Consider the following 57,671-nt stretch of genomic DNA (forward strand, 5'->3'; position numbering starts at 1 on the left):
CATGACGTCCACACACCCCGCAAGACGGGCACTGCAACGTCCCAGAAGGCTAAGTCGACGACCCCACGGCCCCGCCGCACAGGTTAAAGATCAAGCTAGGCGTCCCCGTCGTCCGGGTGAGATTCCGCCGCAGCCAGTGCGGTCCCTGTCCGGCCCTACGTGCGTGCGTCGGATCCGCCACCGGACGACAGCGGGATATCATGCTGCGGCACCGGGCAGAGCACGAGGCCATCCCGGGTGTTCGTGCCGAGCAGCAGCCCGACGGCTGGAAAGACCAGCACAAAGTACACAGAGGCGTCGAGGGCGCCATCTCACAAACCGTCCAGCGCTGTGGCCTGTGGAGATCGGGCTACCGAGGCCTGACAGAGACCAACCTCCAGCACCAGCTCACCGGCGCCGCGATCAACCTCGCCCGCCTCGACGCCCACCACACCAGCATGCCCCTGACTCAGGCAGGGTGGCGACCAGCAGGACGGGATCCGGGGCCTCAGCGCCGTTGGCATGGTCGGCCGGCAGGTACAACGGAAGGTGGTAGCCGTCCAAGTCGTGCCCGGATCGGCTGGAGGACGTTGGGCGCAGCGTTCTGCCGCTGCCCAGGGTTCACCCGTTTGGAGTACTTGCGCGTGCCACGGACACGCCGCGTAGTCATCCTGGGAGCCCCAACGGGCTAACCCCGAGAGGAGCAAGCCATGCGCGTTCGACGACTGCTCGGCCTGGCCCTCGCAACCCTGGCCTTCGCAGGAATGAGCGTCACCGGGTCCTTCGCGGCCGAGGCGGCCGCACCCCAGGTCTCCTGGGCGGACTGCAAGTACGGCGGCGGGCAGCAGGTGAAGCACAGCAGCGGCTACTGGTACTGCCAGGGCGGCACGTACGACGGCCAGCGGATCTCCGGCAGCAGCGGCTACTGACCACGCGACCCAGGGCCGTCGGCCTTGCAACCGACGCCCCTGGGTCGCTCGCGCCGGCGGCCTGTTCCCCGGTCGTGAACTGGCCCAGCCGGATGGCGGCGCGCAGACTCGTGTCCGTATCGAGGATGCCTATGCGCGCAGCGCGACCCAGGCTCGCGGCTGATATTCCAGGCACGGAACTCCAGCACCTCGTCCGTGGTGACCTCGTGGAGTTCCTTGCCGGTGTGCAGCACGATCTCCGACAGGATGGTGAGGACTAATGCAGGAAGCCGCCCGGCCACGCCCCGTGCTCGGGCGGCTTGCTCTGTGCCAGTGAAGGCCTCGACCGGCAGTTCCGTGTGCCCCGACTGAGACTCCCCCGCCAGGGCACTGGAGACCCAGCTCCTCTCCGAGCTCTACCGCCAGACCCGCCCCGGGCAACCGACGGCGCTGAAGTCTGACCGACACCAGCGCGAGACCAACAGCGGCCGGGCGCGCCCCGGCCGGACGGTTGAGGTGATACCCCGGTAGCCCCCGCGACGGGCCGGGCCTGCGAAACGGACCACGAAGACCGAGAGGGATGTCTGTGCGGATCCGCGCGGGGGAAGGAGCACTCCGACGAGGTGGAGGCGATGGGGCGGGGGCCGCATGCTCGAAAGACTCACTGATCATGCCCAGTCGTGCATCGAGGAGGGCAGAGCGGCCGTGCTCAGGCTCGGGCACACGGAATTGGCCCCCGAGCATCTGCTGATCGGCGTACTGGCGGAGGGCAGCTCCGGGGCGGCACGGATGCTGAACCTTCTTGGGCTGAGTGCCGGGTCCGTCGAGGCCCTGGTGGCCGAGTGGCGTCCACCGTCGGAGGCGCCGCCGGCCGGGACCGTCCCCTATGTAAGCCGGTGCGGCTCGGCCGTCGCCCTCTCCTTCGCCGCGGCAGCGGAGGGCGGCCAGACCGAGTCCCAGCCAGAGCATCTGCTGCTCGGGCTGATCGCGGTCGAGGACGACATGGTGCAGGAGATCCTCGGATCTGCCGGGGTCGACGTGGAGCGGCTGCGCACGGCACTGCGGGAGGAGGCAGCCGCGTGGGCGGGACCGCGGCCCGACGGGCCGGGCGAGACCCGGAACGCCCTGGCAACGCGGCTGCGCATGGCGCGGTTCGCGCTGGCCGGTGTGGAGGACCGGGAGCCCGAGAGGGTCGTGGCTCCGGTGGTCGCGCTTAGGGACCGGCTGGAGGCCGAGTACTTCGGTTCCGTGAAGGCGAACGACGAAGCTGCGGATTCAGGGGAGACGGGAGCGCCTGGCGTGGGCGCGGCGGGCGAGGCAGAGGCCGCACCCGAAGGAGCGGGAGGGGACGCCGAGGTCGGACCGGCCGCTCTGGAAGGAGCGGGTCCCGACGCCGTACTGGATGCCGCTGGAGATGCCGTCCCGTACGCCGAGGCGGCAGCGGATGCCGAAAGCAGCGCCGTTCTGGACGAGGCGGTGGCCGAGCTGAGCGTGGCCGGCGATCTGCCCTCGACCGCCGATTCCTGGACCTGGCGTCTGACCGACGCCGCGGGCGGGCTGCTCGCCGAGCACACCGTGCGGCTCGGTCCGGGCGACAGCTACGTCGAAGCCCTCCGCGACCTGCCCGGATGGCTCGCCTGGCGGGCCGCCCCCGACGACCGGGAGACAGCCGAAGCCGATCTGGTGGCGGAACTGGGCGACTGGATGGGACAGGAACTGCTGGGACCCGTCGGACCCGCACTGCTCGCCCTCGCCCCGGTCACAGTCCGGGTCAGGACGGCCGGCGACGACGACCGGCTCTCGCACCTGCCGCTCGACGCCGCACGGCTCAACGGCCTCCCACTGGCCGCCCACCAGGTGAGCCTGGTGTTCACCGCCCCCGACGCACGCGGAAGCATGCCGGAGGAGGAGACCCCCGGGTACGCCGCCCAAGAGCCGACGAAGCCACCCCGGATGCTGGCCGCATTCAGCCTCCCGGCCGGCTCGTCCGCGATGTTGGTGCGCCGCGAACGCCAGCTGCTGCTCCGACTGACCACGGGAGCGCCCGCTGGCGCCGAAGGGCGGGCGGACCTCCGCGTACTCCAGTACGGCGTGACACGCGAGAGACTGGCCGAAGCCCTCGCAGCGGATGCCGGCTGGGACCTGGTGCACCTGTCGGGCCACGGCATCCCCGGCGGTCTGCTGCTGGAGGCGGGGGACGGCGGCGCCGACCTGGTATCGGCGGACGACCTGCTCGCAATGGTGGCACCGCTGACGGGGCGGGTACGGCTCGTGGTGCTGTCCTCCTGTTCCCTCGCCGCCGCGGTGACCGATCGGGCCAAGGACGCGCTGAGCCTGGAGGACGAGGATGAGGACGGGAATGAGGATCCGTACGGGGACAGGGAGTCGGCTGGCGCGGACCCCTGGCAGGGGCTGGCCCAGCGGATGGCCCGCTCGCTGGGCTGCGCGGTCCTCGCCATGCGCTACCCGATCGACGACACGTACGCCGTCGCGCTGACCACCGGCCTGTACGAACGCCTGCTGGTCCACGGCATCCCACTGCCCCGAGCCCTACGTGAGGCGGTACTCGCAGCGGCTGGCGACACGGACCCCGCCGGGACGGCCGAACCGGTGGCCTTCGCGGCACCGGTCCTGCTGGGAGAGCCCGCCGTGGGCCTGCGCCTGACGGGCGATCAGACGGACCGACGGAGCACGACCGGTGCCGGCTCACCGGACCCCGGCTTCCCGGACACCAGCTTCCCCGACCCCGCTCTCCCGCCCGCGGCCTCGCCCCACGCCGGTCTGCCTGCGGAGCCGGAGGTGTTCGTGGGCCGGACGGCGGTGCTCGCCCAGGCGTCAGCCGCTCTGCGGCCGGACAGCGACAGCAGCGTCGTAGTGCTCACCGGCATCGCGGGCAGCGGAAAGACCACCGCCGCGCTGGAGTTGGCCCACCGCCACGCGGACGCCTTCGACCACGTGGTGTGGCACCAGATCCAGTACGACGACCCCGAGTACGCCCGCAGTGCGTTCCTGCTGGATCTCGCGCGGCGGATCCCCTCCCTCCCGCTCGCCTTCAGCGCGGATCCCGGTGCCGCGCCGCTCGACCTCGACTGGCTGACCGGATTCCTGCGTGAGCGGCGGGTCCTGACGGTGCTGGACGGCCTCGATCGCCTGCTCGGATCCGGCGGGTCCCTCACCCATCCCGGCTGGGTGGCCCTGCTCGATGCGCTGACCGGGCACGGAGGTCCCTCCCGTCTGGTGCTCACCTCCCGTCGTACCCCGCTCTGGCTTGCGGAGGAGGAGTCCGGAGAGGAGGACCATCCCGGGGACGAGGACCGTTTCGGGGACGAGGACCGCTCCGGAGTCGACGCGCCGCCCCGTACGGTGCTCCTGCCCCTGGACGCCCTGAGCGTGGACGAATCCGCGCTGCTCGCCTGGGAGCTGCCCGGCCTCGGCGAACTGCTCAGAGACGGCGATCCCGAGGTCCGGGCGCTGGCGGTCAGGACGCTCTCGCTGGTCCAGGGCTATCCGGAGCTGCTGAGACTGGCCGACGCCGTGTCGCGGACACCGGAGGTGCTGTCCGCGCGCCTGGACGCGGCCGAGGCACGGCTGCGTGCCCGGGGCCGGGACGCCGCCGTGCTCGCCGACCTCCTCAGGCGCGGGGACCTCGACGCCGGGACCACGGCACAGGACCGGGTGGAGGTGCTGCGGGACTGGGTGTCCGGCCTGGTGGGCCGCGGGTTGAACGCGCTGAAACTGCCGCTCGCCCTGGTCGCGATGATGGCTGAGGACGAGCGGCGGGCCCGGGTCTACTTCGGCGCGTTCGAGTCCGCTCCCGGCCCGGGGGACGCGAAGGGCTGGAGGCGGCTCGGGGAGATCCTGCTGGGCCCGCCGTCGCGGCTCGGACTGATCGAGGTCTCCTACGACGACGAAGGCGATCCGGGCGCTCTGCACATGCATCCGCTGGTTGCCCAGACCGTGCTGGCGGCCGTCGACGAGCACACCCGGCAGGCGGCCACCGCCGGACTGCTGGCCTACTGGCTGGGGCTGCTGCAACAGGCCGTGGAGGAGGACGAGTCGGGTGCCGAGGCGAGCGCGCAGGTGGTGCTTGCCTGCCGCTTCGTCCTGCCGAGGGTGATCGACTTCGGTGAACTGGCCCTCGCCGGGAACATCGCGGAATCTCTGATGGCGCGGGACCCCTCGACGGCCACTTCCGCGTTCCTCCTGCCGCTGCTGGACGATCTGACCACGCGGGCTCGGGGCGGGCCGTACGAGGAGAGCGTGGTGCTGTCCTTCGCCCGGTGTCTGAGGCTGGCCAGGACCCGGGCAGCCGAGATCAGGCTGCGGACCCTGCTGGAGGAGACCCGCGACCGGTTCGGATCGCCGGTGCGGGAGGGCCTGGTGGGTGAGCTCGCCGCCCTGCTGGTCGGGATGGGCCAGCTGACCTCCGCCCGCCTGGTCCAGGGGGACGGCTCCCACGACGGGGCGGCAGAGGACCACGAGGACGATGTGGACGATGTGGCCGGCACGGAGGGCGGTGGCGGTGGCGGGCGCTGGGAGCGCATCGCGGCGCGCGGCGCGGAACTCTCCCGGCTCAACGCCGAGGGACGCCACGAGGAAGCGCTCGCCGAGGTGGACCGGCTGCGGGCCGAGCTGGCCGAGGCGGTGACGGAACCCGTACCCGAGGGACTGATGGGCTGGAACATCCGGGAGGCGCTCCTGGACCAGGGCGTCGTAGCCGCCAGCCGGCTCAAGCGGTGGGACCGGGTGACGGCACTCAACGAGGAAGTGCTGGAGCTGAGACGGCTGCGAGGGGCGGACGCGCGGACGCTGGCCGTCACCCGCTTCCACGGTGTGGCCGCCATGCTCGCCGTGCCGGAGCTCACGGCGGCCAGGGACACGCCCGTACTGGGATTCACCGCCCGTGGCCTGAGAAGAGTGCCGCGGGCGGTGGACGCTAGGGGCGTGTCGTTTCCGCCGGTGTCGTGCCGGGCGAGGGGTGCTATCCCATGGCGATGTACCAGCGCCCGTCGGTACGGGTCAGGCCCAGTCGCTCGTCGTGCGTCGTGCCGTCCTCGGCGCGGGCGCTCAGGTGGGCCGAGGCGACGTCCGGACCGAAGTCGTCCTGGAAGTCCAGCTGCCCGATTCTCAGCGCGCGCCCGCCCAGTCGGCCGATCCGCTCGGCGACTTCGTCCTGTGCCTCGTTCCGCGGAGGAGCGAGCGCAGTCAGGGCTGCCCATCCCGTGCGTGCCCTGCGTGGGTGATGGGCTCGTGCGGCGGTCCGGGTTCAGAACGGTCAGGAGAAGGGCTGTTTGTCCGGGCGGCAGGTGGTCCCGGGCGGTGGCAGTGTGCCGTCGACGAAGTAGCGGCTCTCGTATGTCTTCACGCAGCTGCTGGCGTTGTTGAACAGGGCGGTGTGGCCGTACCCGTCGTGGGTGAGCAGGCGGGCGTTGGCCAGTTCCTTCGCCATGGCTTGGGAGTCCGGGTAAGAGGTGGAGGGGTCGTACCTGGTGCCGACCACGAGGACGGGGTGCGCGGTGGGCTTGTTCCACGGTCCGGCGTACCCGTCGGCGGCCCGGGCCGGCCAGGTGGCGCACGGCTCTCCGGCCCAGGTCCAGAAGCGGCTTGCGTCACCCGCCCGTTTGGCGCTGTTCTCCTCCAGAGCCTGGTAGGCGGCGGGATCGCGGGGGTTGGGGCTGTCGCCGCACCACACGGCCGTCGCCTGTTCATCGCCGAGGTACGGATCGGGGTTGGCGACGGGCGGCGGGGGCGGGACCGCGGCCGGCTTCGGGACCCGGCCCTCCCACAGGTCCTGGAGGCGGCGGGCGAGGTCCGCCCAGCCCGGGTCGACGATGTAGAGGCCGTTGACCGTGTCGGCCACCGTCCTGGCGTACGTCCACATGTCCACCGGGTGGACCCTGAGGCGCTGCATCAGCTGGTCGAACTTTGCGCGGGTCGCCTCCGGGCTGCCGGCCGAGAAGGCGCAGCGGCCCGTGGTGGCGGACCCGCACAGGTCGAGGAACCGGTCCAGGGTGGCGGCGGCGCTGCGGTCGGAGCCCATGCGCAGGAAGGTGGGGGTCCGGGCGTCCGCCCGGCCGCCGTTCGTCCACGCGGAGGGCGCGATGTTGCTGTCCAGGACCATGGCGCGGACCTTGCCGGGGAACAGGTTGGCGTAGGTGGCGCCGAGGATCGTGCCGTAGGAGACACCGAAGTAGTTGAGCCGTGATTCGCCCACGGCCTGCCGGAGCAGGTCGAGGTCCCGGGCGGTGTCGGCGGTCGACACATGGCGCAGGAGGTCGGCGTCGCGCTTCTCGCAGCGCCGGCCGAGGTCGTCGTAGGCGTCTGTCCAGGCGGTGCGCTCCTTCTCCCCCACCGGGAAGCCGGCCGGCTTGGAGCGCCCCCACGCCTGGGCTGCGTCGGTGCTGTCGAAGCAGTTCACCGCTGTGCTGTTGCCGATGCCGCGAGGGTCCCAGCTGATGATGTCGAACCGCTCCCGCAGCTCTTTCGGGAAGGAGCCGTAGTTCTGCGGGACCTGCACCGTCCCGGGTCCGCCGGGCCCGCCGGGGTTCACGAAGAGGGTTCCGATGCGGTGCGCGCCGTCGGTCGCCTTCCTGCGGATCACGGCCAGGTCGATGGTGCGGCCGGCGGGGGCGGAGTGGTCGAGGGGGACGCGGGCGGTGGCGCAGTCGTACGGGCTGCCGGGCGTGCAGGGGCGCCAGTCCAGTCGGGGGATGCCTGTGCCTGCCGAGGGCGACGGCGTGTCCTGGGCGGCGCCGGATCCGGGGCAGCTGAGTACGGTCGAGCAGACCGCCGCGGCGACGAGCGCCGCCGCGCGGTGGCGGCGGCCACCTGCCGGTCCGGACAGGGGCATGGTCGGCCCTCCTCCGTTGCGTCGGGGTCCTGCCGACCGCGCAGCCGCGGCCGTGACACGACGAGAGTCCCTGCAACCACGAAACCTCGGTTTACCGGCCCACGCGAGCCGAGGGCCCGGACCCGCCGCCGGCGGCACCCCGGCCAGTGCTGTTCCGGGGCCGCCCTGATGCGCTGGGGCGCTTCCGCAATGGACTCCTGGTGGATATCGGTGCGCTGGGTTCCCCGGGAGCTGATGCGCTTGTCAGCCGGCCTCCACGGTCTGCCGTGCCCACTCCACGCCGAGCTGGGCAAGGACTGTGATGTTGCCGGTCAGTGAAAGTGAGCAGTCGCCACGCTCCTGACCTGGGGTTGTGCAGTTTGGTTGAACGGTCCGCTCTGGCCCCTTCCCGCGAGGCCCCTGACTAGTTCGTCCGGTACCGCTTGGCTCCCGGCGGCAGCCCTGCTGATCAGGCCCTTCGCGTCCGCCTCGGCCTGGAGCCAGGTGGGGATCCTCGCCCAGGTTCCGTCTCGCTGCCAGCGTCGGAACAGGTCGTGGACCCGGTCCCACGGCCCGTAGCGTTCCGGCACATCACGCCACGGGCACCGGTCCGGGTCCGCCACCGTATGCCGTCGATCAGCTGCCGCCGCGTCCATACCTGCGGCCGGCCCGGCTTGATTCCCCGCGGCAGCAGCGGCTCAAGCCGACCCTGGGACTACCGGGCCGTGAAGTGCCGACGCATCAGGTGGCTCTTGAGCGACGGGCCAGGTACTTGCCCAGTTCCCACAGGAGCAGGAGTGCGAGGGCGGCCAGCAGCGCCCAGCCGAACTGCCGGGCGTTGATCTCGGTCGTTCCGAGGATGCGGCGGAAGCCGTCCAGCTGGGTCACCGCTACCGCGAGCACGAACTGGGCCAGTGCCACCCAGTTCATCTGCCTGCTGTCGAAGGTGGACGTCGTCAGCACCGAATCCGTTTCGCTGCGGCACTCGAACGCGGCCACGATCAGACAGAGCGCGAAGGCGGTGAACGCGATCGACTGACCGGTCTCGACGCTGTCGGAGTGGGCCTGGCCGAGCGTGATCAGTCCGAGCAGGATGACGGTGATCGCCAGGCCGGACAGGCCGACCGTGACCAGTACGGGCCTGGTGAGCACCGACTCCCCCCGCGGACGCGGCCTGCGGCGCATGAGCCCGGGGCTCTCCCGGTCGAAGCCGAGCGCGAAGCCGAACGAGGCGTTGACCACGAAGTGGATCCACAGCACCTGTGGCGGGGTGAAAGGCTCACCGGCGGCGATGTTGAAGACGGTGGCCCCGAGAAAGGTCAGCACGAAGGTGACCAGCAGGAGCAGTACGAATCGGATGTACTTGGTGAGGTTGTCGTAGATTCTCCTGCCCTGCTCCACGGCGTAGACGATGGTGGCGAAGCGGTCGTCGGAGAGGATCATGCGTCCGGCGTTCTTCGCCACGTCCGTGCCGCTGCCCATGGCGATACCGATGTCGGCGGCCTTGATGGCGGGCGCGTCGTTGACGCCGTCCCCGGTCATCGCCACGACATCGCCCTTCTTCTTGAGCGTGTCGGCGAGCAGCACTTTGTGCTCCGGCGCGACGCGCCCCACCACACCGATGCCGTCGATGCGGGCGAGTTGCTCGTCCTCGCTCATGGCAGCGAAATCCGCGCCGAGGACCGCCTCGCCGGGGATGCCGAGCTGCCGGGCGATCGCCGCGCCGGTGGTGACGTCGTCACCGGTCACCATGCGGACCCGGATGTGCCCTGCCTGCGCGCCGGCCACGGCGGCCTTCGCGTCCTCGCGGGGCGGATCGACCATGCCGACGAGACTGGTCACCCGCAGCTCGGTGACGTACGCGAGCAGATCGCCGTCCGGATCGAAGTCGTCGAGGTCGAGGTCACGAGTGGCCGCGGCCATCACCCGGTGCCCCTCACCGCCCATCCGCTGGGTCTGTGCCTCGGCGCGCGCGACCAGTTCGGCGTCCCACGGGATCGTCTCGCCCGCCGCGAGCGCGGTGGCGGCCCGCGCCACCACCGCCGGGACCGCGCCTTTGACGAAGCACCGGACGACCTGCCGTCCGGAGGCGTCGACCGCCGAGTTGAAGGTGGCCATCAACTTGTACTCCGGGTCGAACGGCAGCGTGGCGAGCCGGGGAAGGTCCTCCCGGGTGGCGTCGATGTCCAGCCCGGCCTTGTGCGCGAGCACCAGCAGCGCGCCCTCGGTGGGATCGCCCACCACCTCGCCGTCCACCAGCCTCGCGTCGCACGCCACCACGTACGGCAGGATCGCGTCCTCGATGCGCGCGGCGGAGCCCGACGCCCCCGCAGCATGGTGGATCTTCCCGTCGAGCCGGTATCCCGTGCCCGAGACGGTGTACCGGTCGGTGGGACTCACGACTTCGACTGCGGTCATCTGGTTCATCGTCAGGGTGCCGGTCTTGTCCGAGTTGATCGCCGAGGTGAACGCCAGGGTCTCGACCGACGGCAGTTCCTTGACGATGGCGTTCCGCTTCGCCAGGTTGAGGCTGCCGACGGACAGGATCGCCTGGGTCACCGTCGGCAGGGCCTCGGGGACGGCGGCGATGGCGAGCGAGACCGCACTGACGAACAACACGTCCCAAGCCTGGTCCCGTTGCCGCCCCAGGGCGAACATCACGATCATGGTCAGGGCCGCCGCCCCTGTGATCCACAGCGTCAGGGTGTCGAGCTCCTTGGTGAGCGGCGGTACTTCCTTCTCGGTGGCCGCCAGCATCCCGGAGATCTTGCCGACTTCGGTTCCGGCGCCGGTCGCGGTGACGACGAGCACGCCGCTGCCGTGGGTGACGGGGGTGTTCATGAAGGCCATGTTCGTCCGGTCGCCGGGCGCCGACGCCGGGGCCGCAAGCGTGCCGGCGTCCTTCGAGGCGGGAACGCTCTCGCCGGTGAGCGCCGACTCGTCGATCTGTAGGGCGCTGGCCTCGATGATGCGCCCGTCCGCCGCCACCTGGTCCCCGGCGGCGATGAGCACGATGTCGCCGAGGACCAGCTGTTCGGCGGGGATCTCGGCCTCCGTGCCGTCCCTGCGTACCCGTGCCGTCGCCTTCATCATCGACTTCAGCGCGTTCATCGCGCTCTCGGCCTTGCCCTCCTGGCGCAGGCCCACGACCGCGTTCAGCAGGGTCAGGACGATCAGCAGGATCGCGGTGGTCCATTCCTGGATGAGCAGCGAGACGAGCGCCGCGGCCACGAGGACGATCTGCATGTAACTGCGGTACTGCTTGAGGAACCGGCGCCAGGCCGGAGGCCGCTTCTCTTTGGGCAGCGAGTTCGGGCCGTGCGCGGTCAGCAGCTCCGCGGCCCGTGCCGCGGAGAGACCGACTGCCGGATCGACACCGAACGCCGCTGCAACCTCCTCGGGAGCGTGTGCGTACCAGCCGTCGCCCGAAGACGGAGGCTGTTCTCCCACGGAATTCGAACGCACCGTCATCGTTCTGCCTCCGATCCGTGGCCGCGGATGCGTCCGGGCCGGTCGCGGTCGCGGTCGTCAGGCCCTAGCCGCGCTTCTTCTTCGGCCGGTCTCTCCGCCCAGTGGCCCGCGCAGCCGGCGAATGCCGGTCGGCGTACGGATCGGCCGGTGCCCCGGCAGGGGCCTCCTGCTCCAGGTCCCGTTTGGTGGCGAGCAGGTCCTTCCGTGCCTCTTCTCCGACGTCGGGGAACTGAGGATCGATGTCCATCAGGGTGTGCGCGAGGATGGCCGCCGCGCAGATCCGCCCGAACCACTTCCGGTCCGCCGGCACGACGTACCAGGGCGCCCACTTCGTACTCGTGGCCGACATCATCTCGGAGAACGCGTGCTGGTAGTCGTCCCACCGGCGCCGCTCCCGGACATCGGCCGCAGAGAACTTCCAGTTCTTCTCCGGCAGGTCGATCCGCTTCAGGAAACGGGTGCGCTGCTCCTCCTTGGACAGGTTCAGGAAGATCTTCACCACCTTGAACCCGTTGTCCGTGAGATAGCGCTCCCAGTGGTTGATCTCCTGGTAGCGCCGCTGCCAGATGCCCGGCCCGTGTGTGCCGTCCGGCAGCTTCTGCCGGACCAGGTTCTCGGGGTGGACGCGCACGACGAGAACCTCCTCGTAGTGCGAGCGGTTGAAGATGGCGATCTCGCCGCGTCTGGGCAGGCGCCGGGCGTAGCGCCACAGGTAGTCGTGGTCGAGTTCCTCCGCGGAGGGCACCTTGAAGCTGCTGACCCGTACGCCCTGGGGATTGACGCCGCTCATGACGTGGCGGATCGTTCCGTCCTTGCCACCGGCGTCAAGTGCCTGGAGACACAGCAGGACGCCGTAGGTGTCCTGGGCGGCCAGTCGCTCCTGGTACTCGGCCAGCAGCGACACCCCGGTCCGCAGCAGCTCGATGCCCTCCCGCTTCTTCAGACCTGCCTTGTAGCGAGGATCGAAGTCCCGCTCCAGGCGCACCTTCGACCCCGGTTTCACCCGTAGTGGCCCGATGAAATCCGCGATGCGTTCGGCCCTCTCGTCCGACATCACGATCAGTCCTTCTCTGGTCCGGGGTGAGCGCGGCGCGTCTCGGGGGCCGCCGCTCTACGGTCGACTGCCTGGCCGGGAGTGGTGCGGCATGAGGCACGGAGCACCCTGTGGGACCGGCGTTCGACCAGGATCGGGACGTAGGTTCTGACTCTGGCCTGGTGGAACGAGTCGTAAGCGGTCCTGACCGTCGCCTCGACGGTGACCGCGTCGACCGAGGGGTAAGCAGCCCTCAGCCGCGCCACGATGTTCCGGATGGACACCAGTTCGTCCTGCGAGCCGGGCGAGCCGGGCGGCGGGACGGTCGGAGGCGCTGCGGGATCGGTGCGCTTCACCGGCCCGGGGTGGCGGTTCAAGCCCACGTCGGGGAGGCATGCACGAGCGTGAGCAGTCTGCTCTTCGACCGTCATGGCCGCAAGTACCCCACGTACCCCATGTCCCACGACCTCCAGACCGCAGAACCACACATCCCGCCACGGCCGCGACAGGATCCCTCGCGCTCATTGTCTGCTCGCCTGGACAAGATCGCCCCCTGAGGCCGGGGCGGGAAGCCGCAGAGGGAAGCGTGCGTCGGCACCGCGGTCGGGCCGCTGATCGAGGCCCGCCGGGCCGCTGCGCGGATGGGCGTGCCCGGTGTACGACGGCGCCTCTCCCCGTCCAGCCCGAATGCCGATCACGGAGGCGGGTGGAAGGGGGCGGCGCAGTGGGGCGGGATCTGGGTTCGGACGGCGAAAATCCTGGAACGCTCGTCGTCGGGGCCCGCGTCGCAATCAGTGCACGCGATCTTGGTACAACTGCGGCGGGTTCTGCGACCACTGCTAGCCTGCCGCCCATGATCAAGAGCAGCCCGGCAGGCCGAATAGGCCGCATGGTGGGGGACAGCAGGCCCGAGCGCGTGCTGATCGCCGCCAGTTTCGTCAACCGGGTCGGCAACGGTCTGTTCAACGCGGCGTCGGCGCTCTATTTCACCTTGATCGTGGGCCTGCCCGCAGTGCAGGTCGGCGCCGCGCTCACCATCGCCGGAGTGATCGGCCTGTGCGCGGGGATACCCGGAGGACATCTCGCCGACCGGCGCGGGGCGCGCACGATCATGATGCTGGCCCTCACGGTCCAGGCGATGTCGATGGCGGCCCTCGTCCTCGTCGAGAGCTGGGCCGCGCTCGCGATCATCGCGACGGTCGACCAGATCGCCGCGGCTGCCGGTGGTGCGGCCTGGGGCGCTCTGGTGGTCCGGGTCGGGGGCGACCGCCCGGCCCTGTTCCGGGCGAAGTTGCGCACCTTCGTCAACCTGGGCGTCATTCTCGGAACGGTGGGTGCCGGGCTGGCGCTGGCCGCGGACACCCGTGGCGCCTATGTCACGCTGATCCTCGGCAACGCGGCGAGCTTCGCCCTGTGCGCGGTGCTTCTGCTCCTGCTGCCCCGCTATCCGGTGCTGGCAGCACCGCCGCAGCAGCACCGCTGGCTCGCTTTCGCGGACCGCCCGTTCCTGACGTTCACCGCCCTTTACGGGGCCATGGGACTGCAATACCCGGTGGTCTCCCTGCTCCTGCCCATCTGGATCTCCGAACACACCGAAGCGCCGCGCTGGACGGTGGCCGCACTGTTCGCCGTCAATGCCGCCTTCTGCGTACTGATGCAGACCAGGATCGGCTCCCGTATCGAAACCCCGCACGACGGCGGCAGGGCGTTTCGCACCGCGGGGCTGCTCTTCCTCGTCAGCTGCCCGATGATGGCGCTGGCGGCGTACACCCCGGTCTGGGCGGCAGCGGGACTGGTCCTGGCAGCGATCTTCGTCCATAGCCTGGCAGAGGTCTGGGAGTCCTCGGCGGCTTTCGCCCTGGGCTTCGGTCTCGCCCCCGACCATGCCCAGGGTCAGTACCAAGGTCTCCTCGGCCTCGGCTTCAGCGCGGGCCAGGCTCTTGCCCCCGCGATCCTCACCACGGTGGTGCTCGGCCTCGGCACGGCGGGCTGGCTGCTACTGGCGGTGTTCTTCGCGGCGCTGGGCGCTGCCGGCCCATCTCTTGCCCGCTGGGGCATGCGGACCCGGCCACAGCCAGGCGGTGCCGGTACCCCTTCGGGGTGTAGGTGATCAGTCGGGTACGCGCGCCGGTTCCGTGGCTTACCATATGGGCGCCCACGTCATCGACCCGTAGGCCCTTGCCGTAGGCCGAGAGGCCCGCCTTGCCGTCACTGGCGGGGCCCAGTCGCTGGTGCAAAGCTTCAGCCCTGACGTAGGAGCGGCGGCGTTGGCCAGTTCGCTCCCGTTGGCGACCTTGCCGTCGCCAACGCCCTTATCCACGCCTGCTGTTATCGGATTCGCGCCTGCATTCAAGGGGTCACATGTCCGTCCAGGTTCCGCCGCCCGGCCCGCCGCCACCGCCCGGCTACACCATCCCCCTGCCCCCGCCTCCGCGGGAGGAGATCGGGGCGGTGAAGCTCATCGGCGGTTCCTGCGCCGCCCTTGCCGCTGTCATGGCGCTGCTCATATGGCTTGCTCTGGTCACGTTCTTCTCCTGAAGGCCGCCAAGTCGGCACCGCGAGTGTCGGCAGCCGCTGCCCGCTCCCGCTCGCCCACCGTGCCTTTCGCGGTCCGGGGCCCGGGCACGCCCGCCAGGCCTCCGCTGGGGTCGAGCATCGTACGCGGCCCAGGCTGCGGCTTCCGCGACCACAAAGCCCACCGCTCCCCTACCCGGTCCAGCGGCATCAAGATCTGCGGGCGCGCAAGGCATTGATGACGGGCGCGTACTTCGCCCTGCCCTCCGGAGACCCATTCCCACGCGCATATGCCTTGTTCAGGGCCTCCGCCGTTGACGTCGCACCTCGGGCGAGCAGTTGGCGCACCATCTGCGCCTGTCCGCGAGCGGCCGCCCACTCGAGAGGTGTCCAGTCCTTCATCAAGCCGTTGACGTCCGCCCCTCGGTCCAGGAGCAGGTCCACGATCTCGCGGCCCTGGTCTCCGTCCGGCACCACCACCAGCGGCAGCCAGCCCATCTTGCCCTGGGCACAGCTGGGGGCCCCAGCATCGAGCAGGGCACCCACCAGTGCGGTGTGCCCCCGCGTCACCGCCTGAAGCAGCGGCGTCAGCTCGTTGTACTCACCTGTCTGTTGGTGCGGATCCGCCCCCGCGGCAAGGAGGAGGCGCACGATCTCGACCTGTCCCGCCTCTACCGCGAGCTCCAGCGCGGTACACCCGCCCGTGTTCCGGGCGTCCACCTCGGCACCCGCATCCAGCAGCCGTGCCACCGCAGCCGCATCGCCGTCCTCGGCGGCCCGCGTCAGCTGATTCGCCATGTCCATACGCTGATCATGCCTGGTCCCAATGGCAGGCGGACTGGGATCAGGGAGGGTTCACAGCACGACAGCTGACGTACGAACAGCGACTCGTTCAGATCAGCAAGTGGAAGAACCCTCCAGCCCTTCCGAGGGCCTGGCGCCGGTGGGGGCCGTCGGCCGGCTCGGGTCGCCGTAGGGCCGGGCGGTCGCGGGCGGGCCGCGTGTCAGCGGCGCCGGGCGATGGTCACCCCGTCACGCACCGGCAGCATCACCGAGTCCACCCGCTCATCGGCCGCGATCAGGTCATTCAGCCGCCGCATCGCCAGGTGGCGCTCCTGCTGGTACGCAGGGTCGAGGACGCTGCCGCCGAGGAAGACGTTGTCGAGCACCACCAGCCCGCCGGGGCGCAGCCGGCGCACGATCTCCTCGTAGTACGCCGGGTAGTTGGCCTTGTCGGCGTCGATGAACGCGAGGTCGATGACCGGCTCGGCGTCGAGTGCGCGCAGCGTCTCCAACGCGGGGGCGATGCGCAGGTCGATCCGGTCGGCGACGCCCGCACGCTCCCAGTACGGTCGTCCGATCGCGGCCCACTCCTCGCTGACGTCGCAGGCGAGCAGCCGGCCGCCGTCAGCCAGGCCGCGGGCGATGCAGAGGGTCGAGTAGCCGGTGAAGACGCCGACCTCGACCGCGAAACGGGCGGCGGTCAGCCGGGTCAGCATCGTGAGCAGCGCGCCCTCGTCGGAAGAGACCTGCATGGGCGCAGCGTCGGCGGCGGCCTCACGGGTGGCGACGGCCAGCTCCCCGAGGATGTCGTCGGCCGGTGTGTGGTGGCTGAGCAGGTATGTGCTGACGACGGGGGCGGTGGGCTCAAGCTCGCCGCCGTCGATCGGGGAGGTCCACTCGACGGCGAGCTCCTCCTGGGTGGCGAAGCGGACCAGGTGACGGGTGATGACGTCCTGGACCCGGGTCAGCGACTCGGTGTCGACCGCGGTGGCAGTCAACTCCAGCCGGTCGGTCGTGGGAGTGAGGGTGCAGGTCCCGGAGGCGACCGTGATCGTGCCACGGCCGTCGGGCGTGAGGGCGGCGGCAGCTTTGTGGCCCATGTGCGAGACGAGCTGCTTGACGTAGCGGGCGGGGCGGGCGGTGGCAACACAGGCTGTGGCGAGGGGCATTGGACTCCTTGGGGTCTCCCGGACTAAGTGACGAGAATCCTCGCCACTTCCTCGGTGGGGATTCTGGGGCTGCCGCGACGGAGTTGTCAAAAGTATTTAGATTCATAGACACTTTTGGCCATGGCAGAAGAACAGCCCCCCGAGCACGGAAGTGATGCCGACCACGACGAGACCGGCCGCGACGAGCAGGACCACCTTGTGCTGCGCTCGCCCGAGCAGTTCAAGGCCCTCGGGCATCCGGTGCGTCACCGCATGGTCAATGCGTTCCGCCAGCGCCCCGCGACGCTGCGCCAGCTCGCCCACGCGCTGGGCATGAGCAAGGGCACCATCGGCTACCACGTACGCGTGCTGCGCGAGGCCGGACTGGTCCGGCTCGCCGAGACCCGTCAGGTGCGCGGCGGCACCGAGCAGTACTTCGCGCTGGTCAGCAAGAGCTTCAAGCTGCACCAGGACGCGGCGGTGGGCCCTGAGTTCCTCATCAATGCCGCACTCGGCGAGATGCTGCCGGGAGGGCCCGGTCAAGCCTCGCACACCGCGCTGCGCCACCTCTGGCTCACCGAAGCCGAAGCGCACGCGCTTGAGGCCCGGCTGCGCGCGATGGCCGCCGAGCCGCATCCGACGGACCCCGCGCATGGCGAGCCGTACGGGCTGCTGTTCAGCCTCTTCCGGGCCAACGTGCCCAGCCTGCCGCCGGACGACGAGCACTGACCGCCCGTAGGGACCGGTCGAACGGCCCCTCGTGCGCCTGCTCGCGAGCGTTGTCCGTACTGCCGACGGGGGCGGTGGGGTAATTGCCGCGCTGCACCCTCTGCCGCAGTGGCAGGATGCCCCGGACGCGGGATGGACACCGGGAAGCGAGGCGGGGGACATGCTGGAGGGTCTGGACGCGGTGGACTGGCGCGGGTTGGAGGCGGTGGGGCCGGACCACCCGGCCACCGACGTGCCGAAGGTGCTGCGCCGGATCGCCCGAGCGGACGCCACCACCAGGCCGGAGGCCGTGGAGCGGGCGTACGGCGACCTGCAGGGTCTCCTCCTGCCCCTGGGACGGGTCACCGGCGCAGGCACGGCCGCGCTGCCGTTCCTGGTGGATCTCGCCCTCGACCCGGATACGGCCGCACGGCCGGACCTGGTCGAGGTGCTGGCGGACCTGGCCCACAACGGTGAGACCGGTGAGGCCGGGGCAGTGGACTCCGGATGGGAGGCGGCCTGGCAGCGGCAGTGGCCCCGGCTGCGGACGCTGTTCGACGACCGGGATCCCTTGGTGCGGCGGGCCGCGCTACGGCTGATCGCCGGCCGGACCGCCCCCCTGCTGGAGCGGTGGCACCAGGAGACGGACCTCTCGGTCCGGGTGACCGTGTTGCTGGCACTGGGCGAGGCCGCGGCTGCCGAGGACCTCACGGGTTCGACGTACGCCGAGGTGCGCGCGGTGCTGGACGGCGTCCTCCACGGCGAGAACCCGGTGCTGCGCGTGGCGGCCGTGATCGCCACAGCGCCGCTGGACCCGCAAGCGGCGCTGCGTGCCTCCCCCATGCTGTTGGAACTCCTCACCGATCCCGCACTCGCCCCGGAGTTCGGGAAGGTCTGGTACACCCTGGACTGCGAGTACCCGTACGACCGCAACGACGTCGCCTCCTGGGCCCTGCAACTGCTACGGCTCGACACGGCGGTGGCGACCTCGTTCGTGGCCGGGCTCGCCGAGGCCGGGAGCCGGATCGGCGACGCGGAGCTGCGCCGGTGCGCGCTGGACGAGGCGTGGGGGCTGCTGGTGGCCCGGCCGTCCGCGGCCGAGGCCGTGCTGCCGCTGGCGGCCGGTCTGCTGGCCGATCCGGACGACGACGTGCGCTACAAGGCGGCCCATCTGCTGGCCGTGCTCGGCCACCGGGCAGCCCCGTACGCCGACCGGCTCGCCGCCCTCCTCGACGACCCCGGCGAATCGCAGTTCTTCGACGGCACCGTCGGTGACCACGCACGGTGGGCCCTGACCCGGATCGGGGACCCGCGCGCCCTGCCCGATCTCGTCGAGCGGCTCGTCGCGCCCTACCGGGACATGCAAGGCCGGGGCTACTGCATCAGTGACCCGCGGCAGCCGGACGTCGCCGACGTACTCCGGCCCCTGCACGCACACGCCGGAGTGCTGCTGCCCGCAGTACGAGAAGCCCTGAGCGACGAGGTCGCCCGCGCGGGCTGGCTGGTCCGGGACCTGCGAGAGGTACTCCACGCGTGGGGAGAGAGCCCGCTGCTCCCCGGTGAGCCCGGGCCGTACCCGCAGCCATGGGAACCACCGCCGATGGAACCGGCACAGGCAGAAGCAGCGGTGCTGGCATACGCCGCCGACGGACAGCTGCACGGGAAGTTCGCCACCGCCCTGAGCACACTCACCCGCCACGGACACCTCGCCCCACCGGTCCGGGAAGCACTCGAGGCACAACGGGCCGCGGATTGCCGACTGTCGGAGTACGGCGACTACCGGGCGCTCCTCCAGGACGAGGAAATCCGCGCCCGGATCGACACGCTGCTCGCGCTGCCATAGCCGTGGTGGCCCTGGGTGTGGTGCCCTGGGTGCTGTGAGCTGCTCAAGGAGGCCCAGCGGCTGCGCGACACGTCGGCCGGGCTCTGCATCACCGGGCCCGGCGGTCGGCAGCGTCGAAGCGGGCGAGTGCGAGCGCGCCGGGGCGCAGCGCCCGCTCCAGGGCCTGGGCGAGGCCGTCGTCGAGGCCGCCGAGGGCCTCGGCGGCCTCCTCTACCGTGTCCCGGGCGATCTCGGCGGCAACCTCCTCGGCCGGGGTGCGCGGGCCCAGCTTGCTGACGGCTGCCGCCGCCCGGGCCGGGGTGAGTAGCGCGGCGACCTGGCCGAGGAGCCAGCCGGGCACCCCCGCCGCGCCTTCGGCGGGCGCGCGGTACGGGCGCGAGCCGTCGAAGCGCTCGTCCTCGGCGAAGGCGGGGTGCTTGAACTTGGCCACCGGGCGGGCGGCCGGGCCGGCGTCGGCGCCGTCGGGGGTCCCCCACTCCTCGGCGGGCTTGACGACGAGCCCCTCCGCCAGGTTGTCGGGCAGTTCGGGCAGGCCCAGCAGAGCCGGTACCCGGGTCGGGAACACTGACGTCCGCTCCTGCACCTGGGCGAGCGTCCCGCGCGCGATCAGCGGGGCGCAGTGCAGGCCCGCGGCGTCGGCGGCCTCCCGCAGCGCCCGGTCGCCGGCCCAGCGGGTGCCGCCACCGGCCGTCTCGACCGTGGCGTCGAACGGCATCCAGAGGAGCCCCGGCGCGTACCAGACGCCGGTCTGCACCGGCTCCGTACCCGGCGAGGGCGGCACGTCCGGGTGCGGGTAGCGCCCGCCGGCCAGTTCGCCGTAGACCGTGACCGGTGCCGAGGGGTCGCTGCCATACGTGCGGCGCAGGGCGGCGGCGCAGCGGTCCGCTGCGACGGCGAGGGATGGCCAGATCCGGCCCACGCCGAAGAAGTCGTCGAGGCCGCTCTCGCCGAGCAGTTCGCGGCGCTTGGCCGGGCGTACTCCGGCCCGGTCGCACACGACGGCGAAGTTCGCCCCGTGGACCTTCTCCAGCGCGACCCACTCCCGGGCCGCCCGCGCCTCGCCCAGCCGAGCCCGGGAGGGGATCTTGGGGTACGGTGACCAGCCGCTGTCAGCCGCCATGCCGACCGCCGCCGTGCTGGTGCTGTTCGGGCAGCCGGCTGTCGGGGTGCGCCCACAGCAGCACGTTGTCGGGGCACGCGTCGCCGAAGAAGTCGAGGACGTCCTGGTCGGAGTGGCGCAGGCTGAAGTGGGTGAGGACGAAGAGGGTGTCCGGGTGGGCCTGGACGACGGGCCGCAGCCGGCTCCACACGGTGTGCCCGACCCGGTCGGCGCGATCGAGTTCGGCGTCGTCGAGGTAGGTGCACTCGGTGATGATCACCGGGTACGCGAAGAGCCACGGGTTGTCCTCGAAGACGCTCACGTGGGTGTCGCCGAGGAACGCGAACAGTGGCTTGAGCACCTCGTGTTCCACCTCGGCGCCCTCCTTGCGGCGCTGCGCGAGGATGCGTCCGAATTCGGCGCCGCCGCCCCGGCCCTGTGCGGCAAAGGAGCGGCGCAGTTCCTCGTACTGGGGCAGCAGTTCCCTGCGGCGCTCGGAGAACGCATAGCCCACGCAGGGCACCTTGTGCGCGCACTCCACCACCCGTACGTGGTGTCCGCGGCGGCCGAAGGTGAACTCGTCGCCGCCGCGGACCCCGTGCAGCCGGCAGTTCGCGGCGAGGGCGGGGTCGTAGGCCGTGCCGTGGTTGAGTTCGGCGGAGGCCCGCAGGTAGCGCTCCACGTACGGGACGGCTGGGGCGGGCAGGTGGATGTCGACGCCGGCGGGCCGGGCGGCGAGGTAGTCGATGTCCTTGGAATGGTCGTGGTGGGTGTGGGTGAGGAAGACGGTCTCCGACTGACGGCCTTCCGCGAGGCCGGCGTCGAGCGCGCAGCGCAGTTCGGGGATGTGGAAGAACGTCTTGTCGTTGGCGCGGGAGTACCCGGTGAGGGTCAGCTCGGTGCCGGGTATGCGCCAGGTCTTCCACTGGCGGAACGGGTGTCCCCGCTCGAGCCGTTCGGGGTGGGCGGGGGTCCGTTCAGGGGTCCGCTCGGGGGCCTGTGACATCGGTGCCTCCGTCGGACCGCCGTGATCAAGGTGAGGGCCCGATCGTAGCGGGCGGTGCGGCGGGGCGCCCCGTTGTTTTCCGGGCGGGCGGCACGGTCAATTCTCCGGGGGACGCGGCCTCGGCGCGCCGAGCCGGAGGCGGCGGGCGAAGCGCACCCACCCGTCCCGTGCGGCGGGTCCCGCTGCGTGGGCGAGCACCCGGTCCTCTGGAGCGTCCGTATCGCCGGCTTCCGGCAATGTGTTGGTTCTTGACGTCAGACGGGCCAGGTTCCGAGCGCGCGGGCGAGCCGTTCGTTCTGCTCCCGGGTGATGCCCTGGGCGAGCCTCACGTCGACTCGCGGGCTGCGGGGGTCATCGCTCCGGAGGATGCCGCCGAAGCCTTGCTCGTCAGGCAACCACCAGCCCATCGGGTCCCATATGGGGTGGTCCACGAGGAGTTCCGCCACGCGCGGAGCCCTGCTGACCGGCGCGCCGACCCGGATCAGCGCCTCGGCGATCACGTCAGCTGCGTCCTCGCCCTCCAGTGCCTCCTCGTCACTCATCGCCGGCAGCAGGAGCAGCAATCGGGCGTGGGGATCGTGGACGCCCGGAGCATCAAGGTCCGGAGTACCGGCGATGTGGGTCAGTTCCCGCCAGGAGATGCCGGGGCCTTCGCATGCGCCAATTCCGGCGAGACTGCCGTGCCGTCTCCAGTCGGGGTGGGTGACGATGTACTGCGTCCCCCCTCTTCTTTCGTAGGGTCGGTTTATCACCACTGCGGCGTGCCCGCCGCCGAACGGGATTCGGATGACGGGGCAGTTGCCCTCGTCCACCAGCGCTTTGGACACGACTTCGGCGTCGGCCGCGTCCGCGCCGAACCACTCCGGAGTCGGTGGACCCTCGTACTCCTCCGGGTCACACATCCACAACAGGTAGGCGGCCCAGAACCCCGGGTGGGAGACAAGTTCCTCCCCGACCACCAGCGGGTCATCGTCAAATCCGTTGATCAGCACCTGGCAAGACTGCCAGCACCCACTGACACACCGCACACCCACGAGCAGGGACACCAGCGTCCCGCCGGGCGGTCACGGGGCCGCGGGTCAGGTGAGGTTCACCCGGCGGGCCTCGGCGTGGGCGGTGATGCCGTCCGGGCCTACGGTGATCTCGGTGGGGCTCAGGCCCAGCGGGAGCGGCGGCAGTTGCCGGTGCTCGCGGGACAGGGCCCCCGCGATGGCGGGGGCGGTTGGATCGAGCGGGCGGCCGGCCAGGGTTGCGCTGTCCGCGTGCAGGGTGACGACGCCCGCGTCGAGGCGGGGTTCGGCCGTGATGACCAGGGACATACCCAGCACGCCGCTCTCGATCCGCAGCCGGCCGCCGCCGGCGTCGGAGAGCCGGAGCTCCCGGTCGCCGGCCGTGCCGAGCGCGTCGAACGGTGCGGTGAACGCGGCGTCGACGGAGTCCGCCGCGTAGCCGCCGGGCTGTTCGGACACCCGGTGGAGGTCGACTTCGGCCTTGACGGGGATGCCGTCGGGCGTTCGGGCATCTCCCGTGACCCGGACTTCGGGATGCTGCCCACGGGCGGCGTGCAGCAGGAACGGGTGGCCCTCGATGGTGACCTCCGGCGAGGTCAGGCCACTGCCCTGGCGGGCGGCGATCCGGTCGGCGAACCGCTCTTCGCCGAGCTGGCGAGCCAGGGCATCGGCGGTGAGCAGGAGGGCGGCCACGAGGACGGTCACGGCCGCCGCCCGCCGGTACGGGCGGCTCGAGCGGCCCGTGCGGCCCGTACGCGGGTTCCGGCGCTCGGGGGCGGGCGGGGACGCGGGCACGTGCGGCGACGCGGGCGCGTGCGGGGTGCGGAACGGCATGGGTCGGTACCTCGGGGTCGGGTCGGGGTTGAGGGTTCGGAGGTTCGGGTCGCGAGGGGGCGGGGCGGGTCAGGACGTGGGAAGGCGGTCGGCTCGGGAGCCGGCGGCGGGTTCGGGCAGTTGGGGCGCGGGCTTCGCCGGGTGGGCGCGAGGGCGCGGGGCGGGCGTGGGGGTGCCCTCTATGTCCACGCGCGGCAGGATCCGGTCGAGCCACGCCGGCAGCCACCAGTTGCGCGACCCGAGCAGCACCATGCTGGTCGGGACGAGGAGGCCGCGTACGACGGTGGCGTCCAGGGCCACCGCCGCGGCCAGTCCGATTCCGAACATCTTGACCACCGGGTCTTCGGACAGCAGGTAGCTCAGGAACACGCAGAGCATGATCAGCGCAGCCGAGCTGATGATCCCGGCCGTACCGGTCAGCCCCTCCACGACCGCGCGCCGGTTGTCGCGGTGTCGCAGATAGGACTCGCGCACGGCAGTCAGCAGGAACACCTCGTAGTCCATGGAGAGCCCGAACAGTACGGCGAACATCAGCAGTGGGACGTAGCCCGGGATCGGCACCGGCCCGTCGAGGCCGAGCAGGTCGGCCCCCCATCCCCACTGGAACACCGCGGTCAGTACGCCGTACGAGGCCGCGACCGAGATCAGGTTCATGGCGGCAGCCTTCGCCGCGACCACGGGCGCGCGGAAGGCGAGCAGGAGCAGCAGGCCGGCGACCAGGACGACGGCGGCGATGATCACCGGCATCCGGTCCGCGAGCCGGGCGTTCAGGTCTGCCTGGGCGGCCGTGGGCCCGCCCACATGGGTGACAGCCCCCGTACCCGCGGTGGCCTCGGGCAGGGTGGTCCCGCGCAGGTGCTCCACGAGGGCGACGGTCCGCCGGTCGCCGGGACCGGTGGTGGGGGTGACCTGCCAGAGGACGGTACGGCCGTCCGGGCTGATGCGTGCCGGGCCGACCGCCTCAATCCCGGGGGTCCGCGCGAGGGCCTCGGTGACCGGGGCGACGCGGTGATCGGAGGGGCCCTCGGCCGCGGTGGGCAGGGTCTCGGTCACCTGGACCGGGCCGTTCGCGCCTGGTCCGAAGGCCTCGGCCAGCTGCTCGTACGCGGTGCGGCTCGCCGTGCCGGCCGCCTTGTCGCCCGCGTCGAGTTGGCCGAACGTCAACTGGGCGGCCGGCGCTGCCAGGACGGCCAGCAGGACCAGGCTCGCGAGCAGGTAGCGCCAGGGCCGGTCGGCCACGTGCGCGGCAAACCGCCGCGCACGCGCGTGCGCAGGCTCGGTGGCGTCGGCGGCGCCCTCGCTGTCCTCGATGTCGTCCTCGACGTGCTCGGAGCCGGTTGGCGCGGAGCGAACGGCGGGCGAAGCGGGCGAAGCGGGCGGATCCGCCGGGCCCGGCGCGGGCCTCGTCGCGGCGAGCCTCGCCTGCGCCCACCTGCGCTCGCGGCGTCCGCCCGTACGGTGACCCAGGCGGTGGCCCAGCAGGGCGAGCAGGGCCGGGAGCAGGGTCAGGGCGGCCAGGACCGCGACGAGTACGGCGATGCCGGGGGCCAGCGCCAGGGCATGCAGCAGCGGCAGCCCGCCGAGCGCCAGCCCGGCCAGCGCCGCCGCCACCGCGCAGCCGGCGAAAGCGGCGGCCTTACCGGCGCTCGCCGTCGTATGCCCGACCGCCTCCGGCACCTCGTGCCCCTGTGCCAGGAGTGCACGGAAGCGCGTGAGACAGAACAGGGTGTAGTCGATGCCCACGCCGAGGCCGATCATCGCCGCGATGGTGGCCCCCGACGAGGGCATGTCGAGGAGGTGCCCCACCAGCCCGATCACCGACAGCGAGACCACCAGCCCGAGGACCCCCACCAGCAGGGGCAGCCCTGCCGCGAGGATTCGGCGCAGTGTGAGGAAGAGGATCACCGCAGCCGCTGCGAGACCGATCAGTTCACTGTGTGCGGTGGACCGCTTGTCGACGGCCGCCGCGAGGTCGCCTCCTGCCGTGACCTCGATACCCGCCCGGCGCGCGGGTTCTGCGGCCGAGAGCACGGCCTCGCTGATCTCCGGGGTGATGTCACGCCCCGTCACATCCAAGCCGACGGACAGGTAGGCGGTGTGCCCGTCCGCGCTCATGGCCGCGCCGCCCGAAGGCCCGTACGGCGTGGCCACGGCGACCACGTGGTCCGCCTTGGCCACGTCGGCCGCGGCCTCCTCCACCGCCCGCCGCGCGGTCGAGGAGGTCAACTCCGGGCCGTCCGGCGTCGTATGCAGGACGATCGGCTGGTTGCCGGACGGGGGTCCGGGGAGGGTCTCGGCCGCGTCCCGGGCCGCCTGACTGTCGCTGCCGGGGATGACCACGGCCTCAGTGGTGACGCGGCCGTGCAGGGCCACGGCTGCCACCACGGCGATCACCACGGCCGCCCACACGGCGAGGACACGTACGGGTCTGCGGGCGCACCACCGGCCCAGGGCGAAGAACATCGTGCTGCGTACCCCTCCACGGATCCACAAATGAAGTTGCACTCCGAGTGCAGATTCACGGTTGCACTCGGAGTGCAATAATGTCAATCGGAGAGAGGAGCCCAGGTGGAACGGCAGGGCGAGGAGCAGAACCGGCAAAGGCGGGGGCAAGAGCCGGAGCAGGGGGCGCGGGACAGCCGGCGGCCGGGCTTGTCACCCGCCGGGGCCAGGGACGGCCGGGCCGAGCGCGGCCGGCAGACCCGCGAGAAGATCGCCGACGCGCTGCTCGCCCTGCTCGACGAGGGCATGACGGAGTTCCCCGCCGACCGGGTCGCCGAGTACGCCGGCGTCTCGCGCCGCTCGGTGTTCCACCACTTCGCCGACATGGCCCAGCTCGTGGACACCGCCATCACCCGTCGGCTGGAACAACTTGCGGCGCAGATAAGGCCATTGCCCACCGAAGGGCCGCGGGAGACGCGTGTCGCGGCGCTGGTCGAGCAGCGCTCCCGGATCCTCGAATGGATCACCCCGGCCCGGCTGGCGATGATCCGCATGGACAACCCCTCGGAACGGATCCGTCAGGTCACCGCGGACGCCTTCCGCGATGCCCGCGAGCGCCTGGAGGCGGTGCTCGCCGAGGAACTCGACCGGCTCCCGGCCCGGCAGCGCAGGGACCTGGCCGACGGGTTGGACGCGGTGACCACGTGGGGCGCCTGGCACCACTGGCGGTCCACGGGACTCGACGCCGAACAGGCGCGGCACGCCATGGAGGCCACCGTGCTGAACCTGCTCGCCTCCACCGACCCACCGGGCCGCACCCCGGCCCCGCGGGACGACTCGGCCTGACCACCCCGGCGTGCCGCGGAGACGGTGATCAGGGAGACGGTTGCGTCCACGACCACACCGCCGCGCTCCGCGCCCCGACCGTGCCGTTTCGTCCATGGCGCTCCCATCGGTGCAACCTGGCCGGCGGCATCCGGGCCGTGCCCGCCGGAGGGGTCATGCGCACGGCGTGGCGGGGTCGGGGTGCCTGGGGGCTGGGTCATGATCGGCTGCGTGAAAACTTCCGGACGTCTGACCGCCCTCGCGGTCGCGGGCCTGCTCGCCGCACTCCCCGCGTGCTCGGAGCCCGACGGTCGTGCCGGCGGTGGGGCGGGTGCCCGTACCGGCGCGGATGCGAGTGCTGGTGCCCGTACCGGCGTGGACACCGCTCGGGCGGGGGCTGCCGGCGCGGTGTTCCGTGGCGGGCGCCCCGCTGCCGCGGGCGCCGGGGACCCGTATTTTCCGGAGCTCGGCAACGGCGGCTACGACGTCACCCACTACGCCCTGACCCTCGCCTACAACCCCGACGACGGCCGCCTCGAGGGCACCGCGGAGATCACCGCGAAGGCCACCGCGGACCTCAGCGCCTTCAATCTCGACCTCCTCGGCATGGAGGTGCTCAGCGCCACCGTCGACGGCCGCACGGCTCAGGTTCGGCGGGACGGGCAGGAGCTGACCCTGCAGCCGCGCGATCACGTGAGGAAGGGCGCCGCCTTCCGCAGTGTCGTGCGCTACGCGGGCACGCCGGAGCCGATCACCCATGACCACGGGTGGCGCGAAGGCTGGTTGAGGACGGACAACGGAGCAGTCGCGTTCGGTGAGCCGACGGGCTCGATGTCCTGGTTCCCGGGCAACCACCACCCCTCGGACAAGGCCTCGTACGACATCACCGTCACGGTCCCCAAGGGCGTGCAGGCGATCTCCAACGGGCAGTTGCGCGCCCGACGCACCAGCGGCGACCGCGCCACCTTCCGCTGGCACCAGGCCGAACCCATGGCCAGCTATGTGGCGACCGTGGCCATCGGCAGCTACGACATCCAAACCTCCCGGACCCGGTCGGGCGTCCCGGTCGTGTCGGCGATGGACACGACCGCGGGCGTGGACGAGGACGGAGCGATCCTCGGCCGGTTCCCCGAGATCATGGAATGGGCAGAGGAGAGGTTCGGTCCCTACCCCTTCTCCGCCGCCGGGGTGATCGTCGATCAGGCGGCCGGTGTGCCCTACGCCCTGGAGACCCAGACCAGGCCGACCATTCCGGCCGACATCTTCCACACCACCAACGTGGTACACGAACTGGCCCACCAGTGGTTCGGCAACTCCGTCACCCCGCGGACCTGGCGGGACATGTGGCTCAACGAGGGCTTCGCGACCTATGCCGAGTGGCTGTGGACCGAGGACCACGACGGCGCCAGCGCCCAGGACCACTTCGACCGCAACCACGCCAAGGCCGCGGACGACGACGAATGGGACTTCCCGCCCGCCGAGCCGCCGACCGCCTCGGACATCTCCCGCCAGCCGGTGTACGTGCGCGGCGCGATGGTGGTCCACAGGATCCGCCAGACCGTGGGCGACAAGGCCTTCCGTGCCCTGGTGCGCGGCTGGACCCTGCGCCACCGCCACGGCCACGCCTCCACCGACGACTTCACCGCGTACGCGGAGGCCAAGACCGGCCGGGACCTCGACTCGATCTGGGACTCGTGGCTCTACGGCGACGGCAAGCCCGCGTGATGGGCTCGACACGGTGTCAGGTCCTGACGCGCTGATGGGCGGTCTCGACGAGCTGCATGTACTTGTCCCAGTTCCACACGGGCCCGGGGTCCTCGTGAGTGGACAGCGGGACCTCGACGTGGCCCAGGATGTGGTCCCGGTCGGCCGGCACGTCGTACTTCGCGCAGATCGTGGCCGTGAGCATGGCGGATGCCTCGTACATCCCGTCGTTGTACACAGGCTGGTCGACCCAGCCTTCGTGCTCGATGCCGATGCTCCGGCGGTTGTGCCACACGCTGCCGGCGTGCCAGGCGACGTCGCGCTCGCGCACGCACTGGGCGATCCGCGTGCCGTTTGCGCTGACCACGTAGTGCGCGGACACCCTCTCGGCGGGGTCCCTGAACATGCGGAGCATGGTCGGAAAGATGTCTGTTGTCAGGTGGATGACGACGTATTCGATGGGATACGACTCGGGACGGTCGGAGGGCGTGTAGTTGTCCTCGCAGGCTTCGATCCAGACGGCGGGGGCGTAGTCCACCGAATGGTCCGGACGCACGGTCGCAGGCGGCCCGGCGGCGGGGGCCTTGCGTACGGGGCTCGGGAGCGCAGCCTTCGCCTTCTCCACGGGCTGGATCAGCTGCGGCAGCCCGGCAGCGGCCAGAGCCGTACCCGCTGCGCCGGCAGCACCCCACAACAGCCGTCGACGGCTGAGCGGGCTGTCTTCCATGGCCACCACTCCTCATGAGGTCGAGCATGCAGAAGACGGCACGCCGCTAATCGTGACATCACGACATATAGGCGGCACGTCCCGTAATCTGATCCTTCACCAGCCCCCGCACCCCAGCAAGCCGATCCCCCACCAATCGGCGCACACCCTCACCTCTGACCGGGCCGGTTCCCGCTGGCAGACGTCACCCCGTTCCACTGCCGTACGGGCCGCCCTGGGCGGGGTGCCCCGCGACTGTCGGTTCACTCGGCTGGCCAGGACCCGTCCGGTCGGTGTTGGCCCTACGCCAGGCGGGGGCACGATCAAGCCGGACAGGTGATGAGGCGATGGGGGGGTGAACGGGAGGGGCCGACGGGAGAGGCACCGCAAGGTGCTCAGACCGCTGCGACGAGCCGGGCTCGAGGTGATTCCCGAGGCGGTTCCGGCTCCTCGGCGAGGGACATCATAGGGCCGGCGCGGACACGTTCCTCGGTATTCACCCCAGCCACCCTGACGTCCATGCCGGCCGGCCCTGAACGCCAGCGTCCGGCTCACCGCCACGATGTATGGATCGGGTGGCGAATCGGCGAATCACCCACGGTGCCGTGGAGGAGGTCTCAGGATGGGCGTATGGACCGTGGGGATATGGAACCGGGCGGGGCGCAGCCGATCGTGGTGCGGGTGCCGGTGGAGCCGGTGGAAGCCGCGATGGAAGCAGACGCGGTGGACGCCGTGAAGCGTGCGGGCAATCTGCTGGTGCGGGGCCCGCTGTTCGGGGTGGCGGCTCAGAGTGCCGGGGACGGGCGGCGGTGGCGGGTGGTGATCGCGATGACGTCCGGCTGTCCGCAGCAGGCACGCGACAGCCTGAACTCGCTGTTGTGGTTCCGCGCGAAGGACGAGGCGAAGGACCGTCAGGAGCGGCGCGCTCTGCTCGCGGCGGTCGCCCGGCTGGAAAGCGAGCGGGTCGACAACCTCGAAATTGCCGGAACCCGGTACCGGGTCGTGCGCGCGGAGGAGTACGCGGTTGCAGGCCCGGAGGGCATGGAAGAGCCGCGCCCGACCGATCCGGAGCCTCTCCTCCCCGACTGGTCCCGCAACACCAAGGGGCCTGAGGTCGACGACGGACTGGTCCTGGACCCGGACGCGCCGGTCACCCCCACCCAGGCCCTGGAGCGGCTGGCGCTACGCGGCCTGGCCTACACCGGCCGGCGCTTCCCCGACGATGTCCGTGCCGACGCGCAGCGGGCGCTGGACTCCCACGACGTCCTGCTGCTGCCGGCGGCGTTCACGGTCGTGGAGCGGTCCGCGGGCGGCTGGGAGCCGGTCAGCGGCCCACACGCCACTCCACACGACGCCCGCACGTCCCTGGATTTCGCCCTGACGTGGGCATGGCCCCGGATGCGCGGACTCATCCCGTACGACGCCGACCCGGAAACCGATGCCCGCACCTGGACAGACGGCGGCGGAAAGCCGACCGAGGAGCTGGCTGCGTACGTCGCAGCCTCCGACACACTCCGGGCCGGCCGCGTCAACCGACTGGAAGTCCAAGGCACCGTGTACCAGATCGCCCGCACCCGACGCCTGCTCCGATGGGGTTCCGATGGACCCGAAAGCCCCCGCCCATCCGACGTGAACACCCAGGACCCCATGCGAATCCATCTTGAGCTCGACGAGGACGGCCACGTACTCCCCGCAGACTGAACAAGCCCGGCCGGCACGAGGGCGTCGGCGTGCTCAGGCAGGTACGGATGAAGGGGTCGGGAGCTGGTGGGCTCAGGCTTCATCGAATGGTTCATCGCTATACCTGAACCAGGCACGTCCGTCACTGATGTGCAGGAGGAACTCCGCAACCGGACCCGACGGAGCCACGAGTGCCAAGGCGCCCGCGATCCGGTCATAGGAGTCGTCGAACCGCTCGTACTCCTCCGCCTCCAACAGACCCAGCGACTCATCGAACCAGGGCCTCACTTCTCCGAACGCCGGTGCCGGAACGAAGTGCCCTTCAACCAGCTCTCCGATCCACTTCCTGCTGTCGCTGGCAGCCTCTCACGGTGGGACGGGACGGAGCGGGCGCGCCAGCGCCCTGCTCATCTATCTCACGCGGAAGCCACGACCTCGCCGGCCATGACCTGAGGAGGGTTGGGGAGCAGTGACGCAAGGTTTTCCCGCACGAACTCTGCCGCCCTCAATACCGATTCCTCGGCACCGGCCCGATCCTGGAAGACGCTGGTCGAGACCATCACTCCGTCCCCGGCATCGACCCAGTAGTAGGCCACGAAGCCGGAGACCTGCCGCATGAGCGGCACGAACCCTTCCTTCACCAGGCGTCCTGCCTCAGTCGGATCGCTCACCCCTTCGTACCGCCGGACTGCTGCGTACATCGTCGAGCTCCTCACTGGGGTTACGCGTTCGTCACCTGCTGAGTCCTCGTACCCCTAAGACAGCGGCCTGGCCCGTCAGAGGTCCGGCAATCACCTGAAGGGCGGGCTCAGGTGATCCGAAGGGCGGCTTCCGCCCTCCTCGCCGGCCGAGCTACGGGAGAGGAAGTGACCCGCCTCACGGGCGCAACTGCCCACGGTGATGACCGTGCTGACGAATGCGCGTCCGTCGTTCGTGCCCACCAGCGCGCCGCCGCCACCGGGGCCTGCGGGGCCGCACGCCCGGCTTCGGCCTCGAGGCCTACAAGCAGCGGAACACCGTCGAGCGGTGCGTCAACCGCCTCCAGTGCCGCATCAGCCAGCGTTCGCCTCGGTCCGCTCGTGGCCGCTGTCAGCCGAGATCGGCAATATGCCTGACTTGGTGCGAGCAGACTGGGACTCCGTGCCTCAGGGCTCGCACACGCGTACGGCGAGGGCGGCGATGTCGTCGTCAAGGCGTCCTCTGCTGTAGCGGAGGAGGTCGTGGTGAAGAGCCGTGAGGAGTTCGCGGGGCGGTGTCGGGGGCTGTCGACGCATCCAAGCTGCCAGCGGGAAGAACTCGCCGTCGCGGGCGCGGGCCTCGGCGATCCCATCGGTATAGAGGAGCAGCAGGTCGCCGGGGGCGAAGTCGAAGGTGTCGACGTTGTAGTGATCGCCGATCAGCTCCGCGAGGCTGAGCAGCGGCGAGGGGGTGGCGGGCTCGAGGACACGGAGTTTCCTGCGGTTCAGGAGCAGCGGCGGGGGGTGTCCACAGTTGAGGATGTTGATACGTCTGCCCTCGTGCGGGATCTCGGCGAGAAGCGCGGTGGCGAAGCGCTCCATCGGCCCGTCGGGGGGAAAGGCGGCGTTGTAGCGGGTGCTGCTGGCGTCCAGCCTGCGTGCGACGTTGACCATGTCGGTCTCGCCGTACGCCGCCTCCCGGAAGGCGTTGACGATCGCCGCTGCCGCCCCCACCGCCGGCAGGCCCTTGCCCCGCACATCACCGATGAGCAGCCTGACCCCGAACGGCGTATCGACCACCTCGTAGAAGTCCCCGCCGATGCGGGCCTCCGCGGCGGCTGCGAGGTACAGCGACTCGATCTCGACGTTCCCCAGGCGGCGTGGCATAGGGCTCAGCACCACCTGTTGCGCTGCGTCGGCGACGAGCCGTACCTGAAAGAGGGTGCGCTCCCGCTGGAGCCGGACATGGCTTCCGTACGCGGCGGCCACGGTGACTGCGATGATCCCCGCGGCCGTCCACCACGTTCCCAGATCGGGGAAGACGAGGCTGAGGCCGATCATCAGAAGGAGGCAGACCGTCCCGAGGAGGACGGTGGGGAGGACCGGCCACATGGCGGCGGCCAGGGCTGGTGCCGCGGGCAGGAGTCGGCTGAAGGCCATTTCCGGCGGAGTGGCGTAGGCCAGGCTGGCGATCACGACGGTCAGAATGACCGGCGACAGCCGCACAAGCCACCCCCGGCCGTAGCGCCGACGGAGCTGCGGCCGTCCAGACTCGATCACATTTCCCATAATATCTGCGCAATAGGGGCATAGCGCTCTGACGAACAGAGTCGGTCGGCTGGCCGCCTCTCCTCCCGCTCCACAGTCCATGAGCACCCCCATGGCCCGCGCCACTCAAACTTTGCTGTCACCGATCAGCCCCTGCCGGCGCAGGACAGCCATCAGACCTACGGCCTGTGACTCGGCGGGTCACTCGCCTAGATAATCGAACGTATGTCGTAGTGGGGAGGGGTGAGACCACCGTTCCGCTTCCCCGATGACCTGCTCGCCCCCCGCATGGCGTGGCAGCAGACCTACGCTGATCTCGCGCAGGCCCCCGCCGAGACCGGCACGACCGCGCTGCGGCGCCGACTGATTGTCCCCTCCGGCCGCCTGCATACCCACCTCTAGGAGCGCCCCCGCCGGCTGGCGGGGGGCGGCGTAGAGCTGCGCCGGGCCGCCCGCAGCCACACCCTGGCTCCGGCAGAATCCAGGTATCGCAGCATTACTGCAGTGGTGGCACCGTGCTACCCAACGCCCCTGAGAACAGCTACCGGTACGGGGTGATGAAGCTCCAGGCGCGTATCACGGCCTGGGGTTCCGGGTGGAGTACCGCCTGGGGCTCACCCGGACGGAGCCGGAGCGCTCTCGAGCTCGGGGAACTCCTGCTCAAGGAGAGCCGGTACGAGGAAGCGATTCCGTACCTGGAGGCGCCGGCCCGGTACCTCAAGGGCGAGAGGAACCTCGACGCTACGGCCATGCAGTCGAAGCTGAGGCGTGCCAGAACGCGGCTTGAACGCCGGCGGCATGAGGCTCCTCGTCAGCAGAAGCGGAGCCGACGGCGAAGACAACAAGCCACGCGGGTGGTACCCCGGCGGAGGGTCTGCGGAGCGACGTCCGTGCACGGCGGGTCCGGCCGGCCGATCGCTCGCAGGCGACCACACTGGAGCCATGAGCGAGCACCGCTTCACCGTTGATCAGACCAGCACCGGCAAGCCGCAGTACCGCCACAACCTCCGGTACGAGAACCCGGCCGGTAAAGCCTGGACCAGCCCGGAGGGAGACACACGAAGCACCCTGTCCGGCCTCACCGTCGTGAGGTGTGCCTGCGGCCTCGCCACCGAGGCGCTCCCGAGGGATGGTGCGCGGCTCGTCTACGAGGAACACCGCAATGCGATCCGCGATGAGATGACCTGAGCCGGTGGTCCCCCCGGCTCCACGCCGCTCGCGGTCCTCGCCCCTCGGCATCGTCGGCCGAGGCAGGCGGCGAGCCGGTTGAGAGTTGGTGCGGTGTCGGGTGTCGGGTGCGGGCTTTGAGCTGTCGCAGTGCGCCGAGCCGGGGACCGCCTGCCTGGAGGCGGCGAAGTCGGCGTGCGCCGCTTCGACGGGTTCGAGGTAGGCCTCGCGCTCGGCGATCGTAGGGAGCTGCCGTTCGTCCGTGAGTCTCTCGGGCCACTTGGGGAGGCCCGGCGAGATGCGCCGCATCGAGGACGGGGATGTGGGGGTACCCCTACTGCACTCGGGCCCGCTACCCACATGGCCCGGTGGACCTTGAACAAACAGGGTGGACACATCCGGACTTACGAGGAAAGGAACCCCCTATGTTCAGCTTGACGTCGGTTCGCCGCCACGCGGCGCGCACCACTGCCGTCGGCGCTCTCGCCGTCGCGACGTGCGCCACCCTGATGACCGGCAGCGCCGGAGCGATCGTCAACGGGACCGAATCCACGGAGCGCTACCCGTTCATGGCGACGATCCCGGAGTCGGCCCCGAAGCACGGGCTGTACGACGGTTCCTGCGGGGCGTCGCTGATCGATCCGCAGTGGGTGCTGACGGCGGCCCACTGTGTGCAGGGCGACGGCCTTGAGCTGGACGGCATTGTCCGGATCGGCAGCAAGGAGCGGAAGTCCGGGGGAACCGTCCGGGCCATCGAGCGGACCGTCATCCACCCCGGCTATGTGAACGGTGACGGGAAGGCCGCCAACAAGGACGACATTGCGCTGGTCCGCCTCGACCGCCCGGTCACCGAGAAGCCCGTCAGGATCGCGGAGCGGGCCGGGCGGCCTGGTGCCCCGACGCGGATCCTGGGATTCGGCACCACCGTCGACACCGAGCTGAAGTTCGCGGAGCGGTTGCAGGAGCTCGAGACGCGCACGGGTGCCGACGCCGAGTGCGCCCCCGGCTATGCGGACCGGACCCGGTTGTGCACGATCAGCCGCGTGCCCGAGGCCATGGCGTGCATCGGGGACTCCGGCGGGCCGCAACTTCAGAAGGGCAGGGACGGCCGGTGGGAGCTCATCGGAGCCACCTCGGGTCCCGGCGCCCCGGGGGTCGCGTGCTCGGCCGGGCCGGGCCTCTACACCAGCGTGCCCGCCTACGCGGACTGGATCCGGAAGACCATCAGGCGTAACGCCTGATCCCCGACAGCCGCCGCGGCCACGGTGTGCACCTGGCCTGCCCTGTCCACAGCGCCATGCCCGCTCAGCGGCGCACATGACCGGCGGGCCGTCCAAGGAGCCGCCATGGCGCTGACGCTGCGATGCGGTTCAGGCTATGAGCAGGCGGAGGCCGAGATCTGCCGCGTCGAGGGCGGCGAGGTTGCTGTTGCGCTCGGCCCACCGGCCGGAGTCGAGGTCGTCGCTGAGGCTTCGTACCGCCCGTTGCTCGGCCTCCGGGCCGACCCTCGTCCACACCGACATCGCACGGCGCACGTGATCCTCCAGATATGCCCCCGGCCGGCGCCAGTACGCCTCGAACAGGCCGTCAGCGCAGTCCCACGGGATGGGCACCGGCTCGGCGCGGGCGCCGATCGCGTCGGCCATCCCGGCAAGCGAGGGAAACTCTGCGAGGACGGCGGCGAACTCGGGCAGGTAGTCGCGGGTGAGCCAGAACCGGTCCTGCCATCCGGGCTCGTCGGTGTCGAACGTGAGCACCACCACGCGGCGGGCCACGCGCCGCATCTCGCGCAGCCCCGCTATCGGGTCCCCCCAGTGGTGAACGGTGGAGACGGCCATCGCGACGTCGAAGGAATGGTCCTCGAACGGCAGGCTTTCCGCGGCGGCGGCCACGCACGGCGCCGAGCCGGCAGGCCGCTGCCCTCGCATGACCGCCGATGGCTCCACCGCGGTAACGTCGCGATCAGCAGGCTCGTAGGAGCCGGTTCCGGCCCCGACGTTGAGCACCGTCTGCGCGTCCCCGAGCGCGTCCCAGATCTGCGCGGCGATCCGCGGCTCGGTGCGCCGGGTCGCGGTGTAGGCACCGCCGATCGCGTCGTACAGCCGTGCACCGAGCATCTCCAGTTGCTCCTCCGGTGTCACCTTCACTCCCTTCGCCCGTGCCTCGAGTTCCCTGTCGATGGCCGCCACCATGGCGTCAGCGCGATGACGCCGCTCCAGGAGCAGGCCGCGCAGTCGGCGCAGGTGCGCGACCGCGTCGGTGGACGGGTCGCCGACCAGTTCCGCAACCTCCCGCAGCCCGAAGCCCAGCCGCCGATAGGCCAGCACCTCCCGCAGCCGCTCCACGTCGCCCGCCGAATAGGCCCGGTACCCGGCCGCGGTCCGCGCCGACGGACGCACGAGCTCAATCTCGTCATAGTGATGCAGCGTGCGGACGCTCACGCCGGCCATGCGACCGGTCCGTTCACCCCGGTGACCTACCCTTGGGCCTTCGCGCGCCCCACCCTGGGGCCGGCACAGCTGTGGGGGTGGGGGGTGTTTTCCGTGTCTCGCGAGGCGGCAGTCGAACTCGTCGGGCGTCAGCAAGAGATGGACGTGCTGAGCAGGGCGCTCGGTGACGCCCGCGGTGGGGCCGGCGGGTCGGCGGTGCTGCTGCGGGGTGATGCCGGCATCGGGAAGACCGCCCTGCTGGAGTGGACCGAGGCGCGGGCGCGCGAGGACGGGTTCGCCGTGGTCAAGGCCGTGGGTGTCGAGGCCGAGGCGGGGCTGGCGTTCGGGGCTCTGCACCAGGTGCTCGGACCGCTGCTGGAGCGTTCCCGGACGCTGGCGCCGCGCCAGCGGGAGGCTCTGGAGTCCGCCCTCGGCCGGCGCGCGGGACTGTCCCCCAGCGGCTTCATGGTCGGTGCGGCGGCGCTGGCGCTGCTGGAGGAGGCGGCCCGCGACCGGTGCCTGCTGGTCCTGCTGGACGACCTGCAATGGGTGGACTCCTCCAGCGCCGGCGTCTTCGGCTTCCTGCACCGGCGGATCGCCGAGTTGCCCCTGGTCATCGTCAGCGCCACGCGCCCGGACGGTTCCGCGGCCGAGGGATGGCCCGCCCGGGCGGTGGACGTGCCGCCGCTCGACCGCGAGGAGGCCGGCCGGCTGCTGCGGCAGGGGTTTCCGGGGCTGGCGTCCAAGACCGCCGATCAGGTGTTGGAGGTGGCCACCGGCAATCCGCTGGCGTTGGTCGAGCTGCCCCGGCAACTGGACGAGAAGCAGCTCAAGGGCGTCGTTCCGCTACCGGAGCAACTTCCCCTGGGGCAGCGGCTCGAAGGCGCCTTCGCCCGTCGGCTGGGCTCACTGTCGGCCCGGGCCGGGCAGGTGCTGCTGCTGACCGCCCTGGGTGGGGTCACGTCCCCGCGCAGCACCGGAACCTGGCTGCGGGCCGTGGCGGGCGAGGACGCGGAGGAGGTGCTGGCACGGATCGAGGCCAGTGGGCTGGCCCGGCTCGACAGTGCGGGCCGGCTGGTGTTCCGCCACCCCCTGGTCCGCAGCGCCGTCGTGGCCGCCGCCTCGGCGGCCGAGCGGCGGGCGGCCCACCTGATGCTGGCGTCGGGGACCGAGGGGGACGATGCGCGCCGGCTGCTGCACGAGGCCTCCGCCGCCCAGGGCACCGACGAGGATCTGGCCGCCCGGCTCCAGGAGGCCGGCACGCGGATCGCCCGGCGGGGCGGTGATGCGGAGGGGGCGCTGCTGCTGGAGCGGTCGGCCACGCTGAGCCCCGACCCGGCGGCTCGTGCCCGGCGGCTGACCTGGGCTGCGGTGATGGCCGCCCGGGGCGGGCGGCTCTCGTATGCCGGACAGCTGGTGGAGGAGCTCCGGCAGGCGCCCGTACCGGCCGACATCTCCGCGCTGTTCGCCTATGCGGTGGTGTACGTCGACCAGAGCCACCGGGTGGACTTCGAGTCTTCGTTCACGCTGCTCCCCCAGGCGCTGGAGGCCCTGACCGAGCCCGGTGCCGAGTCCTTCGGGGGGCTGGCCGAGCAGGCGTACTTCAAGCTGCTGCTCGCCACCACGTACACGGACGACCCGCGCGGGCGGCGCGCGCTGGAGCAGCATCTGGGGAGCGTCTCGCCGCTGGCCCGGCTCTGCCACCGCGCATGGTCCGATCCGCCGCGCACCGCACACGGGGTGCCGGATGAACTGAGAGCAGTGGCCGCCAGCCTGACGGAGGAACAGGAAGCGGGAAGCGCATGGCTGCTGCTGTGGACCGAGTCCGCCGTCGATGCGGACGACGGGGACCTGTGGCGGCGGTTCACCGCGCTGCACGCGTACGCAACCCAGGGCTCCATCGCCAAGGCCCGGTGCTACCAGGACTATCTGCACGGCCGTTGGGAAGCCGCCCCGACCTGCCTGCTGGAGGCGGAGTCCGCGGACGAACTGGGCTACCACACCAACGCGCTGCTGTTCCGGCACTATTACGCGCACTTCCTCGCCGGTCGCGGCGACGAGGAGGGGCTGCGCGAGATGGAGCGGGTCGTCGTGCCCGTGGCGCGGCGGGCCCGGATGCGGTTCGTCACCGACCACCTCGCCCATTTGCGGGGCCTGGCCGCGCTGGCGCACGGCCGGTACGAGGAGGCGTACGCGGCGGTCGTGGAGCTGACCCCGCCGGGGGTGCTGCCGCGGGGGCTGCCCTGGTTCCACATGCCGTTCTTCGACCTTGTGTATGCGGCCGTGCACACCGGCCGGTGGGTGGAGGCCAGGGCGCACGTGGCGGCCGGTCGGGCGGCTCGGATGGCGGACATCTCGACGCACCATGCCTTCCTGCTGGCGGCGGCAGCCGCCCTTGCGGCGCCCGACGAGGAGGCGGATGCCTGCTACCGGGCGGCGTGCGCCGTCCCCGGCGCCGAGCGCTGGGTGTTCGATCTGGCCCGGCTCCGGCTGGCTCACGGTGAACGGCTGCGCAGGCAGCACCGTGCCGAGGCCCGCGATGTGCTGCACACGGCACACCACGCCTTCCTGCGGCTGGGAGCCGGGCCGTGGGCGGAGCGCTGCGAGCGGGAGCTGCGGGCAGCCGGACGCCTCGTCACCATGGCCGCAGGCGGTACGGAGCAGTTGACCGCGCAGGAACTGCGGATAGCCCGGCTGGCGGCCTCGGGTCTGACGAACAAGGAGATCGGCCATCGGCTGCATCTGTCGCCGCGGACCGTGTCGGCGTACCTGTACAAGATCTTCCCGAAGCTGGGGATCACCTCGCGGGCGGCGCTGGCCCAGGCCCTGAAGGAGGAATGAGCCACGCCCGTTCCCGCCTGCCCCCCGGCTCAGCGGGCGGGGGGCTCCGCGACCCCGGCCATCGCGCGGGCCACCCCGGCGCGGGAGGTCACGCCGAGTTTGGGGAAGATCTTGTAGAGGTGGGTGGAGACGGTCCGGGGTGAGACCGACAGCCGTACGCCGATCTCCTTGTTGGTGAGGCCGGTCGCGACGAGCTGCGCGATCCGCAGTTCCTGGGCGGTGAGCGCCTGGGCTGCCGGGGCGGCGGCGCCTGCGGCCGGGGCGGGGCGGGCGGCGGGCCCGGAGCCGGAGCCTCCGCAGGCGCTCAGCTCCCCTTCCGCCCGCTCGGTCCACGGACCGGCTCCCAGCTCCGAGAAGATCCGCTGGGCTTCGGCGAGTTGGACGCGGGCCTCCGCGCTTCGGCGCCGGCGGCGTAGCCAGGCCCCGTGGTGCAGACGCACCCGCGCGAGGGTGAAGGGCCACTCCTCGGCCCGCGGGATCCCGTACACAGCGCGGCATGCGTCGTCGACGGCGTCGGGCTCGGCGGCGACCGCCTCGGCGGCGGCCAGGACAAAGCCGTGGTGCGGTGAGATCTCGGCCATGCGCGCCGCCCGGCCCGCGGCGATGTGCCGGCGGGCCTGCTCCACCCGGCCGCAGTGCACCGCCGCCTGGACCAGGTCCAGGAAGACCAGGTGGAACTGGGGAGCGTCGGACGGGAACTCTCCGGGCGGGGTGACCGAGGCGGCATGGACGTAGGCCGCCTCGTAGTCGCCGAGGGAGAGCGCGCACAGCGCCTGCAGGCAGGTGATCCGGTTCAGAATGAACCGGTGCCTGCGCAGCGCGGCCCAGGGACGCAAATCCGTCAGGAGTTCGTCCAGTTCACGCTGCATACCGCGGGCCGCGAGGACGTAGCCGCGCTTGTAGCCATACATGTGCACATGGTGTCCATAGCCGCGGGCGCGAGCCCGGGCGACACCCAGCCGGGCCCGCTCGAGCAGGCGGTCCCAGCGGCCGTGCACGCAATCGTCGTGCGCCGAGAGCAGATCGATGTACGCCTCGGTGCTGTACGCGTGCCGCTGCGCGATCCGCTCCCACAGATGGGCATGGTCACCGACGGCGTCGACACCGAACGCGACCCACATCAGGATCCATGCCTCGGCCACCTCCTGTTCGGGTCGGTGGGTTTCGAGGAGTCGGACGAACCGCGCCATGCCGCCGTGTGCATGGCGGGCCGGGTGGTGCCAGAGGTCATGGCCGAGGAGGGCGATCGGGTCGGGATCGGCGGCGAGTTCGCGGCGGATCGCGTCCCAGACGCTGTCGTCCGCTGAGTACGTCGCGATGATGATCAGCATGCTCAGAGCGGGCATCCGCAGCGCGGCACGCTCCAGATCGTCGGTCAGACGGGCCAGTACGCCGGGGAGGAGGGTGGCTCCCGCGGCCAGGTCTCCGTCGGCCAGGAAGCGGATGAACACCTTGGTGTAGTCGTAGACGTTGCGGCTCTCGGCCGTTACGCCTGCCAGGTCCGCCTCCGCGAGGAGCCGCTCGGCGGGGGCGAGCACGCCCCCACGGGCAGCCGCCGAGGCGGCGTGCACCAGCCGCCGCGCGCGCCCGCGGGCGTCCGGGCTGAGTTCGGCGGCCCGGGTGAGAAGGGTCGCGGCCTCCAGGTCACCGCCGCGCACGAGGGTGCGGAACGCAGCCGCCTCCAGGGCCTGGGCCAGGTCTTCGTCCGGACCCACGGAGGCGGCGGCCAGATGCGTGAGCTGCCGGATGCCGTCGGCCGGCAGGACGGCGGCCAGGCCCCGGTGGGCACGGCGCAGCTCCGCCGCCGGGGACAGGCCCACCAGCGCGGCCCGCACCAGCGGGTGCCTGAAGGACAACTCCCCTCGGTCGGCATCCAGTTGGATCAGTCCGCTGTCCCGTGCCGCGACGAGCTCCGCCTCGGTGACGGCGGACCCGGCGGCCCGCGCGGCCTCGTTCACCAGGTCCGTCGGCCCGACCTCGCGTCCGGCCAGCGCGTACAGCAGCAGCGTGAAGCGAGCCGCGGGTGTCAGGGCCGCCAGTCGGGCGGCGAACATGCGCTCCAGCCGCTGGCCGAGCGGCAGATGCTCCGGCAGCGGCTCGGCACCGGCGCGCTGCTCCTGCGCGAGCTGCGCGGGCAGTTCGACCAGAGCGAGAGGGTTGCCGGCGGCTTCGCTCAGCAGGCGGTTGAAGATGTCCTCGCAGACATCGGGACAGCGCTCACGCAGCAGCGCGACGGCCTCCTCCTCGCTGAGCGGCTCGAGTTCGAGCACCTGCGCATCGGTGGAGTCCAGGTTTTCTGCCGCCTCGTCCCGGATCGCGGCAACCATGACGACGGGGATGCCGGCCAGCCGGCGCTGGATGAACTGCAGGATCTCGGCGCTGGAGGCGTCGACCCACTGGAGGTCGTCGACCAGGATCAGCAGTGGCCGTTCCCGGGCCGCGGCCGAGAGCAGTTCCATGGTCGCGACCGACACCGCGTTCCCCGCGCCCGGCTGCTCACCCTGCTGGTCCATCACCGCCTCCAGTGCCGCCCGGGCCGCCTCGGGCAGCTGCCCGGCGCGCTCCAGCAGCGGCCAGACGAGCTGGTGCAGCGCGGCGAACGGCAGGTCCTTCTCGGCCTCGGAGCCCGTCACCCGGAGCACCCTCATACCCGAGGCCTGGGCGAGGCGGGCGGTGCGCTTCAGGAGGGCCGACTTCCCGATGCCCGCCTCACCGCGCAGCCACAGGGCCCGCCCGGCGGCGGGCGCCGAAGTCACCGCGTCCTCCAGAACGGCCCACTGCCGCGCCCGGCCCGCCAGTGCCGGAGTCCGCTGCGAGGTCTGTCCGTGGCCGCGGTCGGCTCCCACCGCATCTCCCTGTTCTCATGTTCACCCGGGGCCGCAACGGACCTGCGCGTCGGGCAGGTTGGGATGGGAGCGGAGACCTGTGGCGGCAGGTTCCACCGCTCCCGGCGGCTCGGCGCCGGCCCGACGGACCGACCCCCCGAGGATACGGCGGCCGACCCTCCAGTTGTACCGCGCGGGCATGTCCGGCACCCGTCCCGGTTGGGCAAACACGGTGGCCTCAGGCTCAGCGGGCGGGCGCCTCCCGTACCGGATGCTTACTGAGGATGGAAACCCGATTGAAGGCGTTGATCGCGATCGCCACCCAGATCACGGCGGAGATCTCGTCGTCGTCCAAGACCTCACGCCCCTCCGCGTACGCCCGTTCCTGGGCGAGGGCGTCGGCAGGGTGGGTGGTGGCCTCGGCCAGGGCGAGGGCGGCGCGCTCGCGGGCGGTGAAGAGCTCGGTGTCACGCCAGGCCGCAAGCACGCCGAGGCGCCGTGTGGACTCCCCGGCACGCAGCGCGGCCCGGGCGTGGACGTCGAGGCAGAAGGCGCAGCCGTTGAGCTGGGACACGCGGAGGTTGACCAGCTCGACCAGGATCCGGTCCAGTCCGGCATCGGCAGCCGTCGCACGGACGGTGTCGGCGGTCTTGACCAGCGCCTGGTACGCGGCGGGGCTCTGCTTGTCGACGTAGATCCGGCCGTTGGTCCGGTGGGCCTCCGCGGCCTGTGCCGTCTCGATCACCCTGTGCTCCTTCGCCTGTTGTCTCGGGTTGCCATCGCGACTATGATCACCCACAATTGTTGAAAGCGAAACTACTTTGTCTGCGAAGGGGCCGGGATATGGATCACACGGAGGGCGAGATCGCCACCAAGGTCGAGGTCCTCACCGCCCGGGACGTCCCGCTGGGCGGACCTCGGGCGATGACCGTACGACGCACCCTGCCGCAGCGGACCCGGACGCTCATCGGGGCCTGGTGCTTCGCCGACCACTACGGCCCCGACCGGGTCGCCGACTCCGGAGGCATGGACGTCGCGCCCCACCCGCACACCGGGCTCCAGACCGTCAGCTGGCTGTTCAGCGGGGAGATCGAGCACCGCGACAGCCTGGGCACGCACGCCTTCGTACGGCCTGGCGAGATCAACCTGATGACCGGGGGCCACGGCATCAGCCATACGGAGGTCTCCACGCCCGGCACCACCGTGCTCCACGGCGTCCAGCTCTGGGTGGCACTCCCCGGCGAACACCGCCACGCGCCACGCGAGTTCCAGCACCACGCACCCAGGCCGCTCCGCGTCGACGGCGCGGAACTGCGGGTCTTCCTGGGCACCCTCGCCGGCGACACCTCCCCCGTGCGCACCTTCACCCCGCTCCTCGGCGCCGAGGTCCTGATCGACGCCGGTGCCACCGTCACCCTCGATGTCGACCCCGGCTTCGAACACGGACTCCTCGTCGACGAGGGCGACGTCCGCCTCGACGGAACTCCCCTGCGCCCCGCGGAACTCGGCTACGCCGCCCCCGGCCGCCTCACCCTCACCCTCACCAACGACTCCGACCGCCCGGCCCGGACGGTCCTCCTGGGCGGCCCGCCCTTCGAGGAGGAGATCGTGATGTGGTGGAACTTCATCGGCCGCAGCCACCAGGACATCGTCGAGGCACGGGGCGAATGGGAGCGCGCCTCCGACCGCTTCGGCACCGTCGACGGCTACCCCGGCGAGCGACTGCCCGCCCCCGCCCTGCCCAACGCCGTCATCGCACCCCGCAAGAACCCCTCCCACCACTGACCCCGTACCGAAAGGACCTTCGCCATGAGCGAGCAGACCACCACCGCCCCCGTCGTCCGCCGCGTCGACGCCCGCCACCGCTACGAGATCCTCGTCGACGACAACCGCGCCGGCCTGACCGCCTACCGCGACCGCGACGACCGCCGGATCTTCTTCCACACCGAGATCGACGACGCGTACGCCGGTCAAGGGCTCGCCGCGATCCTCGTGGAGCAGGCGCTGACCGACGTACGCGCCTCCGGGATGCGGATCGTGCCCGTGTGCCCGTACGTGGCCAAGTTCCTCACGAAGCACCAGGAGTTCGCGGACATCACCGACCCCGTGACCCCCGAGGTCCTCACCTGGCTCGACGCCCAGCTGGGACGCTGACACCGGGGACGGAGCGCCTGCGGCCTTTGCCGTGGGGCCCGTCTTCCGTAGTCTGTAGCGGGTGAACGCTGATATTGACGCTTACTCGTTGCGTACTGGCTCACCGTCCGTGGAGACCTACCTCCGGCTGAGGGTGGCCTCGGGGCTGAGCGCGAAGACCGTGGAGGCCGCTGAGGCAGGCCTGCCGAACACCTGGCACGGCGTGACGGTGCTGTGCGGGGATGAGCCGGTCGGCATGGGCCGGGTCATCGGAGACGGCGGCTGCTTCTTCCAGATCGTCGACATCTGCGTCGCGCCTGAGCACCAGGGCCGGGGCCTGGGCAAGCGGATCATGGCGGAGCTGGTTGGTGAGCTGGAGCGGCGGGCGCCGTCTCGTGCCTATGTCTCGCTGATCGCCGACGGAGATGCCCAGTTCCTGTATGAGAAGTTCGGATTCAGGCACACAGCTCCGGCGTCGGTCGGCATGCACCGCACTGTGTGACGAAGCCCGGCCCCGGCGGTGCGCCGGGGCCGCTCCCCTGTCGGTCCGGGTTTCGCCGGCTCAGGCGCCTGCCTCGGCGGCCGGGTCGACGAACCGCCGTACGAAGGTGAGGGCGGTGTCCGCGACCTCGCGCCAGCCGTGGTCGATGGTGAGGGCGTGGCCGCGCCCGGGCATCTCGGTGATCTCGGTGACCGCGTGCTCGTTCTGCGCCTGCTTCTTGTAGGAGGCGTTGGCGATGGCCCAGGGGACGGTGTTGTCCTTCTCCCCGGAGATGATCAACAGGGGTCCGCGGTCGGCGGCGGTGGTGTCCACCTTGACCTCGGTCCACGGGTTGACGTTGGCGGCGGCGGCCTGGAACAGCGGCTCGCCGGAGGCGGGGACGGCGAAGGTGTCGTACAGCTCGCGGGCCTCCTCCGCACTCACGGCATTGGCGAAGGCGTACCGGAACTGATCGAACGTCAGCGGTACGGCCCGGTGGTAGTTGGCCGGGTTGCCGATGACCGCGCTGGCGGCGCGCAGGGAGGACAGCGGCAGGGGCAGCACCCCCCGGAACGGGGCCGGGTCGATGGCCACGGACGCCTGGGACAGGCCGCGTCCGGCGGTGATCTGGGTGATCAGGCCGCCGAAGGAGTGGCCGATGAGCACGGGCTTGCGGTCCAGCTTTCCGATCAGGTCGCAGAAGTGGTCGGCGACCTGTCCGACGCTCTTGCCCGCGAACACCTCGGGGTGGGCGTTGGCCTCCTCGACCGTCTCGGGGTCATCGGGCCAGCCGGGCAGGACGGGGGCGAAGCCGGCCTCTTCGAAGACGGTGGCCCACCGGTCCCAGCTGGTGGGCAGCAGCCACAGGCCGTGGATGAACACGACAGGGGTCCGGCCGGTGGCGTTGGCCCGCTCGATCTGGGCGAGGTCGCGGGCGTAGGAGGCGGAGGGGTCGGGCGATGACATGGCGTACTCCTCAGGGCGGAGGGGTGGCAGGTGGAGGCGGGTCAGCCTGTGACGGACCGGGCGGCGGAGCGGATGAGCGAGGTCACCGCGTCGGGGCGGCTGAGCATGGGCAGATGGGAGGAGGGCACCTCGACGGTGCGGGAGCCCGCCCGGCGGGCCTGGAAGCGCTGGAGGTCGGGGGCGATGCCCCGGTCCTGGGTGGCGACGAGAGTCCAGGACGGCAGGGTGCGCCAGGCGGCGGCGGTCGCCGTGTCGGTGAACGCGGTGGCGTTCAGCGGGCGTTGGCCGGCGGCCAGCAGCCGCGTCGTGGACGCCGGGAGGTCCTGGGCGAAGACGTCGTGGAGCTTCTCGGCGCGGATGTAGAGGTCGATGGCGGTGGAACCGTCGGGGCCCGGGACGGGTACGGGGTTCAGGGCGGGCTGGAGCTGCGAGCCGGGGAAGCGCCCGGACAACTCGCCCAGGACCTCGCCGGCGTCCGGCATGAACGCCGCGATGTAGACCAGCGCCCGGACCCCGGGGGCCGAGGCCGCCGCCTGAGTGATGACGGCGCCGCCGTAGGAGTGGCCGGCAAGGACGACCGGGCCCTGGATGGTGGCGAGTACGGCGGCCACCTGGGCCGCGTCATGGGCCAGGCCGCGCAGCGGGTTGGCGGGGGCGACGACGGTGTAGCCGAGGCACTGGAGGCGTTCGGTGACGGGACGCCAGCTGGAGGCGTCGGCGAAGGCGCCGTGGACGAGCACGACGGTCGGCTTCGCGCTCTCCTGCGCCGGAGCGTCGGCCCCGGCTGCGACGGCCGGGGCAGCCGCACCGGCGGTCAGCCCGGCCGCGCCGACGGCCGCAACGGCGGCGGTCGCCAGGGCCGAGCGGCGGGAGAGGGCGGGGTTCGTGGTCATCGGGGGCTCCCGTGGTCGATGGATGGGTGCGGGTGCGGGTGCGGGTGCGACGGGCCGGGCGGGGGCATCGGGGCGGACCCGGGCAATGGCGTCGGCGAGGGCGAGGGGCTGGGCGAGGGGCTGGGCGAAGGCGCGGCGGGCCGGTGCAGCAGGACCCGGACGCCGAGCCCGCTGCCGACACCGCCGACGACGGCGATCGCGGCCCACCAGGCGGGCCACGGCAGCAGGTTCAGCGCCTGGTCGGCGGAGAACCGGCCGGGACCGGTGAGCGCCAGCGCCGAGGCGACGACGATCAGCACGAGCGGGTACTCGTACCCGTCCTTCTGCACCCACAGCCCGTGCGGCCACTTGACGGTGAGCGCGACGGTCATCACCCCGATCGCGCCGGTCGCGGCGAGCGGGGTGAGAGCGCCGGCGGCCAGCAGCAGGCCGGAGCCGATCTGGCCGGCTCCCGCGGCGAGGGCAGTGAGCGCCCCGCCGCGGAAGCCGTCGTGCCGGAACTCCTCGGTCCCGCCGGCCAGCCCGTCGCCGCCGAGCCGGAAGCTGACCTTCTGTACGCCGTGTCCGGCGATCAGCAGGCCCACCACCAGGCGGAGAATCAGCAGACCGGTGTCCATGGATCAGCCGGCCGCGTGCGGGTCGATCATGGAGTGGGCGTAGACCACGCCCAGGCCGTAGGCGCCGCCGTGCTCCTTGACCACATCGGTGGTGGCCACGTAGGTCTCGGTACGCGCCCAGTCGCGCTGGAGCTCCAGCAGCACCTGCAGCCAGGTCACGGGTACGGCCCCGGCGGCGGTCATCCGCTGCATGGCGTGCTCGTGGGCGGCGGGGGTGACTCCGGCCGAGGCATCGGCGACCACGTAGACCTCGAAGCCCTGGTCGAGGGCGGAGAGGGCGGGCAGGACCAGGCAGACCTCGGTCCACAGCCCGGACAGAATGATCTTGCTGCGGCCGGTGGCCTTCACGGCCTCGACCAGCGCGGGGTCCTCCCAGGCATTCATGGTGGTGCGGTCGACTATCTCGTGCTTGGGGAAGACCTCGCGCAGCTGCGGCAGGATCGGCCCGGAGAACGACTCGGCCGCCACGGTGGACAGCACCACCGGGACGTCGAAGACGCGGGCAGCCTTGGCCAGTCCGACAGTGGCGTTGATGACAGCGACCCGGTCGCCGCTGCCGGCACCGAAGAACATCTGCGGCTGGTGGTCGACGAACAGCATCATCGCGTTGTCGGGGGTGAGCAGATCGGGGCTGGGTGCGGCGTGGGCGTCGTTGATCGTGGTCATGGTGAATCCCTTCAAAGGTGGGTGTAAATGGTTCAGGGCAGGTAGCAGGGGTCGAGGGCGCCGTCGGCGGCCTCGGGGGCGGTGTGGCCGCGGGCGCTCCGCCACAGCCGGTGTTCCTCGGACTCGGCGGCGGCCTCGGCGAGCAGGGCGGCCTGGCGGACACCTGTGCGCGACGGCGGCACAGTGGCCTGGTAGCCGCCGAAGCGGGCGACGGGGCTCCAGTCGGGGGTGACGGGTGGCAGGGCCTCGTCCAGGCCCTCGTACTCGGCCGCCCCGTAGACGATCCGGCCGCCGACCACGGTGAGCACGGACTCGATGTGCGGGATGTCCTCGGCCGGTACGGTGAAGTAGTCGTCCGTGAGGGCGGTGAAGTCGGCGAAGCAGCCTTCCTTCAGGATTCCCTTGACGTCGTCCTCGCCGGTGATGCGGGCGCCGCCGCGGGTGTACATCTCCAGCGCGGTTTCGCGGGACACGAGCCGGTCGGGCGGGTAGAGGGAGAGGCCGCCGACGGTGCGTCCGGTGACGAGCCAGTGCAGGGCGACCCAGGGGTTGTACGAGGAGACCCGGGTGGCGTCGGTGCCCGCGGCGACCGGCAGGCCGAGGGCCAGCATGCCGGTGACGGGCGGGGTGTGGGCGGCGGCCTCGGCGCCGTAGCGGTCGGCGAACGCGCGCCCCTGGAAGGACATCCGGTTCTGCACGCTGATGGTGCCCCCGAGGGCGGCGATGCGTTCCAGGCTGTGCGGGGTGACGGTCTCGGCGTGGTCGAAGAGCCACCTGTTCCCGGCCGGGAACAGCCCGTCGGCGGCGAGTTTCTCGAAGACGGCGAGGTCGCGGCGGATCGTCTCGTCGTAGGTGGCGTGCAGGCGGAAGCCCCAGCCGTTCTCCATCAGCAGCCGGACGGCCTGCTCGAACTCGCTCTCGTAGCCGGGTGACAGCTCGGGCCGGGGTTCGGAGAAGTTCTCGAAGTCGGCGGCGGCCCAGGTAAGGTTCTCCCCCGCGCCGTTCAGCCGGAGCCACTCGTCGCCGTCCCCGGGCCGGACGGTCTCGATCCAGCGCCGCAGGTCGGCCAGTTCCTGGCCGGCGGTCTGCGGGAAGAGGTGGTAGGCGATCCGCAGGCTCAGCTGTCCGGCGGCGGCGAGGCCGACGACGGTGGCGTAGTTGTCGGGGAAGTTCTGGAAACCGCCGGCGGCGTCGACCGCCGAGGTGAGGCCGAAGCGGTTGAGCTCGCGCAGGAAGTGCCGGGTGGAGGTGATCCGGTCCGCCTCGTCCAGGGCGGGTGCGGCGGCGAGCGTGGAGTACAGGATCAGCGCGCTGGGAGCCGCCAACAGGACTCCGGTGGGCTCGCCGTCGCGACCCCGGACGATCTGCCCGCCGCGGGGGTCGGGCGTGTCCTTGGTGAAGCCCGCCGCCCGTACGGCGGCCCGGTTGAGGATGGCGGACTGGTACAGGTGCAGGACGAAGACCGGGGTGTCGGGGGCAGCCGCGGTCAGTTCGGCCGCGGTGGGCAGCCGTCGTTCGGCGAACTGCTCGGCGGACCAGCCGCCGACGACACGGATCCACTGGCCCTTGGGGGTGCGGCCGGCCTGCTCCCGCAGCATCGCCAGGGCCTGGCGCAGCGTGGGAACGCCGTCCCAGCGCAGCTCCAGCACGTAGTTCAAACCGCCCCGGATGACGTGCAGGTGGGAGTCGTTCAGACCGGGCACGACCCGGCGGCCCAGCGCGTCCAGCACGCGGGTACCGGGGCCGACATGGCCGGCGATGTCGTGGTCGTCGCCCAGGGCCGTGATCCGGCCGTCCCGTACGGCGAGCGCGGAGGCGGCGGGCCGGGCGGGATCGCCCGTGTGGATCCTGGCATTGCGCAGGACCAGATCGGCCGCCCGGTCCTCCGGCAGGGCGGGGGACGGGGTGATGCCGGCGACCGGCATGGTGGTCATGGTGCTCACTCTCGTAGGGGAGGTCACAGGGTGCGGCGTACGCCCGCCTGGCGTTCGAGGTTGCGCAACTGCACACTCAGGTCGCCTTCGACGGCCTGGTGGGCGGGGCCGCTGCGGCCGATGGGGAGGACCTCCTCGCCGCGCATGTCCTCCAGCATCAGGGCGAACGCGGTGTAGAGGGCGACGGCCGCCAGCAGCAGCCCCAGGACCCCGGAGAGGGTGCCCACCCAGGCGGCTTCGGTGAGGTTGAACAGCGCGGCGACGGCGAACCGCGGCACCGCCGCGCACAGCACCAGCCACAGCGCCCGCTTGCGGCTCGCGACGCTGGCCATCAGTACGGCGAACAGGGCGAAGACCGCGTTGAGGACGCCGAGGACACGCATGGAGCCCGGCACATCTGTCACCAGGTTCAGCGAAGTGGCGAGCCACAGGCCGGCGAAGCAGGCCATCAGCGTGGCCGCGAGCACGTCGCGGGCGCCGAAGGCGAAGAAGCTCACCAGTAGTTGGAGGATGAACGCGGGCAGGATGGTGAGGCCGACGGCCTGGCGGGCGCCGTCCTCGAAGACTCCCAGCTGGAAGCAGCCGACGATCACCGAGGCGATCGCGACCGTGTAGAAGCCGAGCGGCATGGGCGAGGCGATCGGCCGGAGGTTGATCCGCGTCATGTGCCGCAGATCGGGTTCATGGCGGCGGCCGGCGGGCTCCGCCGGCGCGTCGCTGTCGTGGGTCGTCACGGGGACGCTTCTCCTCAGGAACCGGCGAGTGCGGTGCGCAGGGTGGTGGTGGCGAGGTTGATGGCCGAGTCGGCGGCGTGGGTTTCGCGGAGGGCGTTGAGCATGACGAAGTCGTGGATGATGCCCTGGTAGCGGACGGCGGTGACGGGGACGCCTGCGGTGCGGAGCTTGTTGGCGTAGGCCTCGCCTTCGTCGCGCAGGACGTCGGCTTCGGCGGTGATGACCAGGGCCGGGGGGAGGCCGGTGAGCTGTTCGGTGGTGGCGCGCAGCGGTGAGGCGGTGATCTCGGCGCGTTCGGTCTCGTCGGTGGTGTACTGGTCCCAGAACCACTGCATGCCGTCGCGGCGCAGGAAGTAGCCTTCGGCGAACTGGTGGTAGGAGCCGGTGTCGAAGGCGGCGTCGGTGACCGGGTAGAAGAGGACCTGCTGGAGCAGGTCCAGGCCGCCGCGCTCCTTGGCCATCAGGGTCAGGGCGGCGCTCATGTTGCCGCCGACCGAGTCCCCGGCCACCGCGATGCGCGCCGGGTCGAGGTTCTTGGTGGCGCCGTGGGTGACGACCCAGCGGGCCACGGTCCAGTTCTGCTCGATGGCGACGGGGTAGCGGTGCTCGGGCGAGCGGTCGTACTCGGGGAAGACGACGGCCGCGCCGGTTCCCACGGCGAGTTCGCGTACGAGCCGGTCGTGGGTGTGCGCGTTGCCGAACACCCAGCCCGCGCCGTGGATGTAGACGATCACAGGCAGCGGGCCGGCTGCCCCTGCCGGGCGGACGATACGGGCGCGGACCTCGCCGGTGGGCCCGCCCGGGACGGTCACCCACTCCACGTCGACCTCGGGCAGGGCAATCTCACCGGACTGGACCTCATCGACGGCCTTACGGCCCTCGGCCGGCGGAATCTGGAACAGGAACGGGGGCGTTGCGGTGGCCTCCGCGAACGCGGCAGCAGCGGGTTCGAGGACGGGCGTGACGGGGACGGAATGCGTCATGATTCGGCCTGTTCACTACAAGACGGGTGGAGCGCCGGTCTCGTCTTCTCCGAGGCGGCAACGGAACCGTAGGCCCGTTGCCACCGGCCGAATTGACTGATGGTGCACACCCGCATGACCGGGCGTGCACGCACCGGCGGCTCAGCCGCCGATCAGGGGCCGAAGCGGTGGAGTGCCGTGTGGAGGGTGTCGACCACCTGGATCCGCGCGGCCCGCGACGCGGCGCTGTCGCGCAGGGCGTCGAAGAGGACGAACCCGTGGATCGTCCCGTGGTAGCGCATCGACGCCACGGGCACCCCGGCATCGCGCAGGGCGGAGGCATACGCCTCGCCCTCGTCGCGGCACACGTCCGCCTCCGCGACGATGACCAGCGCGGGCGGCAGACCGGTGAGCTGTGCCCGGCCGGCGCGCAGCGGGGATGCGGTGATCCGGTCGCGCTCGGCGGAGTCGGGCGCGTACTGGTGCCAGTAGCTGTGCATGGCGTCGCGGCCGAGGAAGTAGCCTTCGGCGAACCGCTCGTACGACGCGGTGTCCATCCGTGCGTCGGTGACGGGGCACACCAGCACCTGGTGGAGGAACTCGACCCCTTGGCGGTCCTTGGCCAGCAGGGCGAGCGCGGCGGCCAGATTGGCACCGCCCGAGACCCCCGTCAGCGCGATCCGGCTTCCGTCGAGGCGGTGGTCCCTGCCCTGCTCGGCGATCCAGTGGGCCACGTGGTAGCTCTGCTCCAGCGGCACCGGGTAGCGGGCCTTGGGCGGCCGGTCGTAGTCCGGGATCACCACGGCGGCGTCGGCGCCCAGGACCAGGTCGGTGAGCAGGCTCTGGTGGGCGGTGGCGTCGGTGAGCATCCACCCGAGTCCGTGGAGGTAGAGGACCACCGGCAGCGGCCCCTCGCTGCCGGCCGGACGCAGGATGCGCACGCGGATCCGTTCCCCGTCCTCGCCCGGCACCGCCAGCCACTCCTCCTCGATGTCGGGATCCGCTCCTGGCACGGCGGAAGGCCCGTTGAGCAGGCCCGGATGGGCTGCGGGCCCGGAAGCCGGTGGGCACCGGTGCGTGTCCACGAAGGACTGCGCCGCCCGCTCCAGGACGGGCGCCGGCGCGATCGGACGGTCACGTTCCACAGAGATCTCCTGCACGAGGCCGCGGCCGTGGGTCGGCCCGGGTGGGCCCGCCACGGCCCCGGTGTCCGGAGCGGTCTCCGCACACCGTCCCCACCCTACGGACGATCCCTGCGAGTAGGACCAGGTGGCGGGCCCGAGTACATGACCATCCGCGCACGATCCGCCTGGCATCCGGCGACATCTCGGGCGGACCACCGGATCCCGGACCGCCGCAACGCGCGGCGGCGAGCGGCACCGGCTGCACTCGACTGTCAGATGACGTACGCCGCGCCTCGACAGCGGCGCGAGACTGACAACGTCCGCCGGCGACGCCCAACAAGGAGCAGCACCTGTGAAGGTCGTACTCGACTCCGCGTCCGTCGCGGACGGAGACAGAATCGCGTCGTGGCAAGAGGCCCTCGCGCAGTGGCTGGCGCCGGTCGAGGTGACGGCGCACGACTCCCGGCCGTTCCAGGGTGTGCTGGCGACCGCGCACCTGGGCTACCTTCGGATGCTGTCGCTGGACGCCGACCCGGTGCGGCTGCGCCGCGGCAGCCTCCCCGTGTCCGATGCCCAGCGCGGGATGCTCACGGTCGTCCTTCAGGGGACGGGCGCGGGCGAACTGACCCAGGACGGCCGCAGCACCCTCCTGCGGCCGGGCGAGCTCTCGGTCGTCGACCTGAGCAGGCCCTTCTCGCTCGACCAGCGCCACCGGTTCGGCCTGACCCTGTTCCAGCTGCCCGAACGTGCCGTCGGAGCGACCGGGTGGCGGATGGCGCATCTCACCGGACGGACCGTGATCCCCGCCGAGGACGGCGCGGCCCCTCTGGCCCTGGCATTCCTGGCGGGGTTGCCGCGCACGGCGGCCGAGGTGTCCCCGGACGTCGGCGATCTGCTGGCGGGGGCCGCTGCGGACTTCCTGACGACCCTCCTGGAACCAGCGGCCGAAGTCGGCGGCACGTTACGCCCGGCCGGCGACCATCTCGTACCGGCGATCCGTGACTTCATCGACGAGCACCTCGCCGACCCCGACCTGTGCCCGGAACGCATCGCCGCATCGCATCAGATCTCGGTCCGCTATATGCACCGTCTGTTCGAGGGCGAGGGCGTGACCGTCGGCCGGCTCATCCAGCAGCGGCGGGTGGAAGCCTGTGGTCGCGAGCTGAAGCGCCGCTCCAGGGTGACTCCGACGATCTCCGCCGTCGCACGGCGCTGGGGCTTTCCCAGCCCGGCCCACTTCAGCCGGGCCTTCAAGGCGGTGTACGGGGTGACACCGCGGGAGTGGGCCGGCGGGTCCGGCGCCGCCGGGGGCAATCCTGTCCCCACCACAGGGGACGAGGCAGTCAGATGACGTATGTGAGCGCTCTCGACGGCGGGGAAATTGACAAGGACGGTGGAATCGCCACCGGCCCGACCTGACCCGGCCCCCGCCCGGCCTGATGATGAGCCTGGAGCCTGCCCATGCACGCAGCCGTCGCCCACCCGCCGCTCCCCTCCGCCCCCGCAGGGGCGGCAGGGACAGCAGGGGTGGCCGGCTGGAGTTCCGTGGACGTCGGGCTCGTGCACCTCGCCGACGGGAGTCCCGGGGCGAGCGTCTGCAGCGGCACCCCTGTGCGCGAGGTGACCCTGTGGGCCCCGATTGCGGGCACCGCGATGGTGACCGGCGCGGGCGCGTCGCTGCCGCTCGCCGCCGGCGCCCTGGTCGTCACGGATTCCCGCGGGCCGGATGCCGTCGCCCCGGCCGTCCTCGCGCGGGGCGCGGACGGCTGCACCCTGGTCGTGCTACGCGTGCCGCGCGGGCTGCTGGCCGTGTCCGACGCGGCGCTTCGGGAGTCCGCGGGCCGCAGCCGAAACGCCGGCACGGGTGTGGGCGCCCTGCTCGTCCCGTTGCTGCAGACGGTCGCCCGGGAACGGCGCCGGTCCGCGCTCGCGGACCGCGTCGCCCAGCACCTGGCGGATCTGCTGGCCGCACTGGTCCACGAGCTCTCCCAAGCCCCCCACGCCTCCGGCGACCGGGACCTCATGGACGGCATCCGCTGGTACATCAACCAGCGGCTCGACGACCCGGCCCTGCGGCCGGAGACGATCGCCGCCGCCCACTTCATCTCCGTACGGCTGCTGCACAAGCTCTTCGAGCAGGAGGGCACGACCCTCGGGCGCTGGCTGCTCCAGCGCCGGCTCCACGAATGCCGGCGCGAGCTGGGCCGGGTGGATATCCGCCCGGTGAAGGTGGCCGCGGTCGCCCGGCGCTGGGGGTTCGCCAACACGGCGCACTTCAGCCGGGCGTTCCGCCGGGCGTACGGGATCTCACCGCGCGACTGGCGCGACGCGCGCACCGGCTGAGTCGTGAACGGTCCCTGAGTACGGGGCCACATCATCGGGTGAGCATGACCAGCACCGCGGCACCGAGGAAGAGCATGCCTCCGGTAAACAGGCCGACGATCCCGGACCGGCGGTGCTTCCGGGTGAACACCCTTGCGGTCTCCGGCTGTTCGGGCAGATGGACGACCGGCACCTGGGTTCCCAAGTCCAGCCCCAGCCCCGTCCCTCTCGCCGCGGGCTGGAACCTGACGGGTCGGCCCTGCTGGTCGGTGAACTCGATCACAGGCGTCAAGAAATCGTCCGACGGCGCCTGCTCCTGGTCCACCACCACCCCCTCGGTGTGAACGCCGTACCGACGCAGCCGCGCTTGCAACCGCGCCTCCCGCACACCACCCCACAGACACAGCAGGCCCGCCATCACGCACAGCCCGACACCGACCACTTCACCCGCCATCGGTCCCCCGCTCTCCCTCGCACGCGCTACACCGTTGGTCGCGGCGCCCTCGGAACATCTCCGATCCATTCGACACGCGCAAGGAGGCATGAGGAACAGGCGGTCTGACTACAGCCCGAACATCGCCGACAGTGTGCTGGTGGCGAGGTCTTCGGGAGGTTCGTCCATGCCGAACCTCTGGTGGGGCTGGCGCAGGCTGAGCACGGCGAGGCCGTGCAAGGTGGCCCAGATGGACCTGGCCATCAGCTCCGGCGACGGCTTCGCGGGAATGAGGGCGGTGGCCTGTGCGTCGACGACGGCCTGCAGGAGCACCTCGAAGGAGTCGTGACCGACCGGGTCGGCGCCCGGCTGACTGCGGAACATGGTCACGAACAGCTCGGGGTGGTCGTGTGCGAAGCGTACGTACGCCCCGCCCAGCCGCAGGAGCCGCTCGCGCGCGTCAGCCGTGTCCGCCGCCGTGCCCTCGAGGCTTGCGTGGAGTGTGGCGTAACCCTGCGCGGCCACCGCGGCCAGCAGTTCATCCTTGCCGCTGAAGTGGCGGTAGGGCGCGGCGGTGCTCACACCGGCCCGGCGGGCGACCTCGTTGAGGCTGAACTGCTCATGCCCTCGTTCGGCGAGGATCTCCCGGGCCCCGTCGATCAGCGCCTGCCGCAATGCGCCGTGGTGGTACGTCGTCCGTGTCACCGGCTGTCCCTCCTGGCCGGCCCCGCCGACCGCCAGCACTCCAGAAGCGGTGCGGGAACTGCGACCGCCTCCATGTTACCGATTCTAACATCGACTGCTATGTTAGAGCCGTTCACATCGAGGCAGCATGAGGACCCGAGGAGTTCGGATGACTTCCATCGCACGTCCCGCACCCGCCAAAAGGCCCTCCCGGCGGGGCCGTTCACAGTGGAGTTGGGCCTGGGTGGTCCTCTCCTCGCTGGTGATCGCCGGGTACTTCGTGGGCCAGTACGCCCAAGGGACGCTCGACGCCCTGGCACACGAGCACGTGGGGCTCGCGGACGACTACGCCTCCCGGGCGCTGCCGATCCGAGTGGCCTTCTACATCCACATCGTGTCCGCCGGGCTGGCGCTGGCGCTGGGACCGTGGCAGTTCTCCCAGCGACTGCGCAGCCGCCGCCTACGCCTTCACCGCGGCATCGGACGCACGTACATGGTCAGCGTCGCGATCGGCGCGGTCTCCGCGCTCGTGATGTCGATGTTCAGCTCGGTGGGCCTGCTGGGCTTCTTCGGCTTCGGCTCACTGGCGGTCCTGTGGGGATGGACAGCATGGCGCGGCTACCGCGCCATCCGTGAGCGTGACATCCGCAGCCATCAGGCCTGGATGATCCGCAACTTCGCGCTCACCTACGCGGCGGTCACCCTGCGCCTGTGGTTCGGAGTGCTGATCCTCGTCCAGGTGCCCTTCGCGCACGGCGCGGACCCGTTCGACGCCATTCTGACGCAGGCCTACGCCCCCCTGCCCTTCCTGTGCTGGCTGCCCAACATCGTCATCGCCGAGTTCATGATCCGCCGCCGCGGCCTGCCGGCGCTGCACCTCGCGACATCGCCCGGCACCCGGCACCCGGAAACGTCCGGACGGGCCGCGGCCCCCAGTGGATGACCCAGCGCACGACTGCCGGCCGACCGCTGTCGACCGGCCCGGCAAGCATCGCCCCGCACCACGCTCGGACCGACCCACCCGCCCCTCGCACTCCGACCGCGTCACCCCTCCGGGAGAAGCCATGACCGTCTACACCGTCAAGAACCTCGCCTCCTCCGCCTTCCTCGTCACCGACGAAAACGGCGCCATGATCGTGGACACCGGCGTCGCCGGACGAGCCCCCGCAATGCTCCAGCAGATCGCCGACGCCGGCCTGCGCCCCGCCGACGTCAGACTCATCCTGCTCACCCACCACCACGCCGACCACAGCGGCTCCGCGCTCGCCCTGCGCGAGGCCACCGGAGCGCCCATCGCCATCCACCGCGACGATGTGGACCAGCTCCGCCGCGGTGGCCGCGTCAATCTGCAGCCCACCAGCCTGATGCCACGCCTTATGAAGGTCATGCTGGCCAAGGCCGAAATCCCGGCCATCGAGCCCGACATCATCCTCGACGACGAAGAAGACCTGACCCGGCACGGAGGAATCGGCCGGTCCTTCGTGACCCCCGGCCACACCCCCGGATCCACCTGCGTCCTGCTCGCCGACCACAGCATCCTGGCCGGCGACGCCCTCTCCGGCGGCATGATGCGAGCCCGGCTGGCCCGCAAGCCCATGTTCGCCGCCGACCTGGACGCCGCCGCGCGCAGCATGCGCGCCATCGCCGACCACGCACCGACCACGGTGTACGTCGGCCACGGCGGCCCCCTGTCCGCACCGTCCGTCGCGGCAC

The 57,671-nt window shown here is 71.5% G+C and carries 46 protein-coding genes and 2 pseudogenes (1 of these 48 running past the window's edge); 20 read left to right on the top strand and 28 right to left on the bottom strand.

From position 1 onward, the window contains the following. Nucleotides 1–98: 98 nt before the first annotated feature. The 3 genes and pseudogenes from ABT123_RS19310 to ABT123_RS19320 all read left to right on the top strand — a co-directional run. A pseudogene (locus ABT123_RS19310) lies at nt 99–443 on the top strand (transposase); the annotation flags it as partial. A 246-nt stretch (nt 444–689) separates the two neighbouring features. Further along, nucleotides 690–908 (top strand): hypothetical protein, encoded by a 219-nt coding sequence (locus ABT123_RS19315; RefSeq protein ID WP_351315786.1) that lies wholly within the window; start codon nt 690–692, stop codon nt 906–908. A gap of 684 nt (nt 909–1,592) precedes the next feature. Continuing rightward, entirely contained in the window at nt 1,593–6,272 is a 4,680-nt protein-coding gene (locus tag ABT123_RS19320) for a CHAT domain-containing protein (protein WP_351315789.1), read from the top strand. Here the strand turns inward: ABT123_RS19320 and ABT123_RS19325 are convergent. The 5 genes from ABT123_RS19325 to ABT123_RS36745 all read right to left on the bottom strand — a co-directional run bounded on the left by ABT123_RS19325 (nt 6,163) and on the right by ABT123_RS36745 (nt 12,651). After that, nucleotides 6,163–7,737: an alpha/beta hydrolase gene (locus ABT123_RS19325; RefSeq protein ID WP_351315792.1), complete on the bottom strand. Its 1,575-nt coding sequence runs from the start codon at nt 7,735–7,737 to the stop codon at nt 6,163–6,165. The genes ABT123_RS19320 and ABT123_RS19325 overlap by 110 nt on opposite strands. Nucleotides 7,738–8,048: 311 nt before the next feature. Further along, nucleotides 8,049–8,372 carry a transposase gene (locus ABT123_RS36740; RefSeq protein WP_502970989.1) on the bottom strand — a complete coding sequence of 108 codons (324 nt, stop codon included), beginning with the start codon at nt 8,370–8,372 and terminating at the stop codon, nt 8,049–8,051. Between the two features lie 85 nt (nt 8,373–8,457). Further along, nucleotides 8,458–11,187 carry a cation-translocating P-type ATPase gene (locus ABT123_RS19335; protein WP_351315795.1) on the bottom strand — a complete coding sequence of 910 codons (2,730 nt, stop codon included), beginning with the start codon at nt 11,185–11,187 and terminating at the stop codon, nt 8,458–8,460. Between the two features lie 64 nt (nt 11,188–11,251). After that, on the bottom strand, nt 11,252–12,241 hold the full coding sequence (locus tag ABT123_RS19340) for a polyphosphate kinase 2 family protein (RefSeq protein WP_351315798.1): 990 nt from the start codon (nt 12,239–12,241) through the stop codon (nt 11,252–11,254). Nucleotides 12,242–12,246: 5 nt separating this feature from the next. Next, a complete protein-coding gene (locus tag ABT123_RS36745) occupies nt 12,247–12,651 on the bottom strand; it encodes a three-helix bundle dimerization domain-containing protein (protein WP_502970990.1) in 405 nt (134 codons plus the stop codon). 422 nt (nt 12,652–13,073) lie between these two features. Between ABT123_RS36745 and ABT123_RS19345 the strand changes: the two genes are divergently transcribed. After that, complete coding sequence (locus tag ABT123_RS19345; RefSeq protein ID WP_351315801.1) at nt 13,074–14,330, top strand: MFS transporter; 1,257 nt, start codon at nt 13,074–13,076, stop codon at nt 14,328–14,330. A gap of 251 nt (nt 14,331–14,581) precedes the next feature. After that, the gene (locus ABT123_RS19350) at nt 14,582–14,758 is read left to right on the top strand and encodes a hypothetical protein (RefSeq protein WP_351315804.1); all 177 of its coding nucleotides are present in this window, start codon (nt 14,582–14,584) and stop codon (nt 14,756–14,758) included. Between the two features lie 186 nt (nt 14,759–14,944). Here ABT123_RS19350 and ABT123_RS19355 read toward each other — a convergent pair whose 3' ends face one another. Continuing rightward, nucleotides 14,945–15,538, bottom strand: a complete 594-nt coding sequence (locus ABT123_RS19355; protein WP_351315807.1) for an ankyrin repeat domain-containing protein — start codon at nt 15,536–15,538, stop codon at nt 14,945–14,947. Nucleotides 15,539–15,738: 200 nt separating this feature from the next. Continuing rightward, nucleotides 15,739–16,686, bottom strand: coding sequence for a DUF2218 domain-containing protein (locus tag ABT123_RS19360; protein ID WP_351315810.1), 948 nt, complete (start codon nt 16,684–16,686; stop codon nt 15,739–15,741). Nucleotides 16,687–16,806: 120 nt separating this feature from the next. Between ABT123_RS19360 and ABT123_RS19365 the strand changes: the two genes are divergently transcribed. Both ABT123_RS19365 and ABT123_RS19370 read left to right on the top strand, forming a co-directional pair. Then, entirely contained in the window at nt 16,807–17,394 is a 588-nt protein-coding gene (locus tag ABT123_RS19365) for an ArsR/SmtB family transcription factor (RefSeq protein WP_351315813.1), read from the top strand. A gap of 160 nt (nt 17,395–17,554) precedes the next feature. After that, nucleotides 17,555–19,216, top strand: a complete 1,662-nt coding sequence (locus ABT123_RS19370; RefSeq protein WP_351315816.1) for a HEAT repeat domain-containing protein — start codon at nt 17,555–17,557, stop codon at nt 19,214–19,216. 88 nt (nt 19,217–19,304) lie between these two features. On the opposite strand, the gene ABT123_RS19375 is transcribed toward ABT123_RS19370, so the two are convergent. The 5 genes from ABT123_RS19375 to ABT123_RS19395 form a co-directional block, all read right to left on the bottom strand. Beyond that, the gene (locus tag ABT123_RS19375; RefSeq protein ID WP_351315819.1) at nt 19,305–20,336 is read right to left on the bottom strand and encodes an RNA ligase family protein; all 1,032 of its coding nucleotides are present in this window, start codon (nt 20,334–20,336) and stop codon (nt 19,305–19,307) included. After that, nucleotides 20,326–21,321: an MBL fold metallo-hydrolase gene (locus tag ABT123_RS19380; RefSeq protein ID WP_351315822.1), complete on the bottom strand. Its 996-nt coding sequence runs from the start codon at nt 21,319–21,321 to the stop codon at nt 20,326–20,328. The genes ABT123_RS19375 and ABT123_RS19380 overlap by 11 nt, the downstream gene beginning before the upstream one ends. A gap of 254 nt (nt 21,322–21,575) precedes the next feature. Then, nucleotides 21,576–22,367 carry a hypothetical protein gene (locus tag ABT123_RS19385; protein WP_351315825.1) on the bottom strand — a complete coding sequence of 264 codons (792 nt, stop codon included), beginning with the start codon at nt 22,365–22,367 and terminating at the stop codon, nt 21,576–21,578. Between the two features lie 33 nt (nt 22,368–22,400). Next, complete coding sequence (locus ABT123_RS19390; RefSeq protein ID WP_351315828.1) at nt 22,401–23,165, bottom strand: LmeA family phospholipid-binding protein; 765 nt, start codon at nt 23,163–23,165, stop codon at nt 22,401–22,403. A gap of 69 nt (nt 23,166–23,234) precedes the next feature. Next, nucleotides 23,235–25,628, bottom strand: a complete 2,394-nt coding sequence (locus ABT123_RS19395; protein ID WP_351315831.1) for an MMPL family transporter — start codon at nt 25,626–25,628, stop codon at nt 23,235–23,237. A gap of 105 nt (nt 25,629–25,733) precedes the next feature. On the opposite strand from ABT123_RS19395, the gene ABT123_RS19400 reads away from it, so the two are divergent. Further along, entirely contained in the window at nt 25,734–26,453 is a 720-nt protein-coding gene (locus ABT123_RS19400) for a TetR/AcrR family transcriptional regulator (RefSeq protein WP_351315834.1), read from the top strand. 354 nt (nt 26,454–26,807) lie between these two features. Further along, complete coding sequence (locus ABT123_RS19405) at nt 26,808–28,157, top strand: M1 family metallopeptidase (RefSeq protein ID WP_502970998.1); 1,350 nt, start codon at nt 26,808–26,810, stop codon at nt 28,155–28,157. 16 nt (nt 28,158–28,173) lie between these two features. Here the strand turns inward: ABT123_RS19405 and ABT123_RS19410 are convergent, their stop codons facing one another. Continuing rightward, nucleotides 28,174–28,863 (bottom strand): N-acetylmuramoyl-L-alanine amidase, encoded by a 690-nt coding sequence (locus ABT123_RS19410; RefSeq protein ID WP_351315837.1) that lies wholly within the window; start codon nt 28,861–28,863, stop codon nt 28,174–28,176. A 609-nt stretch (nt 28,864–29,472) separates the two neighbouring features. On the opposite strand from ABT123_RS19410, the gene ABT123_RS19415 reads away from it, so the two are divergent. Then, on the top strand, nt 29,473–30,543 hold the full coding sequence (locus ABT123_RS19415; RefSeq protein WP_351315840.1) for a DUF5954 family protein: 1,071 nt from the start codon (nt 29,473–29,475) through the stop codon (nt 30,541–30,543). A 395-nt stretch (nt 30,544–30,938) separates the two neighbouring features. Here ABT123_RS19415 and ABT123_RS19420 read toward each other — a convergent pair whose 3' ends face one another. Both ABT123_RS19420 and ABT123_RS19425 read right to left on the bottom strand, forming a co-directional pair. Next, nucleotides 30,939–31,223 carry a hypothetical protein gene (locus tag ABT123_RS19420; RefSeq protein ID WP_351315843.1) on the bottom strand — a complete coding sequence of 95 codons (285 nt, stop codon included), beginning with the start codon at nt 31,221–31,223 and terminating at the stop codon, nt 30,939–30,941. Nucleotides 31,224–31,667: 444 nt separating this feature from the next. Beyond that, nucleotides 31,668–32,759 (bottom strand): PP2C family protein-serine/threonine phosphatase, encoded by a 1,092-nt coding sequence (locus ABT123_RS19425; protein ID WP_502970991.1) that lies wholly within the window; start codon nt 32,757–32,759, stop codon nt 31,668–31,670. A gap of 930 nt (nt 32,760–33,689) precedes the next feature. Here ABT123_RS19425 and ABT123_RS19430 point away from each other — a divergent pair. Together ABT123_RS19430 and ABT123_RS19435 are read left to right on the top strand one after the other, a co-directional pair. Next, nucleotides 33,690–33,935, top strand: coding sequence for a hypothetical protein (locus tag ABT123_RS19430; protein WP_351315845.1), 246 nt, complete (start codon nt 33,690–33,692; stop codon nt 33,933–33,935). Between the two features lie 404 nt (nt 33,936–34,339). Then, complete coding sequence (locus ABT123_RS19435; protein ID WP_351315848.1) at nt 34,340–35,155, top strand: S1 family peptidase; 816 nt, start codon at nt 34,340–34,342, stop codon at nt 35,153–35,155. A 129-nt stretch (nt 35,156–35,284) separates the two neighbouring features. On the opposite strand, the gene ABT123_RS19440 is transcribed toward ABT123_RS19435, so the two are convergent. Next, the gene (locus ABT123_RS19440) at nt 35,285–36,364 is read right to left on the bottom strand and encodes a MerR family transcriptional regulator (RefSeq protein ID WP_351315851.1); all 1,080 of its coding nucleotides are present in this window, start codon (nt 36,362–36,364) and stop codon (nt 35,285–35,287) included. Nucleotides 36,365–36,457: 93 nt separating this feature from the next. Here ABT123_RS19440 and ABT123_RS19445 point away from each other — a divergent pair, with 93 nt between their 5' ends. Beyond that, entirely contained in the window at nt 36,458–39,184 is a 2,727-nt protein-coding gene (locus tag ABT123_RS19445; RefSeq protein WP_351315854.1) for a BREX system ATP-binding domain-containing protein, read from the top strand. 29 nt (nt 39,185–39,213) lie between these two features. Here ABT123_RS19445 and ABT123_RS19450 read toward each other — a convergent pair whose 3' ends face one another. Beyond that, nucleotides 39,214–42,030: a helix-turn-helix transcriptional regulator gene (locus tag ABT123_RS19450; RefSeq protein WP_351315857.1), complete on the bottom strand. Its 2,817-nt coding sequence runs from the start codon at nt 42,028–42,030 to the stop codon at nt 39,214–39,216. Nucleotides 42,031–42,253: 223 nt separating this feature from the next. Then, complete coding sequence (locus ABT123_RS19455; protein ID WP_351315860.1) at nt 42,254–42,754, bottom strand: carboxymuconolactone decarboxylase family protein; 501 nt, start codon at nt 42,752–42,754, stop codon at nt 42,254–42,256. 98 nt (nt 42,755–42,852) lie between these two features. Here ABT123_RS19455 and ABT123_RS19460 point away from each other — a divergent pair, with 98 nt between their 5' ends. The 3 genes from ABT123_RS19460 to ABT123_RS19470 all read left to right on the top strand — a co-directional run bounded on the left by ABT123_RS19460 (nt 42,853) and on the right by ABT123_RS19470 (nt 44,644). Further along, the gene (locus ABT123_RS19460) at nt 42,853–43,794 is read left to right on the top strand and encodes a pirin family protein (RefSeq protein WP_351315863.1); all 942 of its coding nucleotides are present in this window, start codon (nt 42,853–42,855) and stop codon (nt 43,792–43,794) included. Between the two features lie 24 nt (nt 43,795–43,818). Beyond that, nucleotides 43,819–44,163, top strand: a complete 345-nt coding sequence (locus tag ABT123_RS19465) for a GNAT family N-acetyltransferase (protein WP_351315866.1) — start codon at nt 43,819–43,821, stop codon at nt 44,161–44,163. A gap of 88 nt (nt 44,164–44,251) precedes the next feature. Then, nucleotides 44,252–44,644, top strand: coding sequence for a GNAT family N-acetyltransferase (locus tag ABT123_RS19470; RefSeq protein WP_502970992.1), 393 nt, complete (start codon nt 44,252–44,254; stop codon nt 44,642–44,644). A gap of 60 nt (nt 44,645–44,704) precedes the next feature. Here ABT123_RS19470 and ABT123_RS19475 read toward each other — a convergent pair whose 3' ends face one another. The 8 genes and pseudogenes from ABT123_RS19475 to ABT123_RS19510 form a co-directional block, all read right to left on the bottom strand. Next, nucleotides 44,705–45,589: an alpha/beta hydrolase gene (locus tag ABT123_RS19475; protein ID WP_351315872.1), complete on the bottom strand. Its 885-nt coding sequence runs from the start codon at nt 45,587–45,589 to the stop codon at nt 44,705–44,707. 41 nt (nt 45,590–45,630) lie between these two features. Continuing rightward, nucleotides 45,631–46,482: an alpha/beta fold hydrolase gene (locus ABT123_RS19480; RefSeq protein WP_351315875.1), complete on the bottom strand. Its 852-nt coding sequence runs from the start codon at nt 46,480–46,482 to the stop codon at nt 45,631–45,633. Nucleotides 46,483–46,607: 125 nt separating this feature from the next. Next, a pseudogene (locus ABT123_RS19485) lies at nt 46,608–47,099 on the bottom strand (DoxX family protein); the annotation flags it as partial. 3 nt (nt 47,100–47,102) lie between these two features. Continuing rightward, a complete protein-coding gene (locus ABT123_RS19490) occupies nt 47,103–47,765 on the bottom strand; it encodes a hydrolase (RefSeq protein WP_351315878.1) in 663 nt (220 codons plus the stop codon). A gap of 32 nt (nt 47,766–47,797) precedes the next feature. After that, nucleotides 47,798–49,699, bottom strand: a complete 1,902-nt coding sequence (locus ABT123_RS19495) for an amidohydrolase (protein ID WP_351315881.1) — start codon at nt 49,697–49,699, stop codon at nt 47,798–47,800. Nucleotides 49,700–49,722: 23 nt separating this feature from the next. Beyond that, complete coding sequence (locus ABT123_RS19500) at nt 49,723–50,433, bottom strand: GPR1/FUN34/YaaH family transporter (RefSeq protein ID WP_351315884.1); 711 nt, start codon at nt 50,431–50,433, stop codon at nt 49,723–49,725. Nucleotides 50,434–50,447: 14 nt separating this feature from the next. Next, a complete protein-coding gene (locus tag ABT123_RS19505; protein WP_351315887.1) occupies nt 50,448–51,416 on the bottom strand; it encodes an alpha/beta hydrolase in 969 nt (322 codons plus the stop codon). A 152-nt stretch (nt 51,417–51,568) separates the two neighbouring features. Then, a complete protein-coding gene (locus tag ABT123_RS19510; RefSeq protein ID WP_351315890.1) occupies nt 51,569–52,540 on the bottom strand; it encodes an alpha/beta hydrolase in 972 nt (323 codons plus the stop codon). A 331-nt stretch (nt 52,541–52,871) separates the two neighbouring features. Between ABT123_RS19510 and ABT123_RS19515 the strand changes: the two genes are divergently transcribed. Continuing rightward, nucleotides 52,872–53,870: an AraC-like ligand-binding domain-containing protein gene (locus tag ABT123_RS19515; RefSeq protein ID WP_351315893.1), complete on the top strand. Its 999-nt coding sequence runs from the start codon at nt 52,872–52,874 to the stop codon at nt 53,868–53,870. Nucleotides 53,871–53,980: 110 nt separating this feature from the next. Then, nucleotides 53,981–54,862, top strand: coding sequence for a helix-turn-helix domain-containing protein (locus ABT123_RS19520; RefSeq protein ID WP_351315896.1), 882 nt, complete (start codon nt 53,981–53,983; stop codon nt 54,860–54,862). A gap of 31 nt (nt 54,863–54,893) precedes the next feature. Here the strand turns inward: ABT123_RS19520 and ABT123_RS19525 are convergent, their stop codons facing one another. After that, nucleotides 54,894–55,295, bottom strand: a complete 402-nt coding sequence (locus tag ABT123_RS19525; RefSeq protein ID WP_351315899.1) for a DUF3592 domain-containing protein — start codon at nt 55,293–55,295, stop codon at nt 54,894–54,896. 108 nt (nt 55,296–55,403) lie between these two features. After that, nucleotides 55,404–55,979 (bottom strand): TetR/AcrR family transcriptional regulator, encoded by a 576-nt coding sequence (locus ABT123_RS19530; RefSeq protein WP_351315902.1) that lies wholly within the window; start codon nt 55,977–55,979, stop codon nt 55,404–55,406. Nucleotides 55,980–56,127: 148 nt separating this feature from the next. On the opposite strand from ABT123_RS19530, the gene ABT123_RS19535 reads away from it, so the two are divergent. Both ABT123_RS19535 and ABT123_RS19540 read left to right on the top strand, forming a co-directional pair. Further along, nucleotides 56,128–56,901 carry a DUF2306 domain-containing protein gene (locus tag ABT123_RS19535; protein ID WP_351315905.1) on the top strand — a complete coding sequence of 258 codons (774 nt, stop codon included), beginning with the start codon at nt 56,128–56,130 and terminating at the stop codon, nt 56,899–56,901. A gap of 121 nt (nt 56,902–57,022) precedes the next feature. Beyond that, nucleotides 57,023–57,671: the 5' portion of an MBL fold metallo-hydrolase gene (locus ABT123_RS19540; protein ID WP_351315908.1), read on the top strand. It continues 14 nt past the right edge of the window; the window shows 649 of its 663 coding nt (coding positions 1–649); its start codon is at nt 57,023–57,025; its stop codon lies beyond the right edge, outside the window.

Source organism: Streptomyces sp. NPDC002054, from assembly GCF_040296685.1.
Taxonomy (GTDB): domain Bacteria; phylum Actinomycetota; class Actinomycetes; order Streptomycetales; family Streptomycetaceae; genus Streptomyces.

Coding starts and splice junctions, on each gene's coding strand:
- ABT123_RS19315 (WP_351315786.1), top strand. CDS start 690: ATGCGCGTTCGACGACTGCTCGGCCTGGCCCTCGCAACCCTGGCCTTC.
- ABT123_RS19325 (WP_351315792.1), bottom strand. CDS start 7,737: ATGCCCCTGTCCGGACCGGCAGGTGGCCGCCGCCACCGCGCGGCGGCG.
- ABT123_RS36740 (WP_502970989.1), bottom strand. CDS start 8,372: ATGGACGCGGCGGCAGCTGATCGACGGCATACGGTGGCGGACCCGGAC.
- ABT123_RS19335 (WP_351315795.1), bottom strand. CDS start 11,187: ATGACGGTGCGTTCGAATTCCGTGGGAGAACAGCCTCCGTCTTCGGGC.
- ABT123_RS19340 (WP_351315798.1), bottom strand. CDS start 12,241: ATGTCGGACGAGAGGGCCGAACGCATCGCGGATTTCATCGGGCCACTA.
- ABT123_RS36745 (WP_502970990.1), bottom strand. CDS start 12,651: ATGACGGTCGAAGAGCAGACTGCTCACGCTCGTGCATGCCTCCCCGAC.
- ABT123_RS19345 (WP_351315801.1), top strand. CDS start 13,074: ATGATCAAGAGCAGCCCGGCAGGCCGAATAGGCCGCATGGTGGGGGAC.
- ABT123_RS19350 (WP_351315804.1), top strand. CDS start 14,582: ATGTCCGTCCAGGTTCCGCCGCCCGGCCCGCCGCCACCGCCCGGCTAC.
- ABT123_RS19355 (WP_351315807.1), bottom strand. CDS start 15,538: ATGGACATGGCGAATCAGCTGACGCGGGCCGCCGAGGACGGCGATGCG.
- ABT123_RS19360 (WP_351315810.1), bottom strand. CDS start 16,686: ATGCCCCTCGCCACAGCCTGTGTTGCCACCGCCCGCCCCGCCCGCTAC.
- ABT123_RS19365 (WP_351315813.1), top strand. CDS start 16,807: ATGGCAGAAGAACAGCCCCCCGAGCACGGAAGTGATGCCGACCACGAC.
- ABT123_RS19370 (WP_351315816.1), top strand. CDS start 17,555: ATGCTGGAGGGTCTGGACGCGGTGGACTGGCGCGGGTTGGAGGCGGTG.
- ABT123_RS19375 (WP_351315819.1), bottom strand. CDS start 20,336: ATGGCGGCTGACAGCGGCTGGTCACCGTACCCCAAGATCCCCTCCCGG.
- ABT123_RS19380 (WP_351315822.1), bottom strand. CDS start 21,321: ATGTCACAGGCCCCCGAGCGGACCCCTGAACGGACCCCCGCCCACCCC.
- ABT123_RS19390 (WP_351315828.1), bottom strand. CDS start 23,165: ATGCCGTTCCGCACCCCGCACGCGCCCGCGTCGCCGCACGTGCCCGCG.
- ABT123_RS19395 (WP_351315831.1), bottom strand. CDS start 25,628: ATGTTCTTCGCCCTGGGCCGGTGGTGCGCCCGCAGACCCGTACGTGTC.
- ABT123_RS19410 (WP_351315837.1), bottom strand. CDS start 28,863: ATGGAAGACAGCCCGCTCAGCCGTCGACGGCTGTTGTGGGGTGCTGCC.
- ABT123_RS19415 (WP_351315840.1), top strand. CDS start 29,473: ATGGACCGTGGGGATATGGAACCGGGCGGGGCGCAGCCGATCGTGGTG.
- ABT123_RS19420 (WP_351315843.1), bottom strand. CDS start 31,223: ATGTACGCAGCAGTCCGGCGGTACGAAGGGGTGAGCGATCCGACTGAG.
- ABT123_RS19430 (WP_351315845.1), top strand. CDS start 33,690: ATGAGCGAGCACCGCTTCACCGTTGATCAGACCAGCACCGGCAAGCCG.
- ABT123_RS19435 (WP_351315848.1), top strand. CDS start 34,340: ATGTTCAGCTTGACGTCGGTTCGCCGCCACGCGGCGCGCACCACTGCC.
- ABT123_RS19440 (WP_351315851.1), bottom strand. CDS start 36,364: ATGGCCGGCGTGAGCGTCCGCACGCTGCATCACTATGACGAGATTGAG.
- ABT123_RS19460 (WP_351315863.1), top strand. CDS start 42,853: ATGGATCACACGGAGGGCGAGATCGCCACCAAGGTCGAGGTCCTCACC.
- ABT123_RS19465 (WP_351315866.1), top strand. CDS start 43,819: ATGAGCGAGCAGACCACCACCGCCCCCGTCGTCCGCCGCGTCGACGCC.
- ABT123_RS19475 (WP_351315872.1), bottom strand. CDS start 45,589: ATGTCATCGCCCGACCCCTCCGCCTCCTACGCCCGCGACCTCGCCCAG.
- ABT123_RS19480 (WP_351315875.1), bottom strand. CDS start 46,482: ATGACCACGAACCCCGCCCTCTCCCGCCGCTCGGCCCTGGCGACCGCC.
- ABT123_RS19490 (WP_351315878.1), bottom strand. CDS start 47,765: ATGACCACGATCAACGACGCCCACGCCGCACCCAGCCCCGATCTGCTC.
- ABT123_RS19495 (WP_351315881.1), bottom strand. CDS start 49,699: ATGACCACCATGCCGGTCGCCGGCATCACCCCGTCCCCCGCCCTGCCG.
- ABT123_RS19505 (WP_351315887.1), bottom strand. CDS start 51,416: ATGACGCATTCCGTCCCCGTCACGCCCGTCCTCGAACCCGCTGCTGCC.
- ABT123_RS19520 (WP_351315896.1), top strand. CDS start 53,981: ATGCACGCAGCCGTCGCCCACCCGCCGCTCCCCTCCGCCCCCGCAGGG.
- ABT123_RS19525 (WP_351315899.1), bottom strand. CDS start 55,295: ATGGCGGGTGAAGTGGTCGGTGTCGGGCTGTGCGTGATGGCGGGCCTG.
- ABT123_RS19535 (WP_351315905.1), top strand. CDS start 56,128: ATGACTTCCATCGCACGTCCCGCACCCGCCAAAAGGCCCTCCCGGCGG.